The sequence below is a fragment of the Streptomyces sp. DI166 genome (genome assembly GCF_900091315.1).
In the GTDB taxonomy this organism is placed as follows: Bacteria; Actinomycetota; Actinomycetes; order Streptomycetales; family Streptomycetaceae; genus Streptomyces; species Streptomyces fuscus.
In genome coordinates, this window is record NZ_FLSP01000062.1 from 1 (window position 1) to 52,219 (window position 52,219).

Annotated in this window: 60 protein-coding genes and 1 pseudogene; 36 read left to right on the forward strand and 25 right to left on the reverse strand. The window is 70.0% G+C overall.

The features are described 5' to 3' along the window. Positions 1–567: 567 nt before the first annotated feature. From GA0115233_RS26350 to GA0115233_RS26395, 9 genes are all read left to right on the forward strand, one after another. A complete protein-coding gene (locus tag GA0115233_RS26350; RefSeq protein ID WP_093722793.1) occupies positions 568–1,491 on the forward strand; it encodes a helix-turn-helix domain-containing protein in 924 nt (307 codons plus the stop codon). Between the two features lie 5 nt (positions 1,492–1,496). After that, positions 1,497–2,186 carry a zinc finger domain-containing protein gene (locus tag GA0115233_RS26355; protein WP_093722794.1) on the forward strand — a complete coding sequence of 230 codons (690 nt, stop codon included), beginning with the start codon at positions 1,497–1,499 and terminating at the stop codon, positions 2,184–2,186. 147 nt (positions 2,187–2,333) lie between these two features. Next, entirely contained in the window at positions 2,334–2,960 is a 627-nt protein-coding gene (locus tag GA0115233_RS26360) for a WhiB family transcriptional regulator (protein WP_093722795.1), read from the forward strand. Next, positions 2,957–4,705 carry a hypothetical protein gene (locus GA0115233_RS26365; protein WP_093722796.1) on the forward strand — a complete coding sequence of 583 codons (1,749 nt, stop codon included), beginning with the start codon at positions 2,957–2,959 and terminating at the stop codon, positions 4,703–4,705. Before GA0115233_RS26360 ends, GA0115233_RS26365 begins: the two co-directional genes overlap by 4 nt. Then, positions 4,702–4,893 (forward strand): hypothetical protein, encoded by a 192-nt coding sequence (locus GA0115233_RS26370; protein ID WP_093722797.1) that lies wholly within the window; start codon positions 4,702–4,704, stop codon positions 4,891–4,893. Before GA0115233_RS26365 ends, GA0115233_RS26370 begins: the two co-directional genes overlap by 4 nt. Before the next feature lie 456 nt (positions 4,894–5,349). Continuing rightward, positions 5,350–5,889 carry a plasmid mobilization protein gene (gene mobC / locus GA0115233_RS26380; protein ID WP_255310358.1) on the forward strand — a complete coding sequence of 180 codons (540 nt, stop codon included), beginning with the start codon at positions 5,350–5,352 and terminating at the stop codon, positions 5,887–5,889. Continuing rightward, positions 5,886–7,610, forward strand: coding sequence for a relaxase/mobilization nuclease domain-containing protein (locus GA0115233_RS26385; protein WP_093722798.1), 1,725 nt, complete (start codon positions 5,886–5,888; stop codon positions 7,608–7,610). Before mobC ends, GA0115233_RS26385 begins: the two co-directional genes overlap by 4 nt. An 82-nt stretch (positions 7,611–7,692) precedes the next feature. Then, positions 7,693–8,133: a hypothetical protein gene (locus tag GA0115233_RS26390; RefSeq protein ID WP_093722799.1), complete on the forward strand. Its 441-nt coding sequence runs from the start codon at positions 7,693–7,695 to the stop codon at positions 8,131–8,133. A 95-nt stretch (positions 8,134–8,228) separates the two neighbouring features. After that, the gene (locus GA0115233_RS26395) at positions 8,229–8,915 is read left to right on the forward strand and encodes a hypothetical protein (RefSeq protein WP_093722800.1); all 687 of its coding nucleotides are present in this window, start codon (positions 8,229–8,231) and stop codon (positions 8,913–8,915) included. Between the two features lie 195 nt (positions 8,916–9,110). Here the strand turns inward: GA0115233_RS26395 and GA0115233_RS26400 are convergent, their stop codons facing one another. Together GA0115233_RS26400 and GA0115233_RS26405 are read right to left on the reverse strand one after the other, a co-directional pair. Further along, on the reverse strand, positions 9,111–9,659 hold the full coding sequence (locus GA0115233_RS26400; RefSeq protein ID WP_093722801.1) for an SMI1/KNR4 family protein: 549 nt from the start codon (positions 9,657–9,659) through the stop codon (positions 9,111–9,113). 205 nt (positions 9,660–9,864) lie between these two features. After that, positions 9,865–10,188 carry a peptide deformylase gene (locus GA0115233_RS26405; protein ID WP_255310359.1) on the reverse strand — a complete coding sequence of 108 codons (324 nt, stop codon included), beginning with the start codon at positions 10,186–10,188 and terminating at the stop codon, positions 9,865–9,867. 42 nt (positions 10,189–10,230) lie between these two features. Here GA0115233_RS26405 and GA0115233_RS26410 point away from each other — a divergent pair, with 42 nt between their 5' ends. From GA0115233_RS26410 to GA0115233_RS26425, 5 genes are all read left to right on the forward strand, one after another. Then, positions 10,231–10,869 carry a hypothetical protein gene (locus GA0115233_RS26410; protein WP_255310360.1) on the forward strand — a complete coding sequence of 213 codons (639 nt, stop codon included), beginning with the start codon at positions 10,231–10,233 and terminating at the stop codon, positions 10,867–10,869. Beyond that, positions 10,866–11,573 carry a hypothetical protein gene (locus GA0115233_RS26415; protein WP_093722802.1) on the forward strand — a complete coding sequence of 236 codons (708 nt, stop codon included), beginning with the start codon at positions 10,866–10,868 and terminating at the stop codon, positions 11,571–11,573. The genes GA0115233_RS26410 and GA0115233_RS26415 overlap by 4 nt, the downstream gene beginning before the upstream one ends. Next, positions 11,570–12,139 carry a hypothetical protein gene (locus GA0115233_RS41885; protein ID WP_255310361.1) on the forward strand — a complete coding sequence of 190 codons (570 nt, stop codon included), beginning with the start codon at positions 11,570–11,572 and terminating at the stop codon, positions 12,137–12,139. Before GA0115233_RS26415 ends, GA0115233_RS41885 begins: the two co-directional genes overlap by 4 nt. Then, on the forward strand, positions 12,097–12,597 hold the full coding sequence (locus tag GA0115233_RS41890) for a hypothetical protein (RefSeq protein ID WP_255310362.1): 501 nt from the start codon (positions 12,097–12,099) through the stop codon (positions 12,595–12,597). The genes GA0115233_RS41885 and GA0115233_RS41890 overlap by 43 nt, the downstream gene beginning before the upstream one ends. Before the next feature lie 185 nt (positions 12,598–12,782). Beyond that, entirely contained in the window at positions 12,783–13,682 is a 900-nt protein-coding gene (locus tag GA0115233_RS26425) for a glycosyltransferase family 2 protein (protein ID WP_093722803.1), read from the forward strand. On the opposite strand, the gene GA0115233_RS26430 is transcribed toward GA0115233_RS26425, so the two are convergent. Next, positions 13,640–14,146, reverse strand: coding sequence for an AAA family ATPase (locus GA0115233_RS26430; protein WP_218063548.1), 507 nt, complete (start codon positions 14,144–14,146; stop codon positions 13,640–13,642). The genes GA0115233_RS26425 and GA0115233_RS26430 overlap by 43 nt on opposite strands. A gap of 179 nt (positions 14,147–14,325) precedes the next feature. On the opposite strand from GA0115233_RS26430, the pseudogene GA0115233_RS42420 reads away from it, so the two are divergent. After that, positions 14,326–14,550: pseudogene (locus tag GA0115233_RS42420) on the forward strand (FkbM family methyltransferase); the annotation flags it as partial. Beyond that, positions 14,454–15,164, forward strand: coding sequence for an FkbM family methyltransferase (locus GA0115233_RS26435; RefSeq protein ID WP_313895788.1), 711 nt, complete (start codon positions 14,454–14,456; stop codon positions 15,162–15,164). The pseudogene GA0115233_RS42420 and the gene GA0115233_RS26435, both read left to right, overlap by 97 nt. A gap of 522 nt (positions 15,165–15,686) precedes the next feature. On the opposite strand, the gene GA0115233_RS26445 is transcribed toward GA0115233_RS26435, so the two are convergent. From GA0115233_RS26445 to GA0115233_RS26455, 3 genes are all read right to left on the reverse strand, one after another. Then, on the reverse strand, positions 15,687–16,373 hold the full coding sequence (locus GA0115233_RS26445) for a DUF317 domain-containing protein (RefSeq protein WP_093722805.1): 687 nt from the start codon (positions 16,371–16,373) through the stop codon (positions 15,687–15,689). Between the two features lie 78 nt (positions 16,374–16,451). Beyond that, positions 16,452–16,733, reverse strand: coding sequence for a hypothetical protein (locus GA0115233_RS26450; protein ID WP_093722843.1), 282 nt, complete (start codon positions 16,731–16,733; stop codon positions 16,452–16,454). Between the two features lie 107 nt (positions 16,734–16,840). Then, positions 16,841–17,206 carry a DUF317 domain-containing protein gene (locus GA0115233_RS26455; protein WP_093722806.1) on the reverse strand — a complete coding sequence of 122 codons (366 nt, stop codon included), beginning with the start codon at positions 17,204–17,206 and terminating at the stop codon, positions 16,841–16,843. A gap of 300 nt (positions 17,207–17,506) precedes the next feature. Here GA0115233_RS26455 and GA0115233_RS26460 point away from each other — a divergent pair, with 300 nt between their 5' ends. From GA0115233_RS26460 to GA0115233_RS26470, 3 genes are all read left to right on the forward strand, one after another. Beyond that, entirely contained in the window at positions 17,507–18,367 is an 861-nt protein-coding gene (locus GA0115233_RS26460) for an abortive infection family protein (RefSeq protein WP_093722807.1), read from the forward strand. A gap of 371 nt (positions 18,368–18,738) precedes the next feature. After that, entirely contained in the window at positions 18,739–20,178 is a 1,440-nt protein-coding gene (locus tag GA0115233_RS26465) for a HEPN domain-containing protein (protein WP_093722808.1), read from the forward strand. Between the two features lie 175 nt (positions 20,179–20,353). Further along, positions 20,354–21,613 (forward strand): AlbA family DNA-binding domain-containing protein, encoded by a 1,260-nt coding sequence (locus GA0115233_RS26470; protein ID WP_093722809.1) that lies wholly within the window; start codon positions 20,354–20,356, stop codon positions 21,611–21,613. A 98-nt stretch (positions 21,614–21,711) separates the two neighbouring features. Here the strand turns inward: GA0115233_RS26470 and GA0115233_RS26475 are convergent, their stop codons facing one another. Then, entirely contained in the window at positions 21,712–23,394 is a 1,683-nt protein-coding gene (locus GA0115233_RS26475; RefSeq protein ID WP_093722810.1) for a hypothetical protein, read from the reverse strand. Between the two features lie 129 nt (positions 23,395–23,523). Between GA0115233_RS26475 and GA0115233_RS26480 the strand changes: the two genes are divergently transcribed. Continuing rightward, positions 23,524–24,768: an AlbA family DNA-binding domain-containing protein gene (locus tag GA0115233_RS26480; protein ID WP_093722811.1), complete on the forward strand. Its 1,245-nt coding sequence runs from the start codon at positions 23,524–23,526 to the stop codon at positions 24,766–24,768. 315 nt (positions 24,769–25,083) lie between these two features. After that, on the forward strand, positions 25,084–25,347 hold the full coding sequence (locus GA0115233_RS41190) for a hypothetical protein (protein ID WP_176711944.1): 264 nt from the start codon (positions 25,084–25,086) through the stop codon (positions 25,345–25,347). A gap of 74 nt (positions 25,348–25,421) precedes the next feature. Here GA0115233_RS41190 and GA0115233_RS26490 read toward each other — a convergent pair whose 3' ends face one another. From GA0115233_RS26490 to GA0115233_RS26575, 18 genes are all read right to left on the reverse strand, one after another. After that, positions 25,422–26,432 (reverse strand): SpaA isopeptide-forming pilin-related protein, encoded by a 1,011-nt coding sequence (locus GA0115233_RS26490; protein WP_093722813.1) that lies wholly within the window; start codon positions 26,430–26,432, stop codon positions 25,422–25,424. Positions 26,433–26,696: 264 nt separating this feature from the next. Next, positions 26,697–27,173: a hypothetical protein gene (locus tag GA0115233_RS26495; RefSeq protein ID WP_093722814.1), complete on the reverse strand. Its 477-nt coding sequence runs from the start codon at positions 27,171–27,173 to the stop codon at positions 26,697–26,699. 33 nt (positions 27,174–27,206) lie between these two features. Further along, positions 27,207–28,085, reverse strand: a complete 879-nt coding sequence (locus tag GA0115233_RS26500) for a DUF317 domain-containing protein (protein ID WP_093722815.1) — start codon at positions 28,083–28,085, stop codon at positions 27,207–27,209. Positions 28,086–28,121: 36 nt separating this feature from the next. Beyond that, a complete protein-coding gene (locus GA0115233_RS26505) occupies positions 28,122–29,324 on the reverse strand; it encodes an ATP-grasp domain-containing protein (RefSeq protein ID WP_093722816.1) in 1,203 nt (400 codons plus the stop codon). A 94-nt stretch (positions 29,325–29,418) separates the two neighbouring features. Then, entirely contained in the window at positions 29,419–29,727 is a 309-nt protein-coding gene (locus GA0115233_RS26510) for a hypothetical protein (protein WP_176711946.1), read from the reverse strand. A gap of 62 nt (positions 29,728–29,789) precedes the next feature. After that, the gene (locus GA0115233_RS26515) at positions 29,790–31,031 is read right to left on the reverse strand and encodes an MFS transporter (RefSeq protein ID WP_176711945.1); all 1,242 of its coding nucleotides are present in this window, start codon (positions 31,029–31,031) and stop codon (positions 29,790–29,792) included. Further along, a complete protein-coding gene (locus tag GA0115233_RS26520; protein WP_093722819.1) occupies positions 31,028–31,543 on the reverse strand; it encodes a hypothetical protein in 516 nt (171 codons plus the stop codon). The genes GA0115233_RS26515 and GA0115233_RS26520 overlap by 4 nt, the downstream gene beginning before the upstream one ends. Further along, positions 31,540–32,433 (reverse strand): winged helix-turn-helix transcriptional regulator, encoded by an 894-nt coding sequence (locus GA0115233_RS26525; protein ID WP_093722820.1) that lies wholly within the window; start codon positions 32,431–32,433, stop codon positions 31,540–31,542. Before GA0115233_RS26525 ends, GA0115233_RS26520 begins: the two co-directional genes overlap by 4 nt. Before the next feature lie 30 nt (positions 32,434–32,463). Beyond that, positions 32,464–32,886, reverse strand: a complete 423-nt coding sequence (locus tag GA0115233_RS26530; RefSeq protein WP_093722821.1) for a hypothetical protein — start codon at positions 32,884–32,886, stop codon at positions 32,464–32,466. Positions 32,887–32,897: 11 nt separating this feature from the next. Further along, positions 32,898–33,338, reverse strand: coding sequence for a hypothetical protein (locus GA0115233_RS26535; protein WP_093722822.1), 441 nt, complete (start codon positions 33,336–33,338; stop codon positions 32,898–32,900). Further along, positions 33,335–33,793: a hypothetical protein gene (locus GA0115233_RS26540; protein WP_093722823.1), complete on the reverse strand. Its 459-nt coding sequence runs from the start codon at positions 33,791–33,793 to the stop codon at positions 33,335–33,337. Before GA0115233_RS26540 ends, GA0115233_RS26535 begins: the two co-directional genes overlap by 4 nt. 236 nt (positions 33,794–34,029) lie before the next feature. Beyond that, positions 34,030–34,743 (reverse strand): hypothetical protein, encoded by a 714-nt coding sequence (locus GA0115233_RS26545; protein ID WP_255310363.1) that lies wholly within the window; start codon positions 34,741–34,743, stop codon positions 34,030–34,032. Between the two features lie 55 nt (positions 34,744–34,798). Further along, positions 34,799–35,479: a hypothetical protein gene (locus GA0115233_RS26550; protein ID WP_255310364.1), complete on the reverse strand. Its 681-nt coding sequence runs from the start codon at positions 35,477–35,479 to the stop codon at positions 34,799–34,801. After that, a complete protein-coding gene (locus tag GA0115233_RS26555; protein ID WP_093722825.1) occupies positions 35,476–35,937 on the reverse strand; it encodes a GNAT family N-acetyltransferase in 462 nt (153 codons plus the stop codon). The genes GA0115233_RS26550 and GA0115233_RS26555 overlap by 4 nt, the downstream gene beginning before the upstream one ends. Before the next feature lie 29 nt (positions 35,938–35,966). Next, positions 35,967–36,677 carry a DUF3631 domain-containing protein gene (locus GA0115233_RS26560; protein WP_093722826.1) on the reverse strand — a complete coding sequence of 237 codons (711 nt, stop codon included), beginning with the start codon at positions 36,675–36,677 and terminating at the stop codon, positions 35,967–35,969. Further along, a complete protein-coding gene (locus GA0115233_RS26565) occupies positions 36,674–37,162 on the reverse strand; it encodes a hypothetical protein (protein WP_093722827.1) in 489 nt (162 codons plus the stop codon). The genes GA0115233_RS26560 and GA0115233_RS26565 overlap by 4 nt, the downstream gene beginning before the upstream one ends. Then, the gene (locus tag GA0115233_RS26570) at positions 37,159–37,800 is read right to left on the reverse strand and encodes a DUF4913 domain-containing protein (protein ID WP_093722828.1); all 642 of its coding nucleotides are present in this window, start codon (positions 37,798–37,800) and stop codon (positions 37,159–37,161) included. The genes GA0115233_RS26565 and GA0115233_RS26570 overlap by 4 nt, the downstream gene beginning before the upstream one ends. 249 nt (positions 37,801–38,049) lie before the next feature. After that, a complete protein-coding gene (locus GA0115233_RS26575) occupies positions 38,050–38,805 on the reverse strand; it encodes a DNA-methyltransferase (protein ID WP_093722829.1) in 756 nt (251 codons plus the stop codon). Positions 38,806–39,401: 596 nt separating this feature from the next. Here GA0115233_RS26575 and GA0115233_RS26580 point away from each other — a divergent pair. The 15 genes from GA0115233_RS26580 to GA0115233_RS26650 form a co-directional block, all read left to right on the forward strand. Further along, complete coding sequence (locus GA0115233_RS26580; protein WP_255310365.1) at positions 39,402–40,454, forward strand: C40 family peptidase; 1,053 nt, start codon at positions 39,402–39,404, stop codon at positions 40,452–40,454. A 138-nt stretch (positions 40,455–40,592) separates the two neighbouring features. Continuing rightward, a complete protein-coding gene (locus GA0115233_RS26585; protein ID WP_093722831.1) occupies positions 40,593–40,910 on the forward strand; it encodes a DUF6112 family protein in 318 nt (105 codons plus the stop codon). Continuing rightward, positions 40,910–41,590, forward strand: a complete 681-nt coding sequence (locus tag GA0115233_RS26590) for a hypothetical protein (protein ID WP_093722832.1) — start codon at positions 40,910–40,912, stop codon at positions 41,588–41,590. The genes GA0115233_RS26585 and GA0115233_RS26590 overlap by 1 nt, the downstream gene beginning before the upstream one ends. Positions 41,591–41,625: 35 nt before the next feature. Further along, entirely contained in the window at positions 41,626–42,975 is a 1,350-nt protein-coding gene (locus GA0115233_RS26595) for an SCO6881 family protein (protein WP_093722833.1), read from the forward strand. 89 nt (positions 42,976–43,064) lie between these two features. Continuing rightward, positions 43,065–44,537, forward strand: a complete 1,473-nt coding sequence (locus GA0115233_RS26600) for an SCO6880 family protein (protein ID WP_093722834.1) — start codon at positions 43,065–43,067, stop codon at positions 44,535–44,537. Positions 44,538–44,599: 62 nt separating this feature from the next. Further along, a complete protein-coding gene (locus GA0115233_RS26605) occupies positions 44,600–45,064 on the forward strand; it encodes a DUF6238 family protein (RefSeq protein ID WP_093722835.1) in 465 nt (154 codons plus the stop codon). A 24-nt stretch (positions 45,065–45,088) separates the two neighbouring features. Then, entirely contained in the window at positions 45,089–45,625 is a 537-nt protein-coding gene (locus tag GA0115233_RS26610; RefSeq protein WP_093722836.1) for a hypothetical protein, read from the forward strand. A 46-nt stretch (positions 45,626–45,671) separates the two neighbouring features. Next, positions 45,672–47,186, forward strand: a complete 1,515-nt coding sequence (locus GA0115233_RS26615; RefSeq protein WP_093722837.1) for an ATP-binding protein — start codon at positions 45,672–45,674, stop codon at positions 47,184–47,186. 64 nt (positions 47,187–47,250) lie between these two features. Beyond that, positions 47,251–47,934, forward strand: a complete 684-nt coding sequence (locus GA0115233_RS26620; RefSeq protein WP_255310366.1) for a hypothetical protein — start codon at positions 47,251–47,253, stop codon at positions 47,932–47,934. Between the two features lie 175 nt (positions 47,935–48,109). Continuing rightward, positions 48,110–49,006, forward strand: a complete 897-nt coding sequence (locus GA0115233_RS26625; protein WP_255310367.1) for a hypothetical protein — start codon at positions 48,110–48,112, stop codon at positions 49,004–49,006. Next, on the forward strand, positions 48,943–49,410 hold the full coding sequence (locus tag GA0115233_RS26630; RefSeq protein ID WP_093722838.1) for a hypothetical protein: 468 nt from the start codon (positions 48,943–48,945) through the stop codon (positions 49,408–49,410). Before GA0115233_RS26625 ends, GA0115233_RS26630 begins: the two co-directional genes overlap by 64 nt. Positions 49,411–49,571: 161 nt before the next feature. Next, a complete protein-coding gene (locus GA0115233_RS26635; RefSeq protein WP_093722839.1) occupies positions 49,572–50,495 on the forward strand; it encodes a hypothetical protein in 924 nt (307 codons plus the stop codon). Positions 50,496–50,512: 17 nt separating this feature from the next. After that, a complete protein-coding gene (locus tag GA0115233_RS26640; RefSeq protein WP_093722840.1) occupies positions 50,513–51,031 on the forward strand; it encodes a hypothetical protein in 519 nt (172 codons plus the stop codon). Between the two features lie 165 nt (positions 51,032–51,196). Beyond that, positions 51,197–51,625 carry a hypothetical protein gene (locus GA0115233_RS26645; protein ID WP_093722841.1) on the forward strand — a complete coding sequence of 143 codons (429 nt, stop codon included), beginning with the start codon at positions 51,197–51,199 and terminating at the stop codon, positions 51,623–51,625. A gap of 164 nt (positions 51,626–51,789) precedes the next feature. Next, the coding region (locus tag GA0115233_RS26650) for a hypothetical protein (protein WP_255310368.1) at positions 51,790–52,219 on the forward strand (430 nt) is incomplete at its 3' end.

Genomic DNA, 52,219 nt, shown 5'->3' on the forward strand with positions numbered 1-52,219 from the left:
GTAAGGCTTGGCTTAAATCGCTGTGACCAGCCGGTTCAACAGAGGGTGGTCGCGTGAGACACGAGGGGGCACCGTGAAGATCATCTCCGATTTCGTCGGTGCGATTAGGGTGCTGTCCGCGTCCCGGCCCGCCGCCTCCACGCGCAGGTGCAGCTGCCAACGCCCTCCCCAACGACTTGTAGAGAGTCCTTTAGCAAGGTCTGGATCTTGCCGCAGGTCCTGCATATGTTCGTCGTCCCCCGCCGGGCACCCCGCTTGGCAGCAGACGGCATAAGGAGGCCAATGCAGAACGCGCGATCCAGTCGGTGGCATAGCCCCCGAAAACAGCGACGGCGCCCTAGGAGCCACTAACTCCCGGACGCCGAACGCCAGATGGCACTCCGGGCCCCGGCAAGGGCACGGAGATTACCCACCTCACCGCACCGGACCTTTCGTACGGGCACCCCGGAGCGGTTTTCACTACGGAGGAGAGTCTTACATGCCGCCTGCCCTGCGCGAAAGGCCGGTCTCCCCGGCCGGCGCGGCAGCCACCCACCCGACCACCCGCCAGAAGACGGCGGTGTCCCAATGAGTGGGCAGGCGAGGAAGTGGGTGTGGGAGAGCAGCACCAGCCGAGGCACGGCCCGCCTGGTCCTGCTGTCGATCGCCGACCGGATTCCCGACGCCCAGTGCGTTGCCTACGCATCGGTGACCGAGCTGATGGAGCGGACGAACGCCAGCCGCAACGCTGTGCGCACCTCGCTGGCCCTGCTCGCGGACGCCGGCGAATTGGAGATCCTCAAGGGCTACGAGGGCCCGCAGCACAGCACGGTCTACCGCATGCCGCGCCCCGCTGCCTGGCTCGCGAAGGTCGCGGCGGCGCAGAAGGCTGACCCCGAGCTACGCGTCGAGGACATCGAGCCCCTCACGGACGCCGACCCCGCCCCCGCGCTGAAGGACCTGGACGAGGAGGGGCTGCGAAAACACCGCATCTGGCGCACGGCAGGGTCAGAAATGGGGCCCCGTCGTCAGATTCTGGCCGGGTCAAAATCTGCGCCCCCTCGTCAGAATCTGACCCCTCCCCGGGTCGGAAACCGACCCCCCTCCGGGTCCGAATCTGACCCCCAGAACTGTAGTGAACCGAAGGTGAACCGTAGGTACAGCAGCAGTAGGGCTGCCGAGGTCACCTCCGCCACCGACTGGCAGGTCGACGACGCCAGCCTGTCCTGGGCTCAGCAGCAGGGACACCTCGATCGCCTCGGCGAGCAGGGCCTGCAGGCTGCAGACGCGAAGTGGCGCCACTACCGCTCTACCGGCACCCCTCGTCCCGCCGCCGCCTGGGCTGCCGACTGGAAGTCCTGGATCGCCCGCGAGCACACCCCCGCATCTCAGCGCCCGAACCTTTACGCGCTGCCCGGCGGCAGCCCCGCCCCGCAGGCCAGCATGACCAAGGCCGACCGGCACATGGCCGCCCTGCTGGCCGCCGTCGACGAACCGACTGGAACGGAGTAACTATCATGAACCGACGCGAAGTTGCTGCCGTGCTCACCTACGTCGGCCGCCTGGACCCGCGCACCATCCGCACCGACGCGGGCGAGGCCCGCGACCAGCTCGCCATGTGGCACGAGCTGCTCGGCGATGTGCCCATGACCACCGGGCAGGGCTGGGATGTGCGCGAGACCGTCCGCAAGCGCATCATCGCCTCGCCGTACCCGATCCTGCCCGCCGACGTGGCTCGTGAGTGGCATGCGCACCGCCGCGAGCGTCTGGCCCGGCACACCGACCCGACCCCGAGCGCCGACCCGGACAACCCGGAAGCCTGGCGGGCGGAACTGCTGGCGGCGCGCGACGCCGTGGCTGCCGGACATGCCGCGCCCTCGGCGCTCCGCGAGCTCACCGCGGGGCGTCACCGGCCGGGGCTGAAGGACCAGCTGGCCGCCGTCGGCTCGTACATCCCGGCGACCGTCCGCGCCGAGCTGGCCCCCTACCGCCCGGCCCGCGCCGCCCGCGAGGCTGCCATCGCCGCTGGTGGCCCCGACGTCCTCGCCGTGCCGTGCGAGTGGTGTCACGCCGACAAGGGCGAGCCCTGCCGCCGCCGGCGCATCAGCCTCGAGGGCGCCGCCAGGGGCAACGCACCGCGCGCCACCGCCCACCCCTGCCGCATCGACCGCGCCCAAGCGGCACAGGCCCAGGCGCCCGCCGCCTGACGGCAGCCCGCTTCTCCAGAGAAACGATCCGCCTTGCGTACGGCCCGCCGCCGTACCCCGAGCCCGCCTCGCAACGCCCCCGCCGCACCCCAGCCACCACAGGTGCCGAGCGACCCGTGCCGACCGAGGCGACTTCCGGAGACTGTCTTGCGCCACATCACCACCAACGACACCCCGACACCGACCCTCCGGGGCATCGCCGACCACAGCTGGCAGGCCCGCGGCCTGTGCCACAACATGCCGCCCGAGGACATCGACGAGCTGTTCTTCCACGCCGCTCGCGACCGCGCGGCCATCGACGAGGCCAAGTCGATCTGCGGCCGGTGCCCGGTGAAGAAGGCGTGCTTCGACTACGCCCTCGACAACGAGATCCGCCACGGCATGTGGGGCGGGCTCACCGAGGACGAGCGCCGCCCCTGGCACGCCAAGGTCAACAAGCGCCTGGACTACGCCCGGGTGAAGGCCGCCTTCGAAGGACGCGACGTCCACCTCAGCGACGCCGAACGCGAGGCCGTCACCCGCCACGCCTACGTCCGCGGCTGGAGCCCCGAGCGCCTCGCGCACACGCTGCGCCTCAACCTCGACTGGGCGCGCGACCTGATGCGTAACGCCGCCCACGCCGTCGCCGACCGCGACCGCTACTGGGACCAGACCGATGAGACCGACCCGACCGACGACGACACCACCACCGAGGACGACGGCTCCTCGCCGGTGCAGGTGCCCCGCCAGGTGCAGACCGACTCCCTGATCGCCGCCCTCCGAAAGGCAGCATGACCAACCCCATCGCCATGTCCCTGCCGTCCGGCATCGAGCCCGTCTACATGGTCGCGGTCGGCGGACTGCTCGCCCTCGCGCTGGCTGGCTGGTCGATCCGGCGCAACCGGAACCGGGCGGACGGCAAGCGGGTCGGCACCCCCGCAGTCTGGGTCTCGGCCCTCGCCGCCCTCAACTGCACCATCTACTCCGGCGACACCAGCTGGCGGTTCGCCGCCGACTACCTCGACATGGCCGGCACCGTCGAGCGGGCCATGATGTTCAGCGCGGGTGAGGCAGCGCTGTTCGCGACCGCGCTGATGGCCCGGCAGAACCTGAAGACAACTGGAGCGCCCGGTCTGCCCGGCGCCCTGGTGTGGGTGATCACCGGGGTGCAGGTCATCCCGGCGTACGCCGAGTCCGGCTCGATAGGCGGCACCGTGCGGGCCTTCGTCGGCCCGGTCATGGCGGCCGTGCTCTGGCACCTGGCCATGGGCATCGAGCTGCGGCTGCACAAGCCAGACGCTACCTCGCACGGGCTCCTGGCCACGCTCGGACGCGAAGCACGAGAGCGCCTCCTCTCCCGCCTGGGCATCGCCACCCGCAACCGCGATGCCGCGCAGATCACCAAGGACCGCGCGACGCGACGGGCCGTGGCTCTGGCCGCCCGGCTATCCGCGATGTCGCCGTCAGATCGTGAGAAGGACACCAGAATCACACGTCGGCTCCAGTCGGCGCTTACCCGAGCCGGGGTCGGCACCGATCCTCAGCAGCGTCAGGCTCTCCTTGAGCAGCTGGCGGCCCGCAGGTACGCGGTAGCCCTGGCCACCGTCGATCTGCCTTCGCCATGGGTGCAGGACGCCGATCGCGAGGAGCGGTCCCCTCTCGTCCCGTCCCCAGTACCCCCGCCTGTGGGAGAAGAGCAGGCCGGTCGGCGGCGGAGCACGGTCCCCAACGATGGTGCCCAAGTCCACAGGGACGGGGACCGTACGGAAGCGGGGACGGGGACGGAGACCGAGGGGGACCGTCCCCACACCGTCCCCGATCCCGACGGGGACGGTGAACACCCCGAAACCGAAACCGAGACGGGGACGGGGACGGGGACGGGGACGGGAGGGTACCGCCCCCACGCCGTCCCCAACACCGACGCGGACCGTGTCCATGAGCGCGGCTCGAGCTTGCTGAGCGAGGGCACGGCGGCGACGATCGGGGACCGTGACGCCGTGCTCGCCAGGGGCGAAGAGGCTGACGCCGACGGGGACGGTAGCGCCGTGGAGGCCCACGAGAGTGGCGCTCAGGGCGGTACGGGACCGTTCCCAGCAGCCGTCCCCAGCGGCGACGAGGGCCGGGGGCACCCGGATACAGAAGCGGGGACGGAAGGCGAAGGGGACCGTCCCCACACCGTCCCCGAAGCGGGGACCGAAACCGACGAGGACCGTCCCCACACCGTCCCCAAAACGGGGACCGAAACCCAGGAGAGCCGTCCCCACACCGTCCCCGGGCGTCGGACGACAAAGGCGCAGCGGAATCGGCCAGGTAGTGGGAAGCCAAAGCGCCCTCAGCAGAAGAAGCTGAGCACCGCGCAGCTAGTCAAGATCGTGCGTCCGCACGTCGCCGCCAAGTTGGAACGGGACGGAAACGCCTCCATTAATCGGCCTCAGCTGCGCGAGATCTATCGCGACCTGGGACTTCCGGGCGGCCGGAACGAGAGCCTGACACCCGTTCTGGAACGGCTGCGCGCCCACGAAAAGAGAACGACCCGATGAAGACCTGCCACAGGTTCGCCAGCATCAAGGCTGAGTTCGAACGGGACGTCAGCTTCCTGCACGGCCACGCCGAGCGCCACCGAGGATCCGCGTCGGCGAAGACCAGCGCAAAGAACGCCGTCTCGGTTAAGCGGAACATGGCGCGGGCCCTCAGCACGCACCTCGACCGCTGCCGCGAGTGCGGCTGACACCTGCAAACCAGCAGGTCACGCGCCTGACTCCGCATTCCGCACGGTGGCCCGGCCTCGGTCGGGCCACCGCTCCTGCCAGAGGGATCGCTATTTCCGCCTACCACCCGCCTACGCACGTCCCGTCGATCGCCGAGGCCGGCGCCTGGGCGGACGTGCTCGTCCGCCACCAGTTGCTGCATGCCGCCGTACCGGCCCCTACCGGCCAGTGGCTCGTCCAGCGCCACCCCGACACCCTGTCCAGGTCCTCGCAGACGCGACCGCCATGGTCGACCTGACCGCCGAGATCCAGCACCACATCCGCATGACGAGGAACGACGCCCGATGACGAACCCGATAGCAAACCTCGCCCCCGAGCCCGGTGAGCCGGAGGCCAACTCGACCTCAGCGGGAGCAAGTTGGTGCGAGAGTCAGACTCCCGTTGGGAGTCTGACTCTCGCGTCCTCCGCCCCGGGGGTGGCGGAGGCGGCCCAGCGCCAGGGGGCACTGGACCGTGGGGATGCGACCGAGGGCGGCTCGCATCCCAACGAGGAGACGACTCACCCGTGTCACAACCCGCACTGCGCCCAGCACGCGAGTTTGCCGCCGAGCCAGCCGCCCGCACGCAATCGCAAACCGAAGACCAAATCCAGCAAGCGCAAGCATCGGATCACCAGCCGCTTCAACGACATTGAGAAGCAGTCCGTGCTCGACGCAGCGGCGGCGTGTGCCATGACGCCGTCCGGCTTTCTCGCCCATGCCGCGCTGAGCGCCGCCCGTGATCTCACCCGTACGGAAGCCGAGGTCGCCGGCGAGCGCGAAATGAAGCGCCAGCTGTTCGCCCTGGGCCCCGCGCTGAGCCGGATCGGCAACAACCTCAACCAGGTTGCGGCTGCCCTGAACAGAGACGAGCTGGCGCCGCAGGCCCGATCAGTCCTCGACGGCGTCGACCAGGTTCGCCTGGAGGTGCACGCGTTCATCCAGCACTACCTGGACAGCGAGCATCCAGCGGCATGATTCCCTCGGTCAACGACATGGGCGACAAGACCCTCGGCCTACTCATGTACCTGTACGGCCCCGGCGACGCCGAGGAGCACATCGATCCCCACCTCGTCGCCGCATGGGACAGCCTCGCCCCCGACCCCGGCCGCGACCCCGACGCAACAGAAGCCGACCTGCAATTCCTGCTCGACCAGCCCGTCACGGCCCTACCCGAAGACGAAAGGCCAGCCTTGCACGTATGGCACCTGTCCGTACGGGCCGCCCCCGAAGACCCTATCCTCACCGACGAGCAATGGGGGGACATCGCCCGCCGCATGGTCTCCGCCACCGGCATCGCCCCCGATGGCGACGACGCCGCCTGCCGCTGGGCGGCCGTCCGCCATGCCGATGACCACATCCACATCATCGCAACCGTCGTCCGCCACGACGGCCGCCAAGCCCGCATCCACCGCGATGGCGCCCGCGCCCAGGCGGAAGCCAGGCAGATCGAAATCGACTACGGCCTACGGAGGGTGAATGTCGGCGACGGTACCGCGGCCAAGCGCCCAAGCAGCGCCGAACGTCATAAGGCGAACCGCCAGGGCAAGGAGCGCACGCCGCGCGAAGAGCTGCGCGAGACGGTGCGCCGCGCCGCCGCTGGCGTCGCCAATGAGAAGGAGTTCTTCGACCGTCTGACCGCTGCCGGCCTTCTGGTCCATCAGCGCGTCGCGCCCTCCGGTGACCTGCTCGGCTACAAGGTTGCCCTGTCCGACGACCGCAACGAGGACCAGGAGCCGATCTACTATTCGGGCTCCACCCTCGCGCCCGACCTCTCCCTGCCACGCATCCGCGAACGATGGGCGGGCAACGCTGCTGAACCCGACCAGGACACCACCACGGACCGCTCCTCCGGGTCGGATCGCGTCAGGCCCTCGGACGCGCGCCGCCAAGCGACGGCGGCGTCTTGGCAGGCCGTACTCATCATCGACCAGGGTGAGGACGGGCAGGTTTCTGCCCTGATCGCCGCAGGCGGCGAGGTCCTCGACGCGCTCGCCAAGACCTCGGCCGCGCACACCCGGCGTGAATTGCGAGACGCGGCCTTCGTGTTCGAGCGGGCCACCCGCTCCCACGTCCGGGCCGAGCGCGAGCACGCCCGCGGTCTGCGGAACGCTGCCCGCAAGCTCGTCCAGGGCGGGCCGGCACTCGGGCGCGTGGAGGACGGTGCCACCACCGCCATGCTGATCGACATGGTGTTCTTCCTGGTCACTGCCGCCGCCCACTGGCACGCGATGAAGGGGCACGCCCAGCAGGCCGCTGCCGCCCGCCAGGCCGCCGAACACCTGCGCGACGCATACCAGGCAGCGGCGCCCATGTACCTGGGCGTCATGCGCGACCGTGGCCGGCGCATGTCCCTGCCCCTGCGGCGCAAGCAGACGGGCTACTTGCGCCAAGCAGTGCCGGAATTGGCCGAGCAGGTCCTCGCCGAGCCGGGCTGGTACGCGCTGGCCTCCACCCTCGCCGACGTCGAGCGTGCCGGGCACGACCCGGCCGCGCTCCTGGCCGAGGCCGCCGCGCGACGGGAGCTGGGGACCGCCGAGTCGATCAGCGACGTCCTCGTGTGGAGGCTGCGACGCATGGCCGACCTGCCTGCCGACGCGTCCACCCTGCCCGAGCACAACACCACCGCGCCCACCACAACCCGCCCTGCCGCGAAGCGTCCGGCGAGGCGCAAAGAGCGCCCCACCAACTACCGCTGAATTCAACATTCTTAGAGTTGCAGCAGGTCAGGGACTTGCGGCACTCTCCTCGGGCAGGCGATACGACAGAGATGGAGACGGCATGTTCCGACGCAACCGTGCGGACCGAGAGTTCCGTGAAGCCCAACGTGCCGGCCAGGCGCTGCTGGCCATGCACGCCGAGTGGCCCGAGGCTCCCGCCCCGGTTGCTGCGCCGACCTCGGCCGCATCGACCAACTCCAGGGTGGTGCCCGACTTCCTGCCTCCGGAGTTCCGGGCACCGTGCCGCCAGGACGTGTCGGGCTTCATGATGCGCTGGGACCTGCCGCTCGTCATCGACGGCGAAATCCACGCCTGCCGCTGCGGTGCGTACCGGAACTGGATCGTCTTCAACATGCGCGACGACTCAGTGTGGCTGCGCTGCGAGGCCGGCCACGAGACGCTGGAGACCCGGCTGGACACCGCCTGGTACAACCGCAACTCCGGTCCGGTCGACCACTTCCACCCCACTCTCGAAGACGGCCTGCGCCACCTCGGCCACTGAAGTCGCGAGACCCCTTCCCCCACTCCTGCGTTCGTCGGCACCCGGAGGGCCGACCCGGTCAGACCATCCGTCTCGCATCACCAAGGGGTTTCCGTATGCGCCGCTCCACCACAACCGGTCTCGGCCTCAGTGCCCTCTGCACCGTCCTGGCCCTCACCGGTTGCGCCGGCCATGACGAGTCCGCTGACTCCCCCGCCTCCGCACACCGGGGCGCCAGCACGCCCGCGGCATCCGCGCTGCTGTCGTCGGCTCAGCTGAACCAGCGGCTGCTGAACGAGAGCGACCTGGGCGCCGACTACACCCGCAAGCTCGAGGCCCCGCGCCACAACGACGACGTGACCGTCATCGGCTGCCCGGCGCTGGAGAAGCTCGGCGGCGACACAGCCACTGGCTCCGGTCTCACCTTCGCCCGCAAGGCGAAGGCGTCCTTCACCTACACCGGCAGCAGCACTTCCGAGGTGAGCGAGGAGCTGTACAGCGACACCGCCTCGAAACTGTCCACCGGCATCGGCAAGGTCTTCGACGCGATGCTCTCCTGCCCCTCGTACCAGGTGGCCTCCGGGAGCACGGTCGTCGACATGGCCACCCAGAAGTCGGCCGCGCCGGACCTCGGCGACGAGCAGTGGAGCCAGCTCCTCACCTTCTCCGCCGGCGGACAGCGCAGTGTCGTTAAGCAAACAGCGATCCGCATCGGCAACATCCTGGTCATCGTGTCTGGCTCGCCGGGCCTCGTGGACGCTCACTTGGACGACGCGCTCGCCAAGGTACGCACCGCCCGCTGATTCGCTTCTCCACCAGCCCCGGTGTCCCCGCCTCGAAGCAGGACAGCGGCCTTGGGGAACAATGGAACAGGCGTTGGCTGTCTGTGACAGCCAACCTTAATCGGCGCCATCCAAGTTTGAGTGGTCTGGGTCACTTGCTCGCGATCCCCCCTGCGCCAGAAGGCAGCAGGTTGGTCCGGCTGGCATGACGAGCGGCTATAGACTCGCCAGCCAATCGGTGTACCAGGATCGGAAGCCGGGGCTCACCGGCACGAAGCCGCCCCAGTCCGTATCGATCTGCCAAATCTCTCCTGTATGTGGGCCGTTCAGGATGAGTCGGGTGTAGATGCCACAGCCCTGTTCGGCCAGCATGAGCGTGCCCCGGGTCAGATCGGCGGGTGCCCCGATCGGGCCGGGCAGGGGTTCCGTGAGTGGGAACGGCTCGGCGAGGCTGCCCGGCAGCCGGTCTTCCTCCCACTCGTCGACCGCAGCCCACTCCTCGTCGGCCTCCGGGCATGGGACGGTCAACGGCATCATGCGGTGCCCGGGCCCGGCCGGGCCGTTGCCCACCTCCGCAACGAAAGACCGGTACTCCACCGGTAGCGCGATTCCGTGGGATTCCTCGAACGCCCGGATCTCCGTCTCCAGCAGCCGCGGCGCCAGCGCGTACCGATGCGTGCGCGCCCCGAAACGCTCCCGCGCAGGGTCTCGTGCGGCCATCTCCCGTATCCGTGCGCGGACGCCGTCCTCGTCCCAGTTCGCCATCCAGCGACAGTAGCAATGACCTCCGCGCCCGGACCCTATCTCGCGCCATGCGACGGTCGGCTGCGGGTTTGCGCAGCAGGGCCGCTGTGGCGGCGGTGGATGTCCAGCGGCTGCTGTACGCCGCGAGCGGATCGTCGGCGTCGCCGTGCGGGACTGCGCGGGACGGGCTGGCTCGGAGGGCCGGGTCGGGAGTGCTTGCCCATGGTCAGGAGTCGTAGGACCAAGCCCGGCCAGTCTGCCGGTATTCGTCAACGCTGATCGGCTCGACTCCGGGCCGTATCCGGGCCAGATACAGCAGCCCTTCGAGGTGGTCGATCTCGTGATGGACGAGGCGGGCCAGCCCGCGCTCGTAGACGGTGGTGACCGTAGTACCGTCCAGAGCGGTGGTCTCCACCGTGATCGTCAGCGGCCGGGGGACCAGGCCGCGCACGTCGAAGAAGGACAGGCACCCCTCGTACTGCTCGTCCGCATCCTCGTGCTCCTGGCGTTTGCCGCGGGCCTGGCCGCCTGCGACCGCGTTCTGGTCCACTCCTCCACCGCCGCGTCCTGGACCACGGCGGCGGCCGGCCGTATGGGCGTCGATCTCGCCAACAAGCTGCACGTTGTTCCCGCCCCGCGTGACGAGCGCCTGGTCCGCAACCCCGCCGACATCGAACCCCCTGACGGGGACGGCGCGGTGGGGGTGTACAACCACCGCCTCTACGCGCACTACGGCACCGCCCAGTTCACCGCCCTGGCCCGCCGCCTGGTCGCCGAGACGCCCGTGCGGCTGACGGTGATGGACCTGTTCGGCAACCGCAGCCCCGAGCGCGTCCGGCTCGATGCCAGCCCGGAACACCACCGCGACCAGCTCGCCGCCCTGCCCCGCGTCACCATCGCCTCCGATCGCGGCGACCGCGTCCGCTACCGCAACCTGCTGGCCGGCGCGCACTTCGGTATCGCGCCATTCCGCGCCGGCTGCCCGTGGTCGATGTCCGTAATCGACTGCCAGGGGATGGGCCTGCCGGTCATCGCCCCGCGGAGTGGGTGGCTGGCCAAGCACATCGACCCGGAGCTCCTCTTCGACACCGCCGAGCAGGCCCTGTCCATCGCCGCCCGGCTCGCCACGGACGCCGAGTTCTACCGGGTGCACGCCAAGCGTGCGCACGCCTCCGTCGCCGACCTCGCCCCCACCACCGTGGCCGCCCGCTACCTGGAGGCCCTGCAATGACCGGACTGTTCGACGCGGTGATGCTGTCCTACGACGAGCCGCTCGCGGACCGGCTCCACGCCCGCCTCCAGCGTGTCCTGGGCCTCCGGGTGAAGCGGCTGCACGGGGTACAGGGGATGCGCCGGGCCTACCGGCTGGCCGCCGAGATCGTGGACGCCGAGCAGTTCCTGCTCGCCGACGCCGACTTCGTCATCGCCACCGAGTTCGCCCTGCCCGCCGTCGAGCCCCTGGACGAGGGAATATCGATGCGGGTGTGGCGGGCCCGCAACCCGCTCAACGGTCTCGTCTACGGCTACGGCGGACTGAAGCTGATCCGCCGCTCGGCGCTGCGCCAGCTCGGCGAGGCCGTCGACGTGCTAGCCGCGCTGCCCGGCCGCACCGAGTTCGTGGCGGACATCGCCGGCACCACCCGGATCAACCAGTCCCCGTATCACGCCTGGAAGGCAGGTTTCCGCGAGTGCGCGATGCTCGCGCGCGGCAGCGAGTACGGCATGGACGATGCCGAGGCCGCCGAACGGATCGCCGCCTGGACGGCCGGAGGTGAGGGCGAGTTCGCCCAGTTCGCCGTCTCCGGGGCCCGCGAAGGCGTCGCCTTCGCCCGTGAAGCGGCCCGCGTCCCGGCCCGGTTCGACAAGCTCAACGACCCCGCATGGCTGTACGCCCGGTTCACCGCTGGGCACGGCGAACAGGCCATCGCCGGATGATCGCCCCGGCCCTGGTGCTTGTCGAGCCGGGCGCCCACCGCCTCGGCGGGCACCGTCACCGCACCCTGACCGCGCTCGCGACCGCGCACGGCAACACGCTGGTGGTCGCCCCGTACGGCGTCGCCGCCGAGACCCGGGCCGCCCTGGTTACGGCCGGTGCCCGGGTCACCGGCCCTGCCGGGGCGGTGAACGCCGTGCTGACGGCGGCCGGGACCGCCGCCGTGGCGGTGGCCGCGGCCGGGCGGCGGGCGTTCGCCTTCGGCCGTTGGCCTACCGTCGTCCGTCGCCTCCCGCACCAGGTCATGCTGGTCGCCCGCTGCCTGACCGAGGCCGCCTGTATCCGCACCGGCCACCACTTCGCCGGACCCGCGGCCACGGTGGTGGTGCTCAGCGCCAGCGAGGCCCTGCACGGCGCCACTGGGCTGATCGGTGGGCCGCACACCCGGTTCGTCCACGAGGTCGTCACCACCGAGGACGCCGTGCTGCGGCTGGTCGGCCGCCTGACCCGCCGCAGCGAGCGGCGGTGCGGGTGCTCACCCCCACCGCCGCCGTGCACGACGAGCTGACCACCGCCTTTCCCTGCCTGCCGGTCGAGGTACGGCCCTTCGCTGTAGCTGACGAAGGCGACCGGCTCGCCGACGCCGAACGCTCACGGGCCCGGGAGGAGTTCGGCATCCCGGCCGCCGAGGCGGCCGTGTGCCTGGTCGGCGGCTGGTGGCCGTACAAGGACACGAACGTCATCGGCGCCGCCCTGGCCCGGTTGGATGCCCCCGTGCACCTGCTGGTCGCTGGCAGCCCGCTCGACCACATGGTGCTTCACCAGTGGGGCGCCCTGCCCCACGTGCGGCTGCACACCGCGCCAGGGCCGGCCAGCGAGGACCAGATCCGCACCGTCTACGCCGCCTGCGACGCCACCCTCGTCGCCCGTCGGCCCGGGGTCGGCAAGGAATCCGGGCTCGTCATCGACGCCGTCCGCCTGGGCGTCCCGCTGATCGTCTCCGACCACGACCCGCAGTTGACCTAGGCCCTCGCCGGACGGGACTGGGCCCGCGTCTTCCCGCCTGGCGACGGCACCGCGCTGGCCGACCTCCTGCGCAAGCTGGTCTGGTCCCCGCTGCCCCGGCCCGCCGCGGACACGGCCGCCGCGCTGAACGTGCCCACGGCCGCCGAGCAGACCGCCTTCCTCACCGAGCTGAAGGAGCCGCAACCGTGCCCGCCCTGCCCCCTCTGATCGCCGTCGTCGGCCCCATCGAGCCCGCCCTGCTGACCGCCTGGGTGCACCACTACCGCACCCTGGGCATCGAGCGGTTCCACCTGGCCTGTCACTTCCCCGAGCACGTCGCCCCGGAGCGGCGCCACCAGGTGCAGGCCGCCTGCCGTGAACTCGGGATCGTCCCCGCCGCAGTGAGCTGCGGGCCGTGGCACGAACACACCAACCCTCAGCTGCGGGACGCCCTGCGCGAGCGTGCCGGCGCCGGGTGGCACCTGCTCGCCGACTCCGACGAGTTCCACTCCTACCCCGCCCCGCTCCCCGAGGTCCTGGCTGCGGCGGAGAGGTCAGGCACCGGTACGGTGGGCGGGCTGATGCTCGACCGCGTCGCCGCCGACGGCGCCCTGACTGGCTTCGACCCGCAGCAGGGCCTGGATGCGGCCTATCCACTCGGCGGCTTCCTCACCCACGACCTGCTGCGCGGCGACCCCCGCAAGATCGTGCTCGCGCACTCCAGCGTCGCCGTCGCCTCCGGCAACCACCGCGCTGAGGGTCACCGCCCCGCCAACCGGCCTCCGGTCGTGATCCACCACTTCAAGTGGCGCGAGGGAGTACGGCAGGACGTCGAGCGGCGGGCGGAGCACTCGGCAGACGGCACCTGGAAGACCGCCTCCCCGGCCCGGCTCGCCGAGGCCCGGCGCCTGCTGGACCATCTCCAGCGGCACGGCGGCCGGATCGACGTCGACTCCCCGCGCCTGCACCTCCGGCCCGTCTCGCTTGCAACGGTTCCCGACTGGTGGGCGCCGGAGGCGACGCGGCTGGTCGCCACGTGGCGGCCCCCGACGGCCGCGACGGGTCAGAAGGAGCCGGGCTCGATGATCTCCTCGCCCTCGTCGTGAGGGGGCTCGAAGCGGGCGTAGAAGTCGTCCAGCGCCGACTCGGTGACCGTCAGCGCGTTGCCGTCCTCGCGCTGGTTGCGCTCGGCAAGGCGCCGCAGCAGCTCCTCGCGGTGGACGGGGAAGTACAGCAGCCGCGGGTGCCCACCCGCCTCCTCGACGAGCTTCTTCCACTCGCTGCGGGCGGCCCGAGTCCACAGTCCGTGGTCCAGAACGACGTCCTGCCCGGCCGCGACCAACTCGACCAGCTCGGCGCGGACCTCGGCGACCACCGGCGTCTCCAGCGCGAAGTAGTCCCGCTCTGGGTAGTCCACGCCGTACCGGCCGTGCCGGGCGTGCACCCGCTCGTCCACCGACAGCCGCACCGCCCCGGCCGGCTCCAGCCGCCGCCTGGCGTACGTGGTCTTCCCCGACCCGGTCAGCCCGACAAGCAGATACACCACCGGCCCAGCCGCTGCCGTCTTCACCCGCGCTCCTCCTTCTCACGTGAGGACTCCTTCCGCCCAGCCTGCCACCCACAGCCCTCGCCGTGCGGCCGGATCGGCCGCCCCCTCACCCAGGAGGTCACCCCGTGATCCCTCCGCCCCTGCTGCGTGCTCTGCGGGCGTATGTGCGGTACGCGCCCGGCCGCCTCGGCAAGCCGCAGATGGCCGCCCAATTAAGCCACCACCTCAAGCAGCACCCGCTCACGGCGACCGCCCGCACCCGGGACGGCACGGTGTTCCCCGTGGTGACCAGCGACGTCATCCAGCGCTATCTGTGGCTGTTCGACGCGTGGGAGCCGCACCTGACCGCCTGGATGCGCGCCCGCCTCGCTCCGGGGGAGACGGTGGTGGACGCGGGCGCGCACACCGGCTACTTCACGGTGCTGGCCTCCCGGCTCGTCGGTCCCGCCGGCCGGGTTGTGGCCATCGAGCCGTCCCCCGTCTTCCACCGGGCGCTGACTCGAACCTCGCGGCCAACGGGTGCGGCAACGTCCGCACCGTCAACGCCGCCGTCTCGGAATTTTCCGGGCGCATGACCTTCTACCTGGAGCGTTCCACCAACCTCGGCGGCACCACCGCCATCCGCCCCCGCATCGTGGAAGCCTCTTTCGAGGCCGACGCGGCCCCGCTGCCCCACCTGCTCACCGAAGAAGAACTCGCCGCTGCCCGCCTAATCAAGCTCGACGTCGAAGGGGGCGAGGCGGCGGCCGTGCGCGGACTCGCCCCGCTCCTGCCCCGGCTTCGCGACGACGCCGAGCTGGTCATCGAGGTCACTCCCAGGCTGCTGACCAAACAGGGCCAAGCCGTCGACGACGTCCTGGGGCCCCTGCGCGAGCAGGGCTTCAACGTCTACCGGCTCGCCAACGACTACGCCGCGGCAAGCTACCCGGCCGCCCTCGCACGGCCCGCACCCGCGATCCGGTGGCACGGGCCCGTCACCGAAATGAGCGACCTTGTCCTCTCCCGAACCGACGCCGCCACCCTGCCACCCCGCTCCTAAACCGCGCCCTACGCTCCATGGGCCCAGCCGGAGGACGTGACGGACCTCCGACCGGGCCCCGGCCACGGTTCAGCCGCTTCCCGCCTCGCACACGCCGGCGTAAGGCGTCGCGGACGTCCAGGACCATCACGCCGTCGATCTTCTCGATCCCGCCGGAGCCGAAGCGGACCCACAGCAGGTAGGCGCCAGCGTCGCGCGTATCCCACGAACGCATAGAGGTCATCCGAGGCCAGTCCCAGCACGAACGGCGCTGCGGGAAAGGCGAGAACAAGACCGAGCTGGGAGCGGCTGTACAGCGCCTGCGCAAGGTAATCGAAGGGTTCGCGTATCGCTTCGGGCAGGTCGACGTCGCCCGGGGCCATGTCCAGGAGATCTTGGTTCCAGGGGTGCATCAGGTTCGCCGTGGCCGAGGTATGGCGAAGGCCCGGTGTTGCCGCCCTCGTGGGAGCGGCACCACCGGGTCTGGAGAAGGGGGCATCACGCCCGTCGGTCCCCGCCACGGTCGGCGGCTATATGCAGCCGCTATGCGCGGCGGACAACGGTGAGACGGTCCTCTGCCTCCTCGGGCAGCACCCGGCGCGGTACCGGGCCAGGTGCTGCGAGCGAGGAGGCGAAGGCTGCGACCAGCTCGTGTGGGGCGCTCGCGCTGAAGCTCGCGCACCACAGGTACGGGGCCCCGAGTACGGGCTCCGCCCACGCCTGCCACCCCAAAAGGTCATCGCGGGGGTCGGCGTCGTGGATGAGCGGCGGCAGAATCTCCAGCGAGACGTTCGTGGAGAAGCCCGGGTCCGTGGCGGTCGTGCGCGGGCGGTCCATGTCGCGCAGCCACCCGCGGGCGGTGAGCCCCGTGAGCACCGCCTCGGCGTTCTCGAGCCCGGCATCGGGGGTGTCGCTGGCGTCGAGCGCGAGCAGAAAATCGGTGAGCGCCTCGTACGGTACGCCGGCGGTGAAGTACGCGTTCCACTCGGTCAGCGCCGAGTCCGGGTACGGGCGGGCCGACATTTGCCAGGCAACCGGGAGGCCGCCCAGCTCGAACGGGTAGGCGGCGAGGATCCACTCGGCGCCGCGCAGGCCGTCGGAGCTCACGTACAGCAGAGAGTTGCGGGACGTCGGCCACATGCGCCAGCCGAGGTCGGTCAGCGTGCCGCTGATCCGCTCAGCGAGGACGCCGTCATCGCCGGCCAGGTGGCGGGGGGTGACCCAATACACCGAGTCGGGCGGGCTGGAGTGGGCGGGATCGATGGGGTGGTGCGAGTGCAGGGGCGCCTCCGTCAGTTCGAGGGTGAGTCAGTGGCCGTCGTTCGGCCGGGTCACGCCGCGTCGGCGACGCGGGGGTGCATCGACCGGACCCTGCCAGGCCAGGGCGACGGCCACGGCGGGCGGCAGGGGGCCGAACTGCTCGGCCTCCGGCGACTCGGCGATGTAGACCATCGGCCGACCGTGCTCGTCCACTGACTCCTCCACACCGCCCAGACGGTGAGCCATAGGGAAGAAGGGGTTGATGGCGAGACGGGCGGGTGTGTCACGGTCGAAGACGGACAGTGCGTCGATGATGTCGCCGACGGTCATCTCGGGCGAGTGCGAGTCCAAGGCGTTCTCCTTGCGGTAGCGGACGAATCCGCGCGAGCAGGGGCAGGGTACGCGGGGCGCATATATAGGGAGGGCGGACGTGCCCGTCACAGGGGCCGGGAGGAGGCCAGGATCCGGGCCACGGCATCAGCGACGATCATCGCCGGTGTCTCCGTGGAGAAGGCGATTCGGTAGCCGGGGACCTTCTCGGTACCGGTGACGGCGATGACCCAGCCCTCGCCCGTTACCCAGTCCTCGTCGGGGCCGCCGGGCCGGCCGTTCGGGAAGTAGCCGAGGTAGAACCTGCCGTCGCGCGAGCTGACGTGCACGTCGGCACGGTCGTCGACGATGTGGGTGAAGTCGGCCTGCGGGAACTGGCCGATCACGTCCATCGCCTGGCCGGCACCGAGCTTCCAGGAGCGAAGCCGCAGGTTTTCGATTGTTGTGGCGAATCCGGGCTGCGACGCGTCCAATGTAACAGTCTCACCTCTCTGACCTGGGAGTTTTCCGGAAGGTCGTTCAGGTTGACATGCTGTTGCGGCGTCCACCAGTCCTTTGGGGATGTTCCTTGTCTGCCACCGGCGAACTGTCACCCTGCGCGCCCGTGTGGGATCTCAGAATCCGTGGCCGAATCCCATGACCATGACCAACGGCCACCCAGTGGCCGTTCAGCCGCAACCAGAGACAGGTTGGTCAGACGGGCGCGGCATGGATCAGACGTCACCTTGGGAAAAGACAGTGACGGTGTCAGGGTCTGCTCCTATCTTCAGACCATGACCGTCACCGCACGGCGGGAGCTGGTGAGCCCGGCGACCCGCAACGCCTTCCGCTCTCTGGCCACGGACCTGACCATCCGGATTGTCGCCGAACTGTGGGAGAACCACGGGTTCGCGCCCATCCCGCCAGATGAGCTGAAGTACCAGGACTCAGGCCAGCGGCGGACTGAATTCATGCTCTACGCGGAGGGCGTGGACTGGTCGGATCCGAACCAGGTTCGACGTGTACTCCTGGTCTTCGAGGACTTCATCCGCGCATACCGGAACCCGGACGATCAGGGAACTCCTAAGTGGCTTGACGACATCAGGGTCCGCTTGGAGCGGGACGGCTTCGCTCTCGATAAGGAGGGAAGGATCTCCTGGTCCAGCCCGCCAGTGCTGGTCCGCGACCTCAGCACCCTCTCCGACGCCTCTGGCATCACGATCGAGTTGGAGCGCATTCGGAGGGACCTGACCACCGATCCCCATGGGGCCATCGGCGCGGCCAAGCAGCTCATCGAGGCAACGGCGAAGACCGCTCTTGGGGAGCTGAACATCGAGGTCGACCGGAACGCGGCGCTCCCAGCCCTGATCAGCACGGTCCAGAAGGCGCTGAAGCTCGACGCTGGCTCGGCTCCTAATGGTCCCGACGGCAGCAAGGCCGTGAAGAGAATCCTTTCGGGCTCGGTAAACATCGCAGTCGGCGTCGCCGAACTGCGCAACCAGGGTTTCGGCAGCGGTCACGGTCAGGCGAGCGCACCATCTGGGCTTGGAGTGCGTCATGCCCGCCTGACGGTAAATGCTGCCGTGACCTGGTGCGAGCTGATCCTCGACACTCTCTCGGACTCCGCCGCGCCGTGGCGTAAGACCAAGGTCTGATCACTTCGCGAAGAGGGCCAGGTCTCTGGGTGGAGCAGATCGCGCCACCCCGCGGGCATGACTTCAGCCCGCCAACTTGGACCTCCCGCCCACCGGTCCCGGCGGGCCGACTACACCCTGAGGTCTCGAGGAGACCCCCGAGGGAGCGACGCGCTGGTCGAAGCGGGAGCCGGCCAGGCTCTTGGGGATCTCTCCGGTCAGGAGGAGAAGACCCCCTTGGGGCCTTGCGCGGGATATCAGCTGTTCGACAACGCTGTGAGGTACGAGTCACGTGGCAGTCAGCTACCGCTCGAACGATGGTTGGTCGCTACTGGCTCCGCCGCTGGAAATCTGCTGCCCGCATGCGACTGAGGCCGCTACGTTCAGGCTGTATGAGCGAGCATCTCTCCCTGCATGCAGCCGTGTTGAAGTGGCTCGAGTACGCGGGCGGTCTGTCCCCGACACCCCAGTCAATCGTGACACTGATGCTCCAGCCCCACTGGGAGGACGTGGAGACAGCGGTGGCCGCCGCAGCGCCTAGAGAAGAGCACCCCGACCTCTACGCCAAGGTCGATGGAGACTGGGTCCCGAACTCCCTAACGCTGTTGGAGGAGTCGGGACTGGCTGAGGCGGCACGTCTCATTGCCCAGGGCGTGCCGGTTCCCGTCTCTGAGGTCGCGGACAGCTTCGTCACCTTCTGCACTGGCCCCGCACCGGTCCCCGAGCGATGGCTGCTCCTCAACGGCACCTTCCCACAGGGAACACGGATTCCGCTGGGGCAGCACACCTTGCAGACCTTCACCGCGGACGAGCTCCGTCAGACGGTCCCGATGCCGGCGCTGAACGTCTTGCAGCGCCGGAGCCGCGATCTCGACCTGATCACCGGCGCACCGTTTCTCCATGTTCCTGATCCCGGCCGTCCGGTCACGCGTCGTCCGACCTGGTTCGACTTCACCGGCCCGCGTGCGGAAGCCCAACACTGGCAGGCACTCCTTCCTCTGATGCTGTGGGACAGCGAACTTCTCCGAGTGGAATCGGTCTTCACCGTCGCGCGCGGACGCCGCTTCGATCTGGACCCCAGAGACGTGCCGACGACCATCCAGATCTATGAAGGCCGATACGGGAGAGAGGAGGAGGTTGAGATCCGCGACACTGGAGACTTCCATGTCTCGGAGGCATATCTTCCGGCCCTGGCTGACTTCTGCACCGCGATCTCGGCGAAGATCGACGCCATCATGGCAGGGGCGACCCACGAGCGGCGCATCCTCAACCGGCGCGCTCGGCGACTCGAACGCGCAGCCCGGCACCTCCTGGCCGCTTACCAGCGCACCTACAGCGACGGCGGCGTCTGGGAGGTGGAGGCCGACGAACTGCGCCTTGACTACGTCATCGCTCTGGAAGCCCTACTGATCAGTCCCAACGACACAGGCGGGCGCATCACCGCCAACATCCTCGCCCGCGCGGGTGCACTCTTTCTCACCCGGGACCATCAAGAAGAGGCCAAGGGCATCGTCCGACGTGCTTATAAGGCCCGATCCACTTATGTCCACGGCGACGTGATCAAAGACCAGACAGAAGAGGAGAAGCTGAACGAGTTGCGAAATCTCCGGCTCCTCACACTGCAGGTCATCCTGCGCTGGCTCATCCTGACCCCTTCCGACACCGAGGACCTCGCGCCCTTGCTCGATGACGCCGCACAAGGCACAGGCCGCGAAGACCACATCAGCCATCCCCTGCGCGCCTTTTTCACCACCACCCCGCCACGCAACCGGCCCGCCGACATCACCGCCACCCCGCCACGCAACCGGCCCGCCGACATCACCGCCACCTGACCCGGTGGGAAGCCGCCCGCAGCAAGGGGAAGAGCCTCGGCGGCCGCTGGTGCAGAGCGCGCCGCTGAAACCTCAGGCTGGTCGGCGCCCGCCCCGGCGTAGCCTGCTTGGGAGCACAGGCCATGACGATGCGCCTGGTTCGGCTCCACACGCTACGGAGAGAGGCAAGCCGGGCATGGCGAACAACGGGCAGACGGACACGGCCATACTGGTGGCAATGCTCAGGGAGCGCGCCGCCGTGAACGTCCGGCTGGCACTGGTCGCGGACGCACAGCAGTGGCAACTGCACCATGGCCAGGTCACCTTGGGTGACGACAAACCGGAGAAGGAGCGGGCCTGGCGCTATAGCACGGCGAGCTTCCTGGAACTGCGCCTGCCGGGCCCGACGGTCGCCGCACTGCTGCGGGGCGACGACCAGGACATCCACGGTCTCCACGTCGTCGCCCCTGGCCCGCCGCCCTCCAGCGCCTCCACCACTCGGCTGCGCGGGCAGCAAGAGTGGGACCGGGTGACCACGCCGTGGCCGCGTACCGAATGGACCATCAACCGGGACGCCAACACGCACCAGCCTGGCAACGACCTGCTGGTCGGGGACGGCCCTTCTTTCCTGAACTTCGACCAGGCCCTCAGCGCTTTCCTCCACCAGCGCCCCCACGACAGCAAAGCGCACCGCTCGGACCTGTGGCGCATCGTCCTGCCGCAACGTGCCGGCTGGCTTTCACAAATCACCATCGGGCCCGACCTGCTGACAGCCGTCGTCGACGGCGAGGCCCTGGACGGCGCGGTACTCGAGCTGAGCTGGTCGGCGAGCAACGACAGTCAGTGCATCGACGGCGCCGGCGACTACCGCTTCGCGTTGCCCAACGGGCTCGCGCACGACAGCCTGCTGATGCTCCGCCACGCGGAGCAGTGGCTGGATTGGCGCCACTTCCCAGCTCCCACGTACGGGCGCGCCCGCGATGCCTCGGTCGTCTGGGAGCAGCCCGGCCCGGAGCTGGAGCTTCTCCTAGCGAACGGAGAGGGACAGCACCTGGAGTGCAAACAGGAGGTCCCGGAAGGCGACTCGCGGAAGAAGATGCTCAAGACCATCGCCGCCTTCGCATCGCAGGACGGCGGCACTGTCCTGATCGGCGTCCAGGACGACCTGCAGGTCGTGGGCCTGCCCGAGGGATCGAACGTCGATAAGCAGATGCTCCAGGTCATCGGCATGATTCGGGACCACCTGGATCCGGTCCCGCCCTACGAGTCACGTGTGATCGATCACGATGGCAAGAAGGTTCTCGCCATCGAGGTCTCGGGTGGGGGCCAGATGCACGCCTACCGCAACGGAGCGCGCCCCGAGTTCTACGTCCGCGTCGGCCCGAACACGGTGCCAGCACGTCACCATGAGATCGCCGCCGGATTCCGGCAGACCCCGACCGCCACAGCGTTCTGAGAGCTGCCACACCGAGACACCGGTGCGGTCGACATCGTGATCACCAGTCGTCGGGGTGCTGCCCACCCGATTGTGTGGTCCGGGAACGACGTGGCGTGCTACCTGGGGTCGGTGTAGCCGTCCAGCCCCAGAGGGGTGGGAACCAGGGGGCGGCCGTCATCGGGAGTGTCGGCGAGGTAGAGCCGGTAACTCATGTCGTTGGCGGGGCGCAGGGTGACCTTGATGCCCGCGCCCCGCCCGGTGGTCAGGGCGCGCAGGACTTCCTGGCCGTTGTCGGCGCGCAGTTGGGTGTGGAACAGGTGCACGGGGCCAATGTCGAGGGTGTGCCCTCCGACGGTAACCTCGAAGCCGGGCGGACTGACGCGCACGCACTGGGGGTGGTCGCCGAGTACGGCGCGTAGAGCCGGATGGTCTTGGCCGTTGAGCGTAAACGTGAGGGTTCGGGCGAAGGGATACGCCGCACAGTGGCCCTCCACGACCAGCCGCGCGATCCGGACCTGGATGCGTTCGACGGCAGTGTACGTCAGTGGCGTGGGAAAGTAGTTCTCACAGTGCCGCTGCAGGACATCCCAGTCCGACAGGTACAGCAGCAGGTGCTCGACCTCGCGCAGCTGGTCCGGGGTGCCGCTTGACGCCAGCGTCCCGGCACCGGCGTTGCTACCGTTGACGCTGAGGCGGAACGCCCCACCGCGCAGAAGCCGCTGGTACAGCCGCGTGATCTTCAGCCCTTCCGCAGGCTCGCGGCCTTCCAGATCGAAGGAGTACCTGAGCGTGCCGGCGGCGGTGTCGTCGAAGGGCAGCATCATCTGGAGCCGGGCACCGTGGATGTCGGTGTCGACCGAGGCACCCAACCCCCCGGAGCCGACGCTGTTCAGCCGCCCGGTGTAGCGGGCGACCACGCCGCCGTCGGAGTCCAGGAAGGCTACCTCGACGGGGGTTCCGACGGGTGCAGACGTCGGTGCGGGTTTCCAGAGAACCTCGACATCGGTGACGGTCCGTGACAGCCACGAGGGACCGTCGATGGTCAGGCATTCCACTGCCTCAGAGGGCAGCGCGACGTCTTCGGCAGTTCCGAACCCGAGCGTGCGGGTGATGGCCGCGGTGAGGTCGGTGCTCATCGCCCCCGGGCGGCCGACCAGACGCAGAGAGACGGGGCTGACCTCGTGGGCCCGGGAGTGCTTGGCGCGCAGCGTCTGAATGACTGTGTCGCCGCGCCGTTGGAAGTCCCAGGTCCAATCGGGGTCCACGGTGTCGGCCCGGCCGCCCAGGGCCCGGACACGGTCGACGAGATCGTCCGCGCCCAGCAGCATGGCCTTTTCCTGGTTGAAGTCCTTGGCTGCCTCGCGCAGCAGGTCGCGGGTGAAACTGGCTTCCAGGTCAGGGTGGGCGGCAAAGTGAGAGTCCAGGTCAGAGCGGTCGAGTATGGAGACCTTCACCGCCTTGCCATCGGCGAGCTTGTTGACGAAGGCCCGCTCGGACGTCGTCAGCGTGCACGGCACTACCAACGTCCATTCCACCGGCTGGTGGGTCATGGCCCGGCTGAACGACTTCTTGATCGAAGTGCGGCGACCCTTGAGCGAACCGGGGAAGCCATCCGGGTGGTACTTCAGTTGGAAGATTCGCAGACCAACGTCAGTGGTGACCTGGACGTCGATGCCGTCGTCGCCACCTCGCCCATTGACCACGATCACCTGCCCGGCGTCATCGAACATCCGGTGCAGCAGTGCCTCGACACGCCGGTCAAAGGCCGGCTGCCCGATGCGGTCCCAGTCGATTGCCACGTCACTCGCCTCCCTCAGCATCGTCACACGCCGGTACGACAATGTGGCGGAACGCTATGCGCGAGCTCCTGCTGGTGGATCCGCTTAATCCTGTGACAGACAGGGGCGGTTCGGGCAGCATCTGGCGTCATGGTTGCTCTTCGCTCCCGCCGTCTGGAGGGGCTCTTCGGGGTCCGGCTGGACGCGGTCTCGCACGCTCAGATCGCCGCTCTGAAGACGAACGCGGTTGCCGAGTCCTACGACTTGGAGTTCAAGGGGGAGCTCTACGGCGGCAACGACAAGGCCAAGCGGGACCTGGCCAGTGACGTGGCTGCTCTGGCCAACACCGCCGGCGGAGTCCTCCTGCTCGGAGTTGCCGAAGACGACCAGGCCCGGGCGACGGAGGTCCCAGGGGTCGCGCTCAGCGACGCGGAGGTGCTGCGGATCCGCAACATCGTGGCCGACCAGGTCCACCCCCTGCCCACCTTCGACGTCAAGCAGATCGAGGACCCGGACGCACCCGGTCATGGGATTCTGATGATCGCGGTGCCCCGCAGCCCCTCCGCTCCGCACGGGGTCCTGGTCAACGAGGGCCTACGCTACCCGCGCCGCAACGGCGCCAGCATCATCTACCTGACAGAGGCTGAAGTAGCCGCCGCCTACCAGGACCGCTTCGCACGTCGCCAGGCTCGCCACGACGACGTGCTCCGCTACGAACGCGATTTGATCGGCCGCCTGGACGTGAGCGACCAGACGTACGTCGTTGTCACCCTGGTCCCAGACCTCAGCGGGGACTTCACCCTCGACACCAAGGCCCTGCGCGCCTTCGAGCAGGAGACCCGGGGCAAGGACCTGCTCGTCATCCCGCGCGGGGCATACGTCCGCCACGTCACGGTAGGCAGCCGCCGTCTGATGGCGCATGGTGGCTCCGAGCCCGCGATGGCCAAATGGATCGCGTGTGAGCTCCACCAGAGCGGCGCCGGCACCTTCGCCGCCCTAGCCGCCAACCGCACCGACCTCGCCCGACCCGGCCAGATGGACACGAACACCACTGTCAGCCGGATCGAAGACGAGGACCTGGTCCTCGACATCTGGTCGGGACTCCGGCTCTTGGCTCGCCATGCACGGGACCGAGCTGCCGCCGGAGGCACCGCCACAGTCCGCGTGACCATCGTGCCCGTCAACACCGACCTTCCGGCCGAGCTGCGCCACCCGCGCGGACATGCCAACTTCGGCGGCAGCCTTGGCACCCACCAGGTGACCGAGGCACCCCAAGCGACGTCCGTCTTCGATATCGACGACCTCGCCGAAGACGGACCTGACTTGATCGCGGCCGCCTCTGTTCTCGCAGCTGGCCTGATCCAGCATTTCGGCTACCGGAAACCCTCCAGATGACCACTGACGGCGTCATCCGGACCAAATACTGGAGTTCACAGCGTTACGGCCCTGGCGTGCAACAGTGGGCCACCCAGGCCCACGTCGACATGACGGACGACACCGTCGATTGAGCACCTCTGTCGGGAATCTTGAGGATGGCAGTCACCGCCGAATGGCCCCAACACTCCAGCTGGCCGGTTCGCCTGAACTCGCAGCCCAGCCACCCCGTCGCCAGCCTGGAGCAGGTGGGCAACGACACCCGCGGCTGCAACGCCTTGACGACCGGTTCCCCGGCGGCGCTCCGGCGCAGGCGAAGGTGTACTCCGAACGATCGTGGTGCAGCACTTCCTGGTGGATGTCAAAGGGCGGTACAGGCCGCGCACGAAACGCGACGGCCAGCCGCCCTCCCGGACTCCGATCGAGTCGCCGTATGAGGCCCAGGCACGCTTGACGCGCGGCAGCGGCACCCACTGGACCGAATACCTCTGGCACGTGACCGAGACCTGCGGCGACAAGCGGATCAGCGTCACCACCGCCGTGCCCACCGGCGACTCCAGCGCGGACTACCGCTCACGAATCTCCGAACCAAGTCACTAGGTACGGGCTACCACACGCGCACGCAGGCCCCCGAAATCGGATGATTTCGGGGGCTTGTGCGCTGTTGTAGGTCGTTAGTTCTCGTCGGTGGAGTCGTCCGTACGGCGTCGGCGAGCTACTACGAGGGCGCCTCCACCGGCGACGATCAGGAAGCCGGCACCGCCGAGCAGCCACGGCGTGGCGTCGGCGCCGGTGTGCGCGAGCGAGCCCTCGGGGGCGGGGGCCGCGGTGCTCGACACGGTCTCGTCAGAGCTGGGGGTGGCCGAGTCGGACGGGGCCGGGGTGTCCTCGTCCTTGCCGGGCTTGCCCAGGGAGGGCTTGTCGCTCGGCTTCGCGGTGGGCTTGTCGGTCGGCTTCTCTGTGGGCGGCGAGGTGGTCGCCGTCTTGGCGTTGGTCGTGGTGACCGTCACCGGATCGCCCGGCTTGGCCTTGAAGTCCTTCGAGGACTTGTAGAGGTCGTAGCCGGCGGGTGCCTTCACCTGCTTGACCCAGTAGTCGGTGCCGGTACGGGAGTTGACGGGCAGCTTGCCGGTGGCCGTGCCGTCGGAGCCGGTGGTCAGGGTGAGGAGCGTCTTGTCGCCGCTGCCGATGTTGACGGTGGATCCGGCCAGGAGCTTGCCGGTCTTGTCGTCCTTGGCCTTCAGCAGGACCGAGGCGTCCTTGAACGGGTCGACGATCGTGAGCGGTGTGTCCGTGCCGGGGGTGACGATGACGTCCTGGTCGTCAACCGTGTCGTGCAGGTTGCTTCCGCTAGAGACCTCCTTGAGGCGGTAGACGCCCGGTGCGAGGTCCTTGAAGGCGAGCTTGCCCTGGGCGTCGGTCTTGCCGTTGGCGGCTTCCTTGCCCGCAGAGTCGAAGAGAGCGAAGGCCGCGCCGGCGAGCCTGTCGCCGTCGGGGTCCTTCTTCAGGATGGCCACGCCGCCAGTCTCTGGCTCGGCCGCGTTGCGCGGAGTCGAGGCCGTGGATGCGGACGGGGTGGGGTCGGTGCTCTGAGCCGAGGCAGTCGGGGCCCAGGACAGGGAGCCGGTCACCGTGGCAGCGACGGCAACGGCCGCCGGGAGGGCGCGAGCGGAACGGATACGCAAGAAGGAACTCTCCAAGGGGTACAGGTGGGAACAGGCAAGGCGGGCGAGCGTGTCGTTGTTCAGCGAAAGCGGCCCGACACCGGGCGCGGGGGTGAAGCGGGCAGTCGACTTGTCGACCGGGTCGGTGCGGTGATCGCGTAGCGGCGGGCGGCAGCTCGTACGAGTTGCTGTAGCTGCTCAAAAGGCAGTTGTGCGATGCCAGCCAGGCCCTGGGCGGCGGCCAGGCCGAAGGGGGACATGCGGAACTCTGTGACGAGGTGGTGTTCAACGGCTGCGGAGCGAGGCCCCGGTGGTGGCTGTGGGCTGGGCAACAGGGCGGGCTGCCGGGCGGGGTGCGGCAGGTGCCGGGATCCAGAGGTGGGCGTACTGCTCGATCGCGGTGCGCAGCCCGGCGCCGTCCGCGCCGTGCCACGGCGGCTGGCTGCTGTGGGCGTGCCAGTCGCGGATGACGGCGTGGCCGTCGCGGCCGGCCACCAGGTCGCGGGCCTCATCGCGGCGGGCGAAGGTGCCGTGGTCGGCGAAGCGGAGGATCGCCGTGTCGAGGACGCCCTGCTCGGGGTGGACGACGCGCAGGCGCAGTCCGTCGTACTCGCCTTGGCGGATGGTCGGGGCGAAGTCGATCCGCAGCCGCAGGGGCGAGGTCGGCTGCGGTGCGGCGTACAGGGTGTCGCCGATGACGGCGTACTGGTGGAAGGGCAGTTCGAGGACGTCATCGAAGAACTGCTGGGCGTGCAGGGCCAAAGGGCTTCTCTCGGACGAAGGGCGTCTGGTCCCTCAGCGGCGGGGGACGGAGCGGCGGGCGGGCAGGGCTGCCGACGGGGTGGTCGTGGTGCTCCAGCGCGGAACGCTGCGCGTGGTCAGCGCGGGCGCCCGACGAGGAGCGCTACGGCGGACGTCGAGCGGTGTGGGAACCGAGGGCGGCGGAGGGGTGACGGGCACGAGCTGGGCGGTCTCGCGCAGGGCGCGCAACATTTGGTCCTTCCAGCGGGGCAGGGGCGCGGGGTCGGACACGCTCTCGGTGATGGCCGTGACCAGTGAGATCGGCGTGTTCGTGGACGCGGTGGCGTACCACCGGGCGTATCCGCTGGTCGGGCCGCCCTGCAGATACCAGCGGGCCTGAAGGGTGGTGAGTTCCTTCTCCGGATCGAGGCGTCCGGTGGCGAATTCGAGTCCGGCCATGCCGTCGGTGGTCTGCAGTTCCATGACGCCCCACCGCCTCGGCTGGATCTTCCAGCCGCGGTTGATCAGCGGGACGATCGCGTTGAAGGCGACGAGTTCGGGGTCGGCGGGGTTGGGGCGGGCGAGGTAGCGCTCGGGGCCGGCCTGGTACGCGGACGCCAGGGCCGTGGTGAAGGCAGTGACGAACTCGGTGGGGCACATGTCGTTGAAACTGACGCCCCAGGTGGGCGGGCCGAAGCGGTCTTCGTAGGCGTTGATGCGCCACAGCCCGTCGTCGCCGCCTTCTGGTAGGTGACCGAGGCGGATCTTGCGGTCAGGAGCCGTGACGTAGACGTTTCCGAGGTCGTCATCGGTCAGTTGCCAGCCGAGCGCCAGCAGGGGCTCAAGGGCGGGGTCGCCGGTGTAGGTGCTGCCGGCGAGATAGCGGGGGAAGACGTAGACGTCGCCGTCTATGTCTGCATCGGGATCGTTCAAGGAGGCATCCGGATACAGGTCGGGCGCGTGGTCGCGTCAGGCGGTCTCAGCGGGGGTGACCTGGACGGACAGGTACCGGTACGCCTCGGTGGAGCGGGCCTGCGCAACCTTGGCGCTGGGTCCGGTGGTGATGAGGTAGCCGATGCGGGCGCTGAACATGTCGCCGTCCGGTGGCAGCACGAGCCGGTCGCCGGCGTCGCGGTGGAAGGTGACGCGCTCGAGCCAGTCGGCGTGGTCGGTGAACTCGGCGTCCAGGCGGCGCTCGGTGAGGGTGCCGGAGTACACCGGATAGATCAGCCGGATCGCCGCTGACTGACTGCGCGTTGGGGTGAGGTCGGGCAGCATTCCGCAGGCGATGTCGGCGGCGGCGCGGGCCAGGTCGACGCCGGTCGCGAGGTGGACGAGGTGGCCGATCATGTCGCCGGCGATGCGTGCGTTGACCTCGATCAGGCGCGGGCGGCCATCGACGATGCGGATCTCGACGTGGCTGACGCCGTCGGTGACGCCGACGGCGTCGAGGGCCGCGACGGCGACCGGCGCCACGGTCGCGAGCAGCTCGTCGTTCGCGTCGACGACGTGCGCCAGCTCCTCGAAGTAGGGCGGCATCCCGACGGTCTTGCGGGTGACGGCGACCACGGTGGTCTGCCCCTGGAAGGTGACGCACTCGACGCTCACTTCCTCCCCGTCGAGGTACTCCTCGACCAGGACCTGGGTGCTCTCCACGCCGTGGCCGGCGGTCTGCGCGGCGAAGGCGTACGCGGCGGGCAGTTCGCTTGCGTTGTCGACGCGGATGACGCCCATGCTCGCGGCGTGCGCGGCGGGCTTGAGGACGACGGGATAGCCGATCAGTGCGGCGGCGTCGGCCGCCTCCCGCTCGGTGCGCACGCTCACGGAGATGGCGGAGGGCACCCCGTGGCGGGCGAACAGCGTGCGGGAGGTGTGCTTGTTGCGGCAGCCCTGGAGGGCTTCTGGAGTCGTCGTGGGCAGGCCGAGCTGGCGTGCGAGACGGGCGACGGGGACGAGGTACCACTCGGTCCACGTCAGCACGCCGGCCAGCTCGTGCCGCTCGGCGAGCGCGTGCCCGGCCGCGGCCAGTGACGCCTGGTCGGTGGGGTCGGCGACGGCGTAGTCGACGACGAACTCCTTCTCCCAGGTCGGCTCGGCGCCGGAGATCAGGACGATGTCGTAGTGGGCACGGACGTTTTCAAGGCAGTACGCCCGATACGCGTGCGCCTCCATGTCGGCGGCTGCGACTACCAGGACGACGGGGCGAGAGGACAACAGGGCTCCAAACAGTGGCAGGGCAAGATGAGTTGAGGCAGGCGGCCGGGGTTCAGGGGGTGCGGCGACGGCGCAGCTCGAAGGCGGACGCCCAGTGGGGGTGGTCTGCGATCAGCTTTCGGGCGTACAGGGCGGTGAAGTTGTTGTTCAGGCCGCGCACGCCTGGGGGCAGCTGCCAGCGCAGGTCCTCGAACAGCGCCTTCAGCCCGACCCGGGTGGCTCCGGTGGCGAGCCGGTCGGCGGTGAGGCGTTCCAACGCGCGGTAGACGTACGGGTGCTCGGCGTCGAAGGCCAGGAACCGGTCCATCAGGGTGGGCCGCGATCCTGCGCGAAACGACGGTCGGGATATCGGAAGGATCATCTGGTCGGCCGGGGCGTGGGACGTGGGCATGGCGGGGCTCCGTGAGGTGTGCAGGCAGGCGGTCAGGCGAAGGAGGTACGCAGGGCTGGCGTGGTGCGCAGCCGGGCGAAGGCGGTGAACAGGCCCGCTGCCTGGAGTACGGCGCAGAGCGCGATGACGTGGCCGAGCTGGGCGGGCGGCACGGCGGCGACGAGGACGCCGGCCAGCGGGAAGGGCAGCAACAGCAGCAAGATCGTCAGGGAGAGAGTGGCGCCGAACACGTCGGCGGGGATGAGGCGGGAGCGCAGGGTGCGCAGCACGACGGTCATGCCGCCTTCGCCGGCCATGAGGACGGCGATCAGGGCGAGATACGCGTGGTAGGTGTCGGCGAAGGAGACGGCCAGGCAGGCGGTGGCGGCGATCGTGGCGGACACGACGCCGACCGGCCAAAGGCCGAGACGGTCAATCGCCCGACGGCACAGGGCGACCGCGCCGAGCGTGGCGACCGCAGCCACCGACCAGATGAATCCGACGTCGGCCGTGGAGTGGCCGAGCTGCTTGACGATGATCACCGGGGCGGCGGCCTGCAGCAGGCCGACGGCCAGGTTGGACACGGTCAGTCCGGCCACCAGCCAGCCGAGCGCCGGCAGGGCCCGCAGGGTCGACCATCCGGTGCGCAGCCCCTTGCCGACCGGCTGCGCGGCGGAGGGCTGCGGTCGACGGTACTGGCGCGGAGCGAGGACGCTGGTGAGCAGTGAGGAGACGGCGATCACCGTCAGCATGCCGGTGGCGCCGGTCCACTGGAGCAGGAGGCCGGCCAGTGCCGGGCCGGTCAGGGTGGCGACCTGGTCAATGCCGAGGAGCACCGACTGGACCCGGTGGGCGCGGGCGCCGGCCTCGCGGCTGGCGACGCCGCCCGCGGTCTCGGTCGCGATGTACGAGCACTCTGTGAGAATCCCGGTGGACGCGGCGAGCACCATGACGGTGACGGTCGCCCCGAGTCCCGCTTCCTGCCGGGGCAGGAGGAGTGCGGCGGCCAGGACGACCAGGGCGCGGGCCACCGAGGCGTAGCGGAGCACGGCTGTGGTGCCATGGCGGTCGACCAGGGCCCCGGCGAACGCGAACGCACCCAGTCTTGGGATCCATTCCAGCGCGAAGGCGAGGCCGGTCAGGGCTGCGGAGTTGGTGGTGGCCAACACCAGTAGCGGGATGCCGTAGGTGGCCATGGCGAACGCGGCGGCGTCCGTGCTGCGCGGCAGGTAGATGCCGCGCAGCACAGTGGGGACCGGGCGGCGGGCATGCCGCGGTCCGACACGGGATCTCACGCAGCGCGCCCCGCTTCCGCCGGCGGCTGCGCGCAGCGGGCGTCGGCGTGCTGCAGGACGCGGGGGTACGCCTGCAGAAACTCGGCCAGGACCTGGTGCGGTGCCGACGGCTCCAGGCTCGAGCCGGTCGCTTGCGGGCTGCGGCTCGACAGCTGGAGGGGGTGCTGGACGCGGGTGACGAAGTCGCTGCTGGTGTCGGGAAACTGACGGGCACGCGCCCAGCGGGCCGCTGTGTCGTACACCTCGGCCAGGGCCTCGCCGCTCGCGGTGAGCCGGTAGCGGTCGGGGGCCTGCTCGTCGGCGTGGACCAGGCCGAGGTCACGGGCGACGTCGATGGCATAGCGCAGCTGCCCGGCGGTGAGGTCACCGAAGGCGCTCTGCAGGCTGCCCTTCTGGTGGCTGATGGGGCCGTTGTCGTCGATCTCGGTGACCAGGCGGATCAGGGCCAGCAGGGTCAGGGTCCGGATCGCGCGGCGTTGGTGCAGGAGGGCCTGGGGCAGGGAGCGGTTCATCGGCGCGGGCCTCCTGCCGGGGAAATCGGGCGGGCGGGTATCTGGTGGGAGAAGAGGTCTCCGGGCCTCCAGGCCGGACGGTCCGGGGGCGTGGTGGTCAGTGCGGGACGCGCCGCCGGTGCAGCCGGAACCGCAGGCGCAGGAAGACGAGTCGGAGTGGTGGCCCACGGGCCGGAACGGTTCTGCGACGGGGCGGCGCCCTGCCCCGGGGTCCGACGGGCATCAGCCTCGGGGGCAGGGGCGGTGGCCCAGGCGGAGATCGCCTGGAAGACGGGGGCGAGAGCCCGGCCGCTCGCGGTCAGCTGGTAGCCGCCGGTTCCGCCGACGATGACGAGTCCGTCGGCGACCAGGCGTTCCAGCGGCTTGTAGACGGCGGTCAGCCCGTAGCCGGGCATGGCCTCGGACGCCAGCGTCTTGGCGGTCGCCGTGCCCCGGGTCTGCAGGCAGAGCAGGATCGGGGTGGCATGTCGGGGCGCGAGCAGCGCCACGGCGTCGTCGATGTTCTGGGCTGGCGCGATCCGCTCGGGTTCCATCGCGCCGGTGTGCTTGTTGGCGACCAACTCCTTCTCCAGATACGTGTCGCCCCAGGACGCGATCACCGTGAGGACGGGCAGCAGCGCCGAGCCGCGGCTGGTGAGGCCGTACGTGACGTGGCGCGGGGCGTACTCCGTGCGCTCGATGACGCCGGCGTTGGTGAGGTGACGCAGCCGGGGGTGGAGCTGGCCGTCCGCCAGCCACGGCAGCCTCGGCTTGAACTCGGCGTAACGCAGCGGCTGGGAGGAGACGGTCATCAGCACCCACACGCTCCAGCGCGGGGCGAGCAGGTCCAGGGTCTTGGTGACGCCCAAGAGATCGGTCGGTGTGGCGGGCGACGGCGCGGTGGTGGCCAAGAAGGTGGCTCCTCAAGCGGTACAGGTGGATCAGCGGGTGCGGGAGGTGGTCGCCGTCGGCGTGGCCGGGAGCGGCGCAGCCGGCGGGTGGGTGTCCGGTGCGGACACCCGGCGCAGACCGCCCAGGACCGCGCTGGTGCTCTTGGCGTAGGCGTCGCGGGTGGCGACGGACTCGGCGATGCGGCGGGCGCAGTCGAGGATGTGACCGGCGGCGAAGCCGCCGATCTCCCGGTCAGGGGCGGTGAGTTCACGCAGTCGCTGTAGCTGGAAGGCGATGTTGCGTTCGGCGAGGGCCAAGTCGCTGTGGGTGCCGGTCAGGGCGGCGAGCAGCGTGGTCTCGGGGGTCGCCTCGGCGAGGGCTTCGAGTTCAGCGAGCGGCTGTCCGTACAGCGCCTCAATGCGCTGGGCGACGAGCTGGGAAACGGCGGGGGACGGGGTGTCGGACTGGGGCAATCGGTGGACTTTCAGGGACGTCTGGTCCGCACCGCCCCGGCGCGGGATGCTGCCGGGGCGGGCGGAGCGGTGGCGGCGATCTTGGGACTCACCGCTGCGCGCGACACCGCTACTTGGTTCGGCGGGGGCATAGTGCGCAACAGCTCGTCGAGTGCGGCTGTGTAGCCGTCCCGGCCGGCCAGAGCCGCCTGAAGCCAGTCCGCGTCCCACCGCAGGTCCTCGGCGGACAGAGCGTCCATGTCCCCGTCGGCTGCCGTCGCGGCATGGACGCGGTCACGGACACGGGCCACCTGCTCCTCGGCGACCGCGAGGAAGCTGCGCAGTTCCAGCGCCCGCTGGAGTGCAGCACTCGCCTCGCCGCGGGTTGCATGCGCGTACAGTTCGGCTACTTCGGCACCGAACGCTTCCTGCAGTGCCGCATCACGGCTGCTGGACCTTTGAATGACGCTCACCGCGTGGCCCCGCGCGCCGTAGCGTTCCGCGCACTGGGGAGCGTGGGCGGAGAGGTAGGCAGGGCCGGAGCGCGACGGACGGCGGGAGACGCGCCGCGCCACACCCCGGGTCCGCGCTTGCCGGGGGCGTTGGGGTCGAGGAGGTACTTCACGACCATGGCGCGGCCGTCGCGGGAGGCGACAGCAGCGTTGACCTGGTGGGCCAACTCCACGACGGGATCGTCGAGTACGTCGCCCGCGTGCGTGCCCAGTGCCTCGACGAGCGCGTCCTCGGCGGTGTCGAGCGCCTGCTGCGTCTCGGCGAGCAGGCCGTACCAGTGCACGACGGTGGTGGCCTCGGGATTGGCCTGCGGTGCCGCCTCAACCGCTCGGCGCAGATCAGCGAGCGGCATCTGGAATCGGCCCTCGATTCGCTCGGTGATGACACCCATGACGTCTTCGCTGTCATCAAGCACGAAGTAGCTCCCTTCTATTCGGGAATGCCGGTAGGGGATAGGGAATTGGCGTTACGGCGTGGAGAGGGAATGCGGAAGCAGCCCCAGGCGAATGCCGTGCGGGCTGAGAACAAGAATCCGGAGAATCCCCGGTTTCGGTAACCGGGGATTGCGTGCTATGTTCCGCACCGCGTCCAGCCCGGCAGAAGGAAATCCGCCCTGGGCGACAATCCAAATACCGTTGGATGAGCGGGAGTTCAGCGGCTGGGGCCGCGCGGAGGCGCGGGCCGCGCCGGCAGGCCCGGGACGGCGGTGGCCCGCGTCGCCGGCGAGGCCGTCGGCAGCTGCGGCTTGTCGCCGTTCCAGTGCGCTTCCCACCACTGGGTGGCGGCCTCGAAGGTCGGGAAGCCCCCCTCACGCAGGGTGTGCGTCCATGCGGTCGTGTCGACCTCTTCGAGGAGCACGCGGAAGGGCAGCGCCGCCTTCTCATCAAGCGCACGCAGCATCACGGTCGTCTGTACCGGGTCGTCATCGTTGGTGTAGCTGGTGAGCAGAGCGAAGTGATCGCCGTCGCTGCGCAGCCGCTTCTCCAAGGCGCTAGTGGCCTCGTTCGCGGGCGCGGTGCCCATGCCATCGGGCAGGAGGATGGCCTCCTCGGGGCAGCCGCGGGCGATCAGCCAGGACTGGGCCATGGACGGCAGCGGCAGTTCCGCGTGGTCGAACTGGTAGGTCCGCGCGGCATGGTCGCGTTTGAGGTGCAGGGCGACGAGCCGCGGCTCCCCGGGGATGCCCCAGGTGACGGCGCGGTTATGCATCACAAAGAAGCTGTGCCTGGCGTCGGCACTGTGGTGCTCGGCGAGAACGGTCATCGAGTCCTGCTCGATGCCGATGTGGCTCCAGAACTGATCGGCGACGTGGTCGTTGACGGCTTCGTATCCGTCGAGGCGGAAATCGGGTTCGTATTTGGACATTGATGCTTTCGGTGATGGCGCCTGCGGCTTCCTGCGCGTGGCACGGATGCCCTGTTCAGCGGCGACTTCGGGAGACGACAGGGAAGCCCGGCGGGACAGGCGCGGGCCTGGTGCCGGGCGGACCGGAGCGGCGGGGTGCGGTCAGCGCGGCGCGGCCGATATCGGTGAGGGCGACGGGCTGACCGGCCTGCACGGGATGCGCCCTGTCGCGCTCCACCAGGCCCATCGCCTCCAGGCGTTGGAGCTGGGCGTAGGAGATCCGGGTGCGCGTGGGGGTTGCGACGGCGAGACGGCGGGTGACGAGGTGCTCGTGCAGCTTGGCGCCCTGGGCGATGGCGAGCAGGGCCGCGACGTCCGTCGTCGCAAGCTGCGGTGGCGCCTGCTGGGGAGCCGCGGTCTCGATCGGCTCCAACGCCACGGCTGCGACGGTCTGCTTCGCATCGCGTACGGCGGCGGCCTTCGCCAGCTGGTTGAGCGTGCGGTCGATCCGCGCGAACAGCGCCTGGTCAACCGGGAGTTCGCTGGAGGCGAGGCGGGCGAGACGCACACGGTAGAAGGTGACGTCCCGCTCGGCCGCCGCCAGGTCGCGGTGCGCGTCGGCCAGGGCGGCGTGCGGAGCGTCGAGGAGTCCGCCGTCGCGGTGTCGGCGCAGCTCCTCGACGCCGTATCCGACGGCGGCCTCGATCCGCTTGTCAAGGGCGGTGGGCACCAACCCGTCGAGAGGGGGTCGAGTCATGACGGGGTGATTTCTGGATCCGGGGCGAGCGCGTCCAGGGCGACGCGGACCTCGACGTACGGGCCGTCGCGGGTGTGCGACTTCGGGCCGAGCCGATCGAGGAGCCGGAGCATGGGCGCGTTGGACGCCTGGGTGAACGCGGAGAGGGTGTGGGCCCCGCGCGCGCGGGCGAGGCAGGCGGCTTGGCGAGCCAAGGCCGTGCCGATGCCCTGGCGCTGGCGGTGGTCGACGACCTGCAGGCCAAGATCGACGACCCCGGGCTCCCGGGTGACGAGCCCGGCGCAGACCAAGGCCAGGGGCCGCTTGTCTGCGCCGAGCCCGATCCAACAGTCCGCGTGGGTGAGGAGCCGGGACAGGTCATGGGGTGTGATGCGGATGCGGCCCCAGCGGCGCAGCAGGTTCTGCTCGGAGCACTGGGCGTGGAGGGCGGCGACCAGGCGCCAGTCCGCCTCCGTCACCCGCCGGGTGTGCGCGAGGGCGGGATGCCTCAGCAGGAGCAGGTCGGGCGGGCCGCCAGCAGGTCGGCGCGCCGGTAGGCCCGGTAGCGACTGCCGTCGGCCGCGCGCGGCTTGCAGGGCTGAACGCCATAGCCGCGCAGGAGCAGACCCAGCCGCAGCGGGGTGAGGTCGGCGTAGCTCCAGCGCCCGTCGGCCTGGCCGGGCAGATCGCGCAGCCGCTTGACCAGCTCCGCGGTGCTCACGTACTCCGGGGCGCCCTCGTCGTCGAAGACGGTGAGGCAGGCATGGACGATCGTCTGCGGGCGACTGGGGCAGGACAGGAACTCTTCGCTTGTGTCCGCGTGGAGGTCGTCGAAGTCCTCCCGATCGTCCGGCTCGTCGAAGTCGTACAACCCGTCGAAGCCCGAGTCGAAGTAGGGCACTTCGTCGTCGAGCGGTTCGTACTCGGCCGACGGATCGGCCTCGTACGCGGCTGCGCAGCAGCAGGAGGTGGCCAGGAGTGCACTCAGCTCGGCACCGGCTGCCATCCGTTCGACCAGCAGGTCGGTCAGGGTGTTCAGCTGCTCAGTGGGGCTGACACCGGGCAGTTCGGCTCCCGCTAGCTCGGCGAGCTGGCGGTCGAGTTCCTGGATCTCGACGAAGGCGTCGAGGATGGCGCGGTGGTGCGGGTTCTCGGTGACCTGGGCCGGCGCCAGTACGGCGGCGGCGACCTGGTCGATCAGGCTGGGGAACTGCGTCAACGAACGGGGCCCTTCAGGGTCGGGGGCAGTGCGGGTTGGGGAAGGCCGGGCATCGCGTAGGGCGGCGGTCCCGGCTTGGGCACGGGTGGGCGCGTGCCCAGCTGCGGCGAGCGGGTGCGGGCCGCGTGGGTGCGCTCGCCCAGCGGGCGCCGACGGATGCCGAGGCGGGCGCGGGCGGTGTCGTACACGTCGTGCGCCTCGCGCAGGCGAATGGCCACGACGTGGATCTCGGTGGTGTGTGTGGAGTTCGCGGGCGCCGGCCGCTGGGCGTAGACGATGCGCCACTGCGCCCGGTGATCGAAGTAGACCTTGCGGCATCCGGCGAGGTCGCGGGTGAGTTTGGCGCCGTGCAGGCGGGCGTTGACGATGTCCTGAAGCTGGGCGAGTGCCAGGTCGCGGATGTCGCCGGGGGCTTGCAGGAGGTCGGTCAGAGCGCGGGGGTCGAAGGACAGGGCGTACGCCGGCCGGTCCTCACGGTCGGTCATCCGCTTGCCTGGCCCAGCTCGCCGCTCTCCCCGTGGTCCCCGCGCTCCCCGGGCTCGTCGGGCTCCTCGATCGCGGAGGTGGTTCGGTTCGAGGGACGGGGGCCGGGCAGCAGACGGTGCGCGGGGCGGTCCGGGTCGGTCATGCACGCGGACAGCGGGCCGCCAGCAGCGCGGACAGTGGCCATGGCATGGGTGAGGAAGTCTCGGTGCCATACGAACAACCCGGACAGCCCGGCTTCGGCTTCCTTGTGCTGCTGGTACGCCAGCCACAGGGCGTGCAGCCAGGCGACGACGTCGGCGTGCTCCTGCCACTGCTCGCACCACGGGGCGGCGGTCGTGACCTCCGCCCCGTAGACCCGCATGAGGAAGTCATCGACCCAGTCGGACAGGGCGTCGAGTTCGTCCTCGTACTCCTCGTCCTCCAGCTCGAGGATCGGACGCGGCTCGGGGGGCGCCGGCGCGGGCGGCAGACCCGCGAAGCCCGGCAACCCGTAGGCGGCGAAAGGCGAGTCCGGTGTCGGTGGCGCGGCCGAGAGGTCGTCGAGCTGGCGCTCGTGCTGCGCGGCGAGATCCATCAGTTTGGCCATGTCCGCCTGCATGCTCGCCAGACGGGAGTCCGGCACCCGGACCGGCTCCATCTCTCCGCCCTCCGAGCGGCGAGGGTCTTCGGGTGTCCAGACCGGATCCGTCTCCGCATCCTCCGGGGGGTTTATGGATTCAGGCACGAAAAGGGGCCTCCTTGGGCCGCAGCCATAGGGCGTCGATTGCGCTCCAACCATCCGGAGAATCCCCGGTTTCGGTAACCGGGACTTCGCTGCTATATCGCTGCGCGCGGCACGACGCGAACACGCTCGGAACACGCCGTACGCCGCGCCGCAGAGTCACCCTCAGACGACAAGCGTCAAGTCATCCTGGGAAAGGGTCTGTTGCAGCGTCTCGGTGAGGCGGTCGGCGGCAATCTCGGCGTACTGCTTGGTCTTCTCGACGCCGATGAAGTCGCGTCCCTCCAGCAGCGCCGCGACCCCGGTCGACCCGGATCCGCAGGTGAAGTCGAGCACGGTGCCGCCCTCCGGGGCGATCTGGACGAGCTCGCGCATGACGGAGACGGGCTTCTGCGTGATGTGCTGACGCGCCTTGCCGCTGGGCTGCGAAGCGCTGTAGAGGCCCGGCAGGTAGACCGGGTTGCGGGCCGCGTCGATCGGGCCGTTGGACGCCCAGACGATGAACTCGCAGTTCTGGGTGAACCGCCCCTTTTGGGGCCGCGCCTGCGGCTTGTGCCAGGCGAGGACACCCCGCCACAGCCATCCGGCGGCCTGGATGGCGTCCGTGGTGATCGGCAGCTGCCGCCAGTCGGTGAAAAGGAGCGCGGTGCCGCCGACCTTGGTGAGCCGGTGCGCCTCGGTCATGATCTGGGTGAGCCAGAAGCCGTACGACCTCTGATCCATGTTTTCGCCGGTGAAGTCCGGCAGCTCGTGGCGGGCGTCGGCCGAGGTGTACTTCTGCTTCGCGGACCGCGAGGTGCGCTCCTTCGCCGTCCGCCCGCCGCTGTTGTACGGCGGATCGGTGATGACGGAGTCGACGCAGTTGTCCGGGAGCTCGGCGAGGACGCTGAGCGCGTCGCCCTGGTGCAGGGAAAATGGCAAAGAGATATTCCAATTCGGGTCGCGTGAGAGATGAGGGAGAGACGCTCCAGCTCGCCTGGGTGACCCCACAGGACCGAATGCGGGCAGACGGCTCCGCGGTCTGCGACGTGAGAGGGCGAGGGGAGGAGCCAAAATTGTAGAGCACGATCCCCGGTTGAGCGCTATCGCCGCCGAAATCCCCGAAGTTGAGCCTTGATCACGAACGATTTCGGCAACCGGGGATCCGCCCTTACTGTTTTGGAACTGCCCGGCGGACACCGCCGATGGCACATCCCCGCCCCCGCCTTCAAGGAGGTACCCCCATGTCCTGGCACACCTGACCCGACGCCCGTGCCGGTGCGAGCGGCAACTCGCACAGGCACCTGGGCCACCCGAATTGCCCACCACCCAGCGTCGCGCCCTTTCCTCAACGACGCACGCGCCGCTGGGACTTCAGCAAGGGTTCTCGCTGTGACATCGCTCTACCCTCCCCTGCCCGCGATCCGTCCGCCGGCCCGTGACCACCTTCCGGGAGGCGGCACGGATTTAAGGGCATAGCCGCCGGCATCGGCGTCGTCGTCCTCTCCCCGCTCCTGCTCGCGGGCACCGCCATGATGATGGCGTCCTCCAGCGAAGCCGCGACCACCTCCTCCTTCAGCGGATGCCTGACCGGCATCGACACCGCCGAGGTGACCAAGGAGGTCGCCAAGCTCCTCGACGGCGCGTCCGCCAAAGACGTCCACATCCAGGGCCTGGACCTTCCGGCCGAACAGATTCCCAACGCGCAGACCATCGTGGCCACCGGCATCAGCCTTGACGTGCCCAAGAAGGGGCAGATCATCGCGATTGCCACCGCGATGCAGGAATCGCGGCTGCGCAACCTCAACTCCGGGGATCGGGACAGCCTCGGTTTGTTCCAGCAACGGCCCAGCCAGGGGTGGGGAACCGCGCAGCAGATCCGTGATCCGGTCTACGCCTCCGAGCGCTTCTACAAGGCGCTGCTGAAGGTCGACGGCTGGCAGCAGATGAAGGTCACCCAAGCTGCCCAGGCCGTCCAGAAGTCCGGCTATCCGGACGCGTACGCGCAGTGGGAGGACCTGGCCACCGCGCTGCAGAAGGCCATCGCCGCCACGTTCCCGAACGCCGACAAGGACAAGCCCGCCAAGGACTCGGACAAGGATGCCGAGCCCAGTGCCGGAGGGTGTACTCCGGACAAGGACGGCACGTCCTTCGGGCGGATTCCCGAGGGCAGCGTCCCGAAGGGATACAAGATCCCCAAGAGCGCCGATCCGAAGGCGCGTAAGGCCATCGAGTGGGCCATGCACCAGCTCGGCACGCTCTACCAGTGGGGCGGCTCGTGCACCGACGCCCACGGCCCCGACCCGATGGGCCGCTGCGACTGCAGCTCGCTGATGCAACAGGCGTACGCGCACGCCGACGTCCACCTCACCCGCACCACGTACACCCAGGTCAACGAGGGCAAGGCCGTCTCGGCGAAGAACCTCAAGCCTGGTGACCTGATCTTCAGCCGCGGCACCGCTGCCCGGCCCGAACACGTCGGTCTTTACATGGGCGAGGGCCTCGTCATCGAGGCGCCGCGCACATCGAAACCGGTCCGGATCACGCCGATCAAGGACTGGGAAATTTTGGCCGTCCGCCGGGTCCTCTGACGCCGAGCGCCGCCCGGACACCTCCCGGGCCGCGCCCGCCGGGCCCCCTTCTCGCGCCGCGAGCGCACTCCTCCTCTCTCTCTTTCCCTTTCGCCGGCCCCTGCATGGCCCGCGCACGCAAGGAGCCCCGCCACACCTATGCCCATACCTCTCGCAGACCGCGCCGCCGTCCTCCTCGCCTACGACCCAGGCATCTCGCCCAAGGGCGGCGGCCTGCCCGGCCTGTCCGTGCTGAAGAACGTCGTCAACAGCATCAACATGTTCGGGATCATCGCCGTCGTCGGCGCCCTTGCCGTCTCACTAGGTGTGTGGGCCTGGGGCCACCACACCGGCGGTCACCAGGCCGAGGCCAACGGAAAGAAGGGCGCGGTCGTAGCGGCCGGCGCCGCGCTCGGCCTCGGCGCCGCGAACGGAATCGTGGCGTTCTTCTCCGGCCTCGGGGCTCAGGTCCACTGATGCCGAATCGACTCCCCTCCCTGTCCGGATACGGCGTGACCTGGTCGACCAACAAACGCGTCACGATCGTCGCTCTGGTCATCACCGCGCTGCTCGTCGTCGCCGCGACCGCCGCCTGGTTCACCGACCGCGGTGAACACCACGACAACAGCAACACGTCCTCGCAGGCGAGCAGTTCCTCACCCACCGAGGCCACGCCGAAGCCTTCGGCCGGGTCGGGGTCGGTGCCCAAGCCTCCACAGATCGCCGAACCGGTCGCCTTCGCCAAGGCCGCGGCGGCGATGCTCTGGTCGTACGACACCCGCGACACCAGCCGCGACCAGCAACTCGCGGGCATGCGGGCGTGGATGACCAAGGAGACCAAGTACAACGACTGGGCCTCCGTGTCCGGTCAGGTCCCCGACCCGCTGCTGTGGTCGCGCATGGCCGACCAGGACCAGCACGCCAGTGCCATGGTCACCGAAGGCCACTACCCCGGCGCGTTCAAGCAGGCCCTCGCCGAGGACCCCTCCGCGATCACCGAGGCGTACATCTACGTCGTCACCGTCAACGGCAAGCAGCAGATCGAGTGGAAGAAGGGCGGCGGCGGAGCCGAGGACCGTGCCGTGACCCTCGCCGTGCAGTGCCGGCCCAACCACGACTGCGCCCTCGCCGCCATCGCCCCCAGCGTCACGCAGTGACCCACCTCACCGATAGATAAGGAGGCCACCTTCCCTTGGGTTTCTGCGACTTCCCCGTAGCGGACAAGCTCTGCGCCGTAGGCGAGGCCGTCGACTTCGCCTCCGATCCCGGCAAGGCGATCGGCGACTGGATGGCCAAGAGCGCCGGTGAACTCGCCGCCGCCGCAGCCGACCTGGCCGCCAAGGCGGTGGACGCCACTACCAAGGTCGACTTGAACGCCGGCTGGTTCCGCGACAACTACGAGATGCTGCTGCCGATCGGCCTGGTCATCCTGGTCGGGACATTCTGTGCACAGCTCATCCGAGCCGCCGTCAAACGCGACGGGCAGGCCCTCACCCAGGCGTTCACCGGCACAGCCTCGGGCGTGATCTTCGCGTTCGCCGCCATCGCCCTGACCACCGTCGCCATCGAGGTGGTCGACGCCTTGTCCGCCGGGTTGTTCAAAGCCTCACACCTGTCCATCGAATCGGCCGTACGCCGCATCGTGAAGGTCTCCCAGATCCCCTCCTTGGCGGGCCTGGGCTGGCTGGTCGCCGTGTTCACCGGGCTCGGCGCCGCCGTCGGCGCGTTCCTCTACTGGTGCGTGATGATGGTCCGAAAGGTCGGCATCCTCGTCATGGTGACCTTGGCGGTCTTCGCCGGGGCGGGCGGAGGCTGGGAAGTCGCCCGCCGCTGGCGGCGCGGCTGGATCGAGGCCACCGCCACCCTCGTCGTCAGCAAACTGCTGATGACCATCATCTTCGTCCTCGGCATCGCCGCCATGGGCAAGACCGAGGCCAAGGACGGCCTGGGCGCGCTCGCCGACGTCATGGCAGGCATCGTGATCATGGTGCTGGTGCTGCTCTGCCCGTACGCCACCTTCAAGTTCGTCCACTGGGCAGCCGAGGGCACCGACGGAGAATCGATTCACCGCGCCGGTGGCGCCGGCGCCCAGCTCGCCCGGCAGCACGCCGAGAAGGCGGGACGCAAGGCCGCAGCCCTGGCCGCCACCGCCGCAACAGGCGGCGCGGCAGCCGGCGCGGGCGCCGCAGGACCCGAGGCCGCCGGCGGCGGATTCCCCGGCGACATCGCCGCCAACCCCACCGGAGGCGGCGGCCAGGAGAGCCAAAGCTCCCCGGCTTCCGGAGGCGACGGGATCAACTCCGGTCTGGAGAAGGCCGTCCAGCCGCCCCCGACCAGCCCCAGCGATGACACCAGCGGCCAGGTAGGCGGCGCTCCCGGAGGCGGCGGCGGTTCCGCATCAGCGCCCAGCGGCGGCAGTGGATTCATGTCGCAGCCCGGCAGCGGCGCCTCAACGCCCCCGCCGCAGGGCACCCCGCCGGGACCGAACTCGGCCGCCATCAGTGGGACCGGAACACCGCCGCCCTCGCCCACCGGCCTGTAGCTCCTGCCCGACTCCGGGGCGGCACGCGCCGAGCGGTTCTTCGCCGCGTGCCGCCCCAGCCACCGCCCCGCGCACCCCCGGAACGGCCCTTGTCTGATCTCACCGTCCAACCGCTCACCGTCAAGTTCCCCCACCGCTCCCGGCGCGGCATCCTCCTCGGGCTGTCCCTGCCGCAACTCGTCCTGGTCTCCTGCGCGTTGGCGCTCCTGCTCGGAACGGTGGTGTCCACCGGGCTGCTTGGCGTCATCGCCCTGACGCCGCTGTGGGCCCTGATTGCCGCCCTGGTCGCCATCCGCCGGCACGGCCGCTCGCTGATCGACTGGGCGCCGATCGTCCTGCGCTTCGCGCTACGTCGCCGCACCGGACAGACCCTGTGGCTCGCCCGGCCCGTCACCCGCCCCCGCCAGGACGGCATCCTGCACCTGCCCGGCACCGCCGCCTCGCTGCGAGTGGTCACCCCCGGCGACTCCGCCAATGGCGCCGCCGCCGTCCACGACCCGCACCACCAGACCCTGACCGCCGTCGCCCGCGTCTCCAGCCGCGCGTTCGCCCTGCTGGACCCCGCGACCCAGAACCACAACGTCGCTGGATGGGGCCGCGCGCTCGCGGGCATCGCGCGCACCGGACACGTCGCCACCATCCAGGTCCTGGAGCGCACCGTCCCCGACAGCGGCGACACCCTCGCCCGCCACTGGAGCCAGCAAGGCCACCCCGAGACACCGGTGGCCGGACAGGTGTACAGCGAACTGGTCGCCTCCGCCGGCCCGGCAGCCGCCCCGCACGAGGCGTACCTGGCGATCTCCCTCGACCTGAAGGCGGCCAAGCGGCTCATCTCACAGGCCGGCGGCGGCCTTCCCGGTGCCTTCACGGTGATGGAGCAGACCACCAGCTCAATCGCCCAGGCGGCGCGCAGCGCCGGACTGATGGTGACCGGCTGGCTCTCGGCGCGCGAGATCGCGGCCGTGATCCGCACCGCCTACGACCCCAAGGCGCTCTCCGGACTGCAGCAGTGGTCGGAGTCCGGGCGGGGCCAGGCCGACCCGGCCGCCGCCGGTCCGGTCGTGCAGGTCGAGGAGTACGACCGGCTCGCCACTGACTCCGCGCGGCACGCCACCTATTGGGTCGAGGACTGGCCGCGCACCGAAACCTCCGCAGGCTTCCTGCACGGGCTCATGTTCACCGCCGGAGTCCGCCGCACCCTTTCCCTTATATACGTGCCGCAGGGGCTCGAGTCCGCGATGCGCGACGTGCAGCGCAAGAAGGCCGCGATCATCGCCGACGCGAACGAGAGGTCGCGGCGCGGGCAGGTCGACTCCGAAGCCGACAGCGTCGAGTACGCGGACGTCAAGACCCGCGAGCGTCAGCTGATCGCCGGTCACGCCGACGTCGCTCTGACCGGGCTGCTCACCATGTCCGCCGAGACCGACGCCCTTCTCGACGCCGCCTGCGCGCAGATCGAGACCGCCGCCGTCACGGCCCAGGTTGACCTGCGCCGCCTGAACTTTCAGCAGCCCGAGGCGTTCACGCTCAGCGCTCTCCCTCTCGCCCGCACCGCCCTGTAACACCCCACCCCCCGGCCGACCGCCGACGTCCTGCCGCCGCGGAAGGAAGGAACCTTTCCCCTTTGACCTCTGCCATCCCCGTCGGAGAGGCGTACCCGTACCTACGGGCTGCCAGCGCCGGCATCCGCCATCACGCGCGCGCCCTCGCCGCGCGCGCAGATCACCCGGCCACGGCCGCCGACCGCGCGCACCTCGACGTGCTGCATGCCCATCTGACCGCGCTGCACCAGTTGCTCGACCAGCTCGACGAGACCACCCGGTCCCCGCATCCCGCCGCCGGACGACAGCTCGCCACCGCGCACACCCGGCTGTGGCAGGCCACCGCCGCCGTTCACGACGCCTTCCACCTCCTTCCCGTGGCCGACGAGGCAGGCACCGAATGCCACCCCGAGCGCCTCCCCGAAGGACCTCCCGTCCTGACCATCTGCCAGCGCCACCTCGCCGCCGGCCACGTCGTACGGCGCAAGACCACGCCGACCGACCTCAACGCCCCGGTCCCCGGTCGCACCACTACCTGCGCCCAGTAAGCCTCCATCACCGAAAGGCCCTGCATGCACAAGCTCAAGCGCTCCGCATCCACCGCCGCCATCGTCGCCACGCTCGCCGGCACCGCCGCCCTGGCCACAGCCACGCCGGCTTCCGCCGCCAGCTACCACTGCACGACCAGCAGTTACACCGTCGACGACCCGTCGTACAACGGACCCGACTCCGACAACTGGGACTTTGACGTCCAACTCTGCGCCAAGCGGAGCGGCGGCTACATCTACACCACCGCCACGGTCTACTGGGACGGCCCCTACGCGAGCAACCAGCACACCAGCCTCACCTTTAACAAGGCCCGCTTCCACCTGCAGACCAAGAAGTCCACCGCCGGCACGGACCCGGTCGTGAAGTACGCCAACTACACGTACCTGGAGCACGCCCTCGAACACAGCAACGGCAACGGCTCCTACAAGACGGGAACGCTCAAGACCAAGGCCAGCGGCCGGTACCAGTACCTCGCAGACGGCTACATCGAGCTGGACTGGTCCGGCGACGGCACGGGCTACCGCAAGCCCCTCCTGTTCAGCGCCTCCCCGCGCGTCTGACCTGCGCAGTGCGTCCTGACCTCCGTCACGTGAAAGCCACCCCGTCATGAGCCACCGGCCCGCACGCCGTGCCCGCCGCGCCAGCGCCAGCCCGCTGTTCACCCCGCACGGCACCGACCGTGCCTCGCGCAAGGCCGCCCGCCGACAACTCGCCGAGGCCGCCGCGAAGGCCCGAACTGAAGCCGCCGCCCACACCCGCGGGGCCGACGTGGCCGAGCACGAGATGCCGGCACCGCTCTTCCCGCCGGCCGGACGCCCCGGCCCCGCGTCCTCCCGCAACAACAAGATCAAACTGCCTGCCCACCGCATGACCACCGCCACCGCGTCCGGGGCGTACCCGTTCCTCGCCGAGGGCGGCCTGGGCGCCGAGGGCATCTACATCGGGCGCGACGTCCACGCGGAGGCGTCCTTTTGTTTCGATCCGTTCGCGCTGTACGGCAAGATCGAGGGATTCACCAACCCGAACGTCCTGCTGGCCGGGGTGATCGGGCAGGGCAAGTCGGCGCTCGCCAAGAGCTTCGCGCTGCGGTCGATCGCCTTCGGCTATCGCGTCTACGTGCCGTGTGATCCCAAGGGTGAATGGACGCCCGTGGCACAGGCGTTGGGCGGCACCTCCATCGCCCTGGGACCGGGACTGCCCGGAAAGCTCAATCCGCTGGATGCGGCGCCCCGACCCAACAGCGTCTCCGAGACCGACTGGGCAGGCGAGATCCGCAAGAGGCGTCTGCTGCTGCTCGGCTCCCTGGCCCGCACCGTCCTCGGGCGGGACCTGCTACCGATGGAACACACCGGCCTCGACGTCGCCCTCGACGCCGTCGTCACCCGCGCCGCCGCGAGCGGACGCACCCCGTTGCTCGGCGACATCGCCGCCACCCTCAACAACCCCGACGAACTCGACCGGGTCGGCGGCGTCATGTCCGGCCGCCTCGGCGACGCCTCCCGCGACCTGGCCCACGCCATGCGCCGATTGGTGCACGGCGACCTCGCCGGCGTGTTCGACGCCCCCAGCACGGTGGCCTTCGACCCCAACTCGCCGATGCTGACCATTGACCTGTCGCGCCTGGGCGGATCGGGCGACGACACCGCCCTGGTGCTCGCCATGACCTGCGCCTCCGCGTGGATGGAATCCGCGCTGTCCGACCCGAACGGCGGTCGGCGCTGGATCGTCTACGACGAGGCATGGCGCCTGATGCGTCACCCCGGCCTGCTCGCGCGGATGCAGTCCCAGTGGAAGCTGAGCCGCGGCCTGGGCATCGCCAACCTCATGGTCATCCACCGGCTGTCCGACCTGCTCACCGCGGGCGACGCCGGATCCCGCGGCCGGGCGCTCGCCGAAGGTCTGCTCGCCGACTGCTCCACCCGCATCATCTACCGGCAAGAAACGGACCAACTCCACGCCGCCGCAGCCCTGTTGGGCCTCACGTCGGTGGAAGCCGACGCAATCTCCCACCTCAACCGCGGCAGAGGGCTCTGGAAAGTCGCGGGCCGCAGCTTCATCGTGCAGCACCTCCTGCACCCCCACGAGCTGGCGCTCTTCGACACCGACGCCCGTATGCACTGACCCCAAGATTTCCGACCATACCGGCTGCCACCTGCGACGTTTCAGCCCTCACCACCGGGAACCCATGCCCCCAGCGCGCACCCACCTGAACACCTTCGCCACCGACCTGGCCTTCCTCCTGCCCGGCCTCTGGAGCCACGAGTACCACGGCCGCGTCGCGCACGAGGACCAGTACCTCATTGCCGAGCAGCTCTGGGACGTCGGCCATGTCAGTTGGGTGGTCAACGAATTCGCCCTCTCCCGCTGCTCCGTCCTGAACACCCTGGAGGGCCAGCGCCTGCTCGTCATCGACCGACCGCGCCATCCGCACCAGTTCGTCGTCGCCCCGCTCGTCCCGGACGAAGACCGCCTCAAGGCACACCACTTCGACGGCGTCGACGAGCCGAACGGCATTACCGTCTCCAACGACCCCCGTCGGGCCGCGGACCAGGTCGAGCGTCGCCTGCTGCCCCGCTATGAGCGAGCCCTCAAGGCCGTCCGCCGCAACGCCGCAGAGGAGCCCGAGCCGCCTCACCGCCCGGCTCCGCCGCACGTCGCCCAGGTGGTGACGCTGACCTGGTATGCCGACGGAGCGCTCGGGACTCCGTACGCGAGCGTGCCGAAAGAGGCGCGGATGACGCTGTACGCCCACGGCTTTCCCACCCGCGCCAGGCGGCGTTCCTGCTTCCCGAAGCGTACGGCGAGGACGGCCGCGCTCTGCGGATCCAGTCGGTGGCCCGCCGCCTCGCCGAGCAGGGCATCGGCGTGAACCTACGCCGCGCCACACCGACCACGACCGCTGTGCTGCCGCCCGCGCTGCCCACGGCCGTCCGCAGCCATCACCGCTGACCGCTCCGTCGCCCGGACGGTCTGCGGCGGCGGCGCCGGGGAGGTGCACCGTGCGCTACCTCGGCACTCCCTCGGGGCCTGACATACGGGCCGCGATGAGCGCGGGACGCCTCGGCTGTATGACCACCCCGGCGCAAGGCAGCCGCATCCCCGAGGGCGTCCTGTACGCCTGCGACAACTCCAAGTTCGGCAGCGACGGCAAGGGCCGCTACTGGCCCGGCGCCGAGGCGTGGTTCGCCTGGCTGTCGCGGACCGTCGAGAGGTACGGGCCGGATCGCTGTCTGTGGGCGCTCGCCCCGGACCAGCCGTTCGACGCCACCGGCACGCTCACCGAGTCGCTGCCGTGGCTGGCCCGCATTCGTGAGCTGGGCGTCCCCGCTGCCTTCGCGGCGCAGGACGGCTGCGATCAACCCGGGCTGCTGCCCTGGGACAGCTTCGACGTCCTGTTCCTGGCCGGATCGACCGAGTGGAAACTCGGCCCGGTCGCCGAACGGCTGGCCCGCGAGGCAAAGGCCCGCGGCAAGGGCGTGCACATGGGCCGCGTCAACTCCCGGTCCCGTCTGAGGATCGCCGAGTGGTTCGGCTGCGACAGCGCCGACGGCACCTACCTCGCGTACGGGCCCGACAAGAACCTGCCCAAGCTCCTCAAGTGGCTCGACGAACTCGACGGCACCCCCTCCCTCCTCGGCGGCACGCACCCCTTCGGCGCTCCCGACGCGGTACTGAGAGCCTCACCCGCCCGCAGGGACACCCGCTGCTGCGGTACCGCGGGCCGGACGTCCCGGCACCCGAACCCGCTGACCGTACCGGCACCCGTCGCACACTTCCAGGAGTCCATCTGCCCTTCCCTTACGACCAGGTCAGCCAGCTGCACTCGCTGGCCGAGCGCATCCACAGTGCGGCCGACGAGCTGCCGCTCACCGACTCGGTGCACTCCGGCGCCGACAACCTCGATGACCTCGATGACCGGACTCGCGACGTCGCCGGACTGATCACCCACCTCACCACCGCGGCAGCCTTCGCCGCGCGCACCGTGCGACGCGGGCGCGACCCGGAATCCGACATCACCCGCCGTACGGTCGCCCAGCTCACGCGCACGGTGGGCACCCTGGGGCACGCCCTGGCCGACCTCGGCGAAGCCGTCGCCCATGCCGGCGCCCTCCACCAGCTCGGCTCTCTTCCCCGCTCCGCGCAGCGCACCACGGCCATCGCGTCCGAGCGCTCCCAGCTGCACGCCCGGATCGACAGCACGCGCAGGCGGCTGAACCAGGCCGGCGGTCGGCTCCATCAGCAGGCCGACCGGCTCGGCGCTGCGCCGACGCCGAGCCGCAGCCTCAGCACGACGAGCACGATCCCTGTCACCCCGCCCGGCCCTGCGATCTCCCGCAGCCGCTGATCCCTTCCCGACCAAGACCCTGGAGCACACCCATCCACACCACCCGCCGTGTCCTTCCCCTGCTCGTCTGTGCCGCGCTGCTCGCCGGGGCCGCCGCCTGCAGCAGCGACGACGTACCGTCCGCGAAGAAGGGCCCCACCGCGCCCGCCGCGCCGAAGCCGGTGCCCGCGCTCAGTGACGCGCAGGCCCGCGCCGTCATCGCCAACTACTCGAAGATCAACAACGAGGCCAACGCGCAGCGTGACCGGACCCTGCTCGACACCGTCGAGGACGGGCCCATGTACGCGATGTCCGTCTCCGACTACACCGAGACCGAGGGCCTGCCCAAGGCCGACCGCAAGCCGTACAAGCCCTGGTCGTACGACACCTCCAGCGCCAAGCTGTACATCCCGCGCTTCACCACCGGCCAGAACCGCTGGTTCGCCGCCGCGCTCTCCGGTGAGAAGGGCAAGGACCCGAGCCGCATCGCCGTCTTCGCCGAGCAGCCGAAGGACAAGCGGTGGGAGCTGGTCTCCGTCGTCGGCCTCGCCGGCGCGACGCTCCCGGACATCGCCCTCGACAAGGACGGCTACGCCACCGCGGTCGCCGCCACCGGCAATAAGGAGCTGGCGGCCGACGCCAACCTGCTGCGCACCGCGGTGATCGACAACTTCGCGACCGGCGGGACGAACACTGGCACCAAGGTCTTCGACCCGACCAAGGCCAGCCAGCAGCAGATCAAGGTCCACGACGAGACCACCCGCAAGTTCGGGAAGCTGGGCACCACGGTCTTCGCCGGCGGCACCAACCGGTTCAAGGACGCCTACGCGCTGAAGACCAGCGACGGCGGCACACTGGTGCTGTTCGCCCACACCCACACGCAGACTGACGCCGTCGCGCACTCCGGGCTGCAGATCAACCCTGGCAAGGACGACAACGCCTGGCTCCACGGCATCCCGCGCACGTCGGTGACGTACACGTTCGTCTGCTCCGACGCCGCCACCGTGCCCGCGAAGGCCGCCCCGTCCCGCCTGATCGGCTACACGTGCGCCCGCACCGACGCCTCCGGCCCACCCGTCGGCTCCGCGCCGACGGACCGCACGTAGCCGACCGGAGGAGCCCCTTGTCCCTGCCACACCCCGACTTCGAGCTGTACGACAACGTCGGCCGCACCATCGAGCAGATCACCGCCCATCGGGACGACCGGCCGACCGCCGACGACCTGCATCGCTGGGCCGCCCACGACGCCAGGGAGTTCAGCACCTCGCTCCCCGACGAAGAGGCTGGTAAGAGCATCATCGACTGGACCCGTCAGCTCTACCGGGCACGCACAGCAGCCGAGTTGAACACCGTTGCGCAGGCCGTCCTCGGCGACGGACGCAGTGGCCTCGCCGAGCTGCACACGTTCCTGGAGACCGCGGCCGAATGGTGCGACCACAACCAGGAACCAGGCATCGCCGTTCGCTACCGCCAGCACGCCGAGGAGCTGTCAGCACTCGGTGATCGACTCGCCTACTTGAGCGAGGACCATCTGGCCAGCATCTACCGGCGAACGAACCGATCGGCATCCGCGCAGCCCCCGCGGGCCGTACCGGCGGCTCCTGTCACGCCGCCTGGGCCCGCGCGCCGATCCGCCCGCTGACCCCGCCCACGACAGGAAGATCCTCTGTCCACTCGCTCTGTCATCGCCCGGCCCACCGGCACCGGATACGTCGGCACGTACGTCCACTGGGACGGCTACCCCAGCCATCACCTGCCCCTGCTGCTCGCCGCACACAAGCATCGCTTCGCCGGGGACACCGACGCTTTGACCGCGTACCTCATCGACGAGGCGCCGGAGGGCTGGTCCATCCTGGGCACCGACCTCCTGGAAGGCGCACCCGATGCGCTGCGCGAGCACCTGGCCGGCGGGCGTAACGAACCCGGCCGCCGGTATCCGGCGCACCCGACGTTGCCCCCGTTCACCTGGACCGAGCGAACGGCGTCCCAGCTGAGCTGGGGCTACGTCCTCCACCCTCAAGGGATCGAAGTGATCAGCGCGCCCAGCGCGGCACGCGGTCCGGTCGTCGCGTGGGCAACCGACCCCCGCACGCGGTTCCGTGACACCGCCAGCCTGCGGGCGCCCGACCGGCCGATCCCGGCCAGTATCCCGCCGAAGACCACCGCGCACACTGCGCCGCCCGGCCCCACGCCGTCGCCCATCGCGGCAGTGCCGACGCGTCCCCGCGCGCACTGACACCCTCACTTCAGGAGACCGACCTGTCCACCCGCTCTGTCATAGCCCGCCCCACCGCCGACGGCTACGCCGGCATATACGTCCGCTTCGACGGCTACCCCGACAACAAGCTCCCGCTGCTCCCGGCCGCCTACCAGCACCGGTTCGCCAGCGACCTGGAGGCCATGGCCCGCCACTTGATCGACGACGTGGGACACGGTTGGGACGAGCTGGGCACCGACCTCCTCGACTGCGCTCCCGCCGCCCTGCGCCGCTCCCTGACCGGCTGCGATGAATACCCCAGCCGTCAGATGACCAACGTGATCAATGCGGACGGCAGCCCGGCCGCACGTGAGCTGATCACGCAGGACGGCACCGGCGACCTGGAGTGGGCGTACGTCCTGCACCCGCACGGCATCGAGGTGATCGCCCTGCAGGCGTACGACCGCGGGCCCGTCGTCGCGTGGGACACCGATCCACGCAGCCGAGTCACGGCGAATCCGAGCGCTTGGCACCCGGACACACCGGCTCCGATCGTTGCGCCGCGCACCGCCCCGCGCCTGTCCATGACCGCGTCCGCGCCGACGCCGACGCCCCGCAAGACCGCCCGCCGCT

Excerpts from the sequence above, each read along its gene's own strand:
- GA0115233_RS26350 (WP_093722793.1), top strand. The coding sequence starts at position 568 with ATGAGTGGGCAGGCGAGGAAGTGGGTGTGGGAGAGCAGCACCAGCCGA.
- GA0115233_RS26355 (WP_093722794.1), top strand. The coding sequence starts at position 1,497 with ATGAACCGACGCGAAGTTGCTGCCGTGCTCACCTACGTCGGCCGCCTG.
- GA0115233_RS26365 (WP_093722796.1), top strand. The coding sequence starts at position 2,957 with ATGACCAACCCCATCGCCATGTCCCTGCCGTCCGGCATCGAGCCCGTC.
- GA0115233_RS26370 (WP_093722797.1), top strand. The coding sequence starts at position 4,702 with ATGAAGACCTGCCACAGGTTCGCCAGCATCAAGGCTGAGTTCGAACGG.
- GA0115233_RS26385 (WP_093722798.1), top strand. The coding sequence starts at position 5,886 with ATGATTCCCTCGGTCAACGACATGGGCGACAAGACCCTCGGCCTACTC.
- GA0115233_RS26390 (WP_093722799.1), top strand. The coding sequence starts at position 7,693 with ATGTTCCGACGCAACCGTGCGGACCGAGAGTTCCGTGAAGCCCAACGT.
- GA0115233_RS26395 (WP_093722800.1), top strand. The coding sequence starts at position 8,229 with ATGCGCCGCTCCACCACAACCGGTCTCGGCCTCAGTGCCCTCTGCACC.
- GA0115233_RS26400 (WP_093722801.1), bottom strand. The coding sequence starts at position 9,659 with ATGGCGAACTGGGACGAGGACGGCGTCCGCGCACGGATACGGGAGATG.
- GA0115233_RS26410 (WP_255310360.1), top strand. The coding sequence starts at position 10,231 with ATGGGCGTCGATCTCGCCAACAAGCTGCACGTTGTTCCCGCCCCGCGT.
- GA0115233_RS26415 (WP_093722802.1), top strand. The coding sequence starts at position 10,866 with ATGACCGGACTGTTCGACGCGGTGATGCTGTCCTACGACGAGCCGCTC.
- GA0115233_RS41885 (WP_255310361.1), top strand. The coding sequence starts at position 11,570 with ATGATCGCCCCGGCCCTGGTGCTTGTCGAGCCGGGCGCCCACCGCCTC.
- GA0115233_RS26450 (WP_093722843.1), bottom strand. The coding sequence starts at position 16,733 with ATGACCGTCGGCGACATCATCGACGCACTGTCCGTCTTCGACCGTGAC.
- GA0115233_RS26460 (WP_093722807.1), top strand. The coding sequence starts at position 17,507 with ATGACCGTCACCGCACGGCGGGAGCTGGTGAGCCCGGCGACCCGCAAC.
- GA0115233_RS26465 (WP_093722808.1), top strand. The coding sequence starts at position 18,739 with ATGAGCGAGCATCTCTCCCTGCATGCAGCCGTGTTGAAGTGGCTCGAG.
- GA0115233_RS26470 (WP_093722809.1), top strand. The coding sequence starts at position 20,354 with ATGGCGAACAACGGGCAGACGGACACGGCCATACTGGTGGCAATGCTC.
- GA0115233_RS26480 (WP_093722811.1), top strand. The coding sequence starts at position 23,524 with ATGGTTGCTCTTCGCTCCCGCCGTCTGGAGGGGCTCTTCGGGGTCCGG.
- GA0115233_RS26505 (WP_093722816.1), bottom strand. The coding sequence starts at position 29,324 with ATGGAGGCGCACGCGTATCGGGCGTACTGCCTTGAAAACGTCCGTGCC.
- GA0115233_RS26510 (WP_176711946.1), bottom strand. The coding sequence starts at position 29,727 with ATGATCCTTCCGATATCCCGACCGTCGTTTCGCGCAGGATCGCGGCCC.
- GA0115233_RS26520 (WP_093722819.1), bottom strand. The coding sequence starts at position 31,543 with ATGAACCGCTCCCTGCCCCAGGCCCTCCTGCACCAACGCCGCGCGATC.
- GA0115233_RS26545 (WP_255310363.1), bottom strand. The coding sequence starts at position 34,743 with ATGTCCAAATACGAACCCGATTTCCGCCTCGACGGATACGAAGCCGTC.
- GA0115233_RS26550 (WP_255310364.1), bottom strand. The coding sequence starts at position 35,479 with ATGACTCGACCCCCTCTCGACGGGTTGGTGCCCACCGCCCTTGACAAG.
- GA0115233_RS26565 (WP_093722827.1), bottom strand. The coding sequence starts at position 37,162 with ATGACCGACCGTGAGGACCGGCCGGCGTACGCCCTGTCCTTCGACCCC.
- GA0115233_RS26570 (WP_093722828.1), bottom strand. The coding sequence starts at position 37,800 with ATGGAGCCGGTCCGGGTGCCGGACTCCCGTCTGGCGAGCATGCAGGCG.
- GA0115233_RS26580 (WP_255310365.1), top strand. The coding sequence starts at position 39,402 with ATGGCGTCCTCCAGCGAAGCCGCGACCACCTCCTCCTTCAGCGGATGC.
- GA0115233_RS26585 (WP_093722831.1), top strand. The coding sequence starts at position 40,593 with ATGCCCATACCTCTCGCAGACCGCGCCGCCGTCCTCCTCGCCTACGAC.
- GA0115233_RS26590 (WP_093722832.1), top strand. The coding sequence starts at position 40,910 with ATGCCGAATCGACTCCCCTCCCTGTCCGGATACGGCGTGACCTGGTCG.
- GA0115233_RS26610 (WP_093722836.1), top strand. The coding sequence starts at position 45,089 with ATGCACAAGCTCAAGCGCTCCGCATCCACCGCCGCCATCGTCGCCACG.
- GA0115233_RS26615 (WP_093722837.1), top strand. The coding sequence starts at position 45,672 with ATGAGCCACCGGCCCGCACGCCGTGCCCGCCGCGCCAGCGCCAGCCCG.
- GA0115233_RS26620 (WP_255310366.1), top strand. The coding sequence starts at position 47,251 with ATGCCCCCAGCGCGCACCCACCTGAACACCTTCGCCACCGACCTGGCC.
- GA0115233_RS26625 (WP_255310367.1), top strand. The coding sequence starts at position 48,110 with ATGAGCGCGGGACGCCTCGGCTGTATGACCACCCCGGCGCAAGGCAGC.